59 protein-coding genes (2 of these 59 running past the window's edge) are annotated in these 55002 nt (G+C 67.0%); 34 read left to right on the top strand and 25 right to left on the bottom strand.

Annotated elements, in window-relative coordinates:
• Positions 1 to 159: the 3' end of a heparinase II/III family protein gene (locus AC1ROX_RS01580; RefSeq protein ID WP_493121725.1), read on the top strand. Its footprint begins 1593 nt before the window's first position; the window shows 159 of its 1752 coding nt (coding positions 1594-1752); its start codon lies beyond the left edge, outside the window; its stop codon occupies positions 157 to 159.
• A gap of 21 nt (positions 160 to 180) precedes the next feature.
• Here the strand turns inward: AC1ROX_RS01580 and trpS are convergent, their stop codons facing one another.
• Positions 181 to 1254 (bottom strand): tryptophan--tRNA ligase, encoded by a 1074-nt coding sequence (gene trpS / locus AC1ROX_RS01585; RefSeq protein WP_493121726.1) that lies wholly within the window; start codon positions 1252 to 1254, stop codon positions 181 to 183.
• A 221-nt stretch (positions 1255 to 1475) separates the two neighbouring features.
• On the opposite strand from trpS, the gene AC1ROX_RS01590 reads away from it, so the two are divergent.
• On the top strand, positions 1476 to 3263 hold the full coding sequence (locus tag AC1ROX_RS01590; RefSeq protein WP_493121727.1) for a peptide ABC transporter substrate-binding protein: 1788 nt from the start codon (positions 1476 to 1478) through the stop codon (positions 3261 to 3263).
• A 3-nt stretch (positions 3264 to 3266) separates the two neighbouring features.
• Here AC1ROX_RS01590 and AC1ROX_RS01595 read toward each other — a convergent pair whose 3' ends face one another.
• Complete coding sequence (locus AC1ROX_RS01595; protein ID WP_493121729.1) at positions 3267 to 4550, bottom strand: MFS transporter; 1284 nt, start codon at positions 4548 to 4550, stop codon at positions 3267 to 3269.
• Positions 4551 to 4623: 73 nt separating this feature from the next.
• On the opposite strand from AC1ROX_RS01595, the gene AC1ROX_RS01600 reads away from it, so the two are divergent.
• Positions 4624 to 5559 (top strand): M14 family metallopeptidase, encoded by a 936-nt coding sequence (locus AC1ROX_RS01600; protein ID WP_493121730.1) that lies wholly within the window; start codon positions 4624 to 4626, stop codon positions 5557 to 5559.
• Here AC1ROX_RS01600 and murJ read toward each other — a convergent pair.
• The 5 genes from murJ to AC1ROX_RS01625 all read right to left on the bottom strand — a co-directional run bounded on the left by murJ (position 5528) and on the right by AC1ROX_RS01625 (position 9646).
• Positions 5528 to 7114: a murein biosynthesis integral membrane protein MurJ gene (murJ, locus tag AC1ROX_RS01605; protein WP_493121732.1), complete on the bottom strand. Its 1587-nt coding sequence runs from the start codon at positions 7112 to 7114 to the stop codon at positions 5528 to 5530. The two genes, AC1ROX_RS01600 and murJ, sit on opposite strands and share 32 nt — an antisense overlap.
• A 162-nt stretch (positions 7115 to 7276) precedes the next feature.
• Positions 7277 to 8527 carry a flavin-dependent oxidoreductase gene (locus AC1ROX_RS01610; protein ID WP_493121734.1) on the bottom strand — a complete coding sequence of 417 codons (1251 nt, stop codon included), beginning with the start codon at positions 8525 to 8527 and terminating at the stop codon, positions 7277 to 7279.
• 10 nt (positions 8528 to 8537) lie between these two features.
• Complete coding sequence (locus AC1ROX_RS01615) at positions 8538 to 8948, bottom strand: gamma-butyrobetaine hydroxylase family protein (protein WP_493121736.1); 411 nt, start codon at positions 8946 to 8948, stop codon at positions 8538 to 8540.
• Positions 8945 to 9163, bottom strand: coding sequence for a Trm112 family protein (locus tag AC1ROX_RS01620; RefSeq protein ID WP_493121738.1), 219 nt, complete (start codon positions 9161 to 9163; stop codon positions 8945 to 8947). Before AC1ROX_RS01620 ends, AC1ROX_RS01615 begins: the two co-directional genes overlap by 4 nt.
• A gap of 195 nt (positions 9164 to 9358) precedes the next feature.
• A complete protein-coding gene (locus AC1ROX_RS01625) occupies positions 9359 to 9646 on the bottom strand; it encodes a putative quinol monooxygenase (RefSeq protein WP_493121739.1) in 288 nt (95 codons plus the stop codon).
• A gap of 103 nt (positions 9647 to 9749) precedes the next feature.
• On the opposite strand from AC1ROX_RS01625, the gene AC1ROX_RS01630 reads away from it, so the two are divergent.
• Genes AC1ROX_RS01630 through AC1ROX_RS01640 form a run of 3 tightly spaced genes read left to right on the top strand, consistent with a single transcriptional unit; the run spans position 9750 to position 11910 of the window.
• Positions 9750 to 10025, top strand: a complete 276-nt coding sequence (locus AC1ROX_RS01630) for a metal/formaldehyde-sensitive transcriptional repressor (protein WP_493121741.1) — start codon at positions 9750 to 9752, stop codon at positions 10023 to 10025.
• A gap of 10 nt (positions 10026 to 10035) precedes the next feature.
• Positions 10036 to 10950, top strand: coding sequence for a CDF family Co(II)/Ni(II) efflux transporter DmeF (dmeF, locus tag AC1ROX_RS01635; RefSeq protein ID WP_493121742.1), 915 nt, complete (start codon positions 10036 to 10038; stop codon positions 10948 to 10950).
• Positions 10951 to 10995: 45 nt separating this feature from the next.
• Positions 10996 to 11910: an aminotransferase class IV gene (locus tag AC1ROX_RS01640; RefSeq protein WP_493121744.1), complete on the top strand. Its 915-nt coding sequence runs from the start codon at positions 10996 to 10998 to the stop codon at positions 11908 to 11910.
• A 10-nt stretch (positions 11911 to 11920) separates the two neighbouring features.
• Here AC1ROX_RS01640 and AC1ROX_RS01645 read toward each other — a convergent pair whose 3' ends face one another.
• The 5 genes from AC1ROX_RS01645 to AC1ROX_RS01665 all read right to left on the bottom strand — a co-directional run bounded on the left by AC1ROX_RS01645 (position 11921) and on the right by AC1ROX_RS01665 (position 16439).
• Positions 11921 to 12649 carry an LON peptidase substrate-binding domain-containing protein gene (locus AC1ROX_RS01645; protein WP_493121746.1) on the bottom strand — a complete coding sequence of 243 codons (729 nt, stop codon included), beginning with the start codon at positions 12647 to 12649 and terminating at the stop codon, positions 11921 to 11923.
• A 10-nt stretch (positions 12650 to 12659) separates the two neighbouring features.
• Positions 12660 to 13589 (bottom strand): thioredoxin, encoded by a 930-nt coding sequence (gene trxA / locus AC1ROX_RS01650; RefSeq protein WP_493121747.1) that lies wholly within the window; start codon positions 13587 to 13589, stop codon positions 12660 to 12662.
• Between the two features lie 82 nt (positions 13590 to 13671).
• Entirely contained in the window at positions 13672 to 14007 is a 336-nt protein-coding gene (locus AC1ROX_RS01655; protein WP_493121749.1) for an Mpo1-like protein, read from the bottom strand.
• 9 nt (positions 14008 to 14016) lie between these two features.
• Positions 14017 to 15231 (bottom strand): CaiB/BaiF CoA transferase family protein, encoded by a 1215-nt coding sequence (locus AC1ROX_RS01660; protein ID WP_493121751.1) that lies wholly within the window; start codon positions 15229 to 15231, stop codon positions 14017 to 14019.
• Positions 15228 to 16439: a CaiB/BaiF CoA transferase family protein gene (locus tag AC1ROX_RS01665; RefSeq protein ID WP_493121753.1), complete on the bottom strand. Its 1212-nt coding sequence runs from the start codon at positions 16437 to 16439 to the stop codon at positions 15228 to 15230. Before AC1ROX_RS01665 ends, AC1ROX_RS01660 begins: the two co-directional genes overlap by 4 nt.
• A gap of 117 nt (positions 16440 to 16556) precedes the next feature.
• Between AC1ROX_RS01665 and AC1ROX_RS01670 the strand changes: the two genes are divergently transcribed.
• The 4 genes from AC1ROX_RS01670 (at position 16557) to AC1ROX_RS01685 (ending at position 21600) form a co-directional block, all read left to right on the top strand.
• Positions 16557 to 17957 carry a sulfatase-like hydrolase/transferase gene (locus tag AC1ROX_RS01670; RefSeq protein WP_493121754.1) on the top strand — a complete coding sequence of 467 codons (1401 nt, stop codon included), beginning with the start codon at positions 16557 to 16559 and terminating at the stop codon, positions 17955 to 17957.
• Between the two features lie 11 nt (positions 17958 to 17968).
• A complete protein-coding gene (locus tag AC1ROX_RS01675) occupies positions 17969 to 18946 on the top strand; it encodes a Bug family tripartite tricarboxylate transporter substrate binding protein (protein ID WP_493121756.1) in 978 nt (325 codons plus the stop codon).
• Between the two features lie 96 nt (positions 18947 to 19042).
• Entirely contained in the window at positions 19043 to 20056 is a 1014-nt protein-coding gene (locus AC1ROX_RS01680; protein ID WP_493121758.1) for an aspartate-semialdehyde dehydrogenase, read from the top strand.
• A 110-nt stretch (positions 20057 to 20166) separates the two neighbouring features.
• Positions 20167 to 21600 (top strand): tetratricopeptide repeat protein, encoded by a 1434-nt coding sequence (locus tag AC1ROX_RS01685; RefSeq protein WP_493121759.1) that lies wholly within the window; start codon positions 20167 to 20169, stop codon positions 21598 to 21600.
• 94 nt (positions 21601 to 21694) lie between these two features.
• Here AC1ROX_RS01685 and AC1ROX_RS01690 read toward each other — a convergent pair whose 3' ends face one another.
• From AC1ROX_RS01690 to AC1ROX_RS01700, 3 genes are read right to left on the bottom strand one after another with little or no spacing between them, the layout of a single operon-like run.
• Positions 21695 to 22297, bottom strand: a complete 603-nt coding sequence (locus tag AC1ROX_RS01690) for a TIGR04282 family arsenosugar biosynthesis glycosyltransferase (RefSeq protein ID WP_493121761.1) — start codon at positions 22295 to 22297, stop codon at positions 21695 to 21697.
• A complete protein-coding gene (locus AC1ROX_RS01695) occupies positions 22294 to 22971 on the bottom strand; it encodes a TIGR04283 family arsenosugar biosynthesis glycosyltransferase (protein ID WP_493121763.1) in 678 nt (225 codons plus the stop codon). Before AC1ROX_RS01695 ends, AC1ROX_RS01690 begins: the two co-directional genes overlap by 4 nt.
• Complete coding sequence (locus tag AC1ROX_RS01700; RefSeq protein ID WP_493121765.1) at positions 22968 to 23909, bottom strand: radical SAM protein; 942 nt, start codon at positions 23907 to 23909, stop codon at positions 22968 to 22970. The genes AC1ROX_RS01695 and AC1ROX_RS01700 overlap by 4 nt, the downstream gene beginning before the upstream one ends.
• 160 nt (positions 23910 to 24069) lie before the next feature.
• On the opposite strand from AC1ROX_RS01700, the gene AC1ROX_RS01705 reads away from it, so the two are divergent.
• Entirely contained in the window at positions 24070 to 24651 is a 582-nt protein-coding gene (locus AC1ROX_RS01705; protein WP_493121767.1) for a malonic semialdehyde reductase, read from the top strand.
• 15 nt (positions 24652 to 24666) lie between these two features.
• On the opposite strand, the gene AC1ROX_RS01710 is transcribed toward AC1ROX_RS01705, so the two are convergent.
• Positions 24667 to 25362 carry a LysE family translocator gene (locus AC1ROX_RS01710; protein WP_493121769.1) on the bottom strand — a complete coding sequence of 232 codons (696 nt, stop codon included), beginning with the start codon at positions 25360 to 25362 and terminating at the stop codon, positions 24667 to 24669.
• A gap of 4 nt (positions 25363 to 25366) precedes the next feature.
• Positions 25367 to 26218, bottom strand: coding sequence for a pyridoxal kinase PdxY (pdxY, locus tag AC1ROX_RS01715; RefSeq protein ID WP_493121771.1), 852 nt, complete (start codon positions 26216 to 26218; stop codon positions 25367 to 25369).
• Between the two features lie 69 nt (positions 26219 to 26287).
• On the opposite strand from pdxY, the gene AC1ROX_RS01720 reads away from it, so the two are divergent.
• The 6 genes from AC1ROX_RS01720 (at position 26288) to AC1ROX_RS01745 (ending at position 31798) form a co-directional block, all read left to right on the top strand.
• Complete coding sequence (locus tag AC1ROX_RS01720; protein WP_493121773.1) at positions 26288 to 27169, top strand: HpcH/HpaI aldolase/citrate lyase family protein; 882 nt, start codon at positions 26288 to 26290, stop codon at positions 27167 to 27169.
• Positions 27166 to 28233 (top strand): MaoC family dehydratase, encoded by a 1068-nt coding sequence (locus AC1ROX_RS01725; RefSeq protein ID WP_493121775.1) that lies wholly within the window; start codon positions 27166 to 27168, stop codon positions 28231 to 28233. The genes AC1ROX_RS01720 and AC1ROX_RS01725 overlap by 4 nt, the downstream gene beginning before the upstream one ends.
• Before the next feature lie 135 nt (positions 28234 to 28368).
• A complete protein-coding gene (gene sdhC, locus AC1ROX_RS01730) occupies positions 28369 to 28767 on the top strand; it encodes a succinate dehydrogenase, cytochrome b556 subunit (protein ID WP_493121777.1) in 399 nt (132 codons plus the stop codon).
• Between the two features lie 10 nt (positions 28768 to 28777).
• Positions 28778 to 29164, top strand: a complete 387-nt coding sequence (gene sdhD / locus AC1ROX_RS01735) for a succinate dehydrogenase, hydrophobic membrane anchor protein (protein ID WP_493121779.1) — start codon at positions 28778 to 28780, stop codon at positions 29162 to 29164.
• A gap of 3 nt (positions 29165 to 29167) precedes the next feature.
• Complete coding sequence (gene sdhA / locus AC1ROX_RS01740; RefSeq protein ID WP_493121780.1) at positions 29168 to 31003, top strand: succinate dehydrogenase flavoprotein subunit; 1836 nt, start codon at positions 29168 to 29170, stop codon at positions 31001 to 31003.
• Between the two features lie 15 nt (positions 31004 to 31018).
• Positions 31019 to 31798: a succinate dehydrogenase iron-sulfur subunit gene (locus AC1ROX_RS01745; protein WP_493121782.1), complete on the top strand. Its 780-nt coding sequence runs from the start codon at positions 31019 to 31021 to the stop codon at positions 31796 to 31798.
• Here the strand turns inward: AC1ROX_RS01745 and AC1ROX_RS01750 are convergent.
• Complete coding sequence (locus AC1ROX_RS01750; RefSeq protein WP_493121784.1) at positions 31795 to 32553, bottom strand: helix-turn-helix transcriptional regulator; 759 nt, start codon at positions 32551 to 32553, stop codon at positions 31795 to 31797. The two genes, AC1ROX_RS01745 and AC1ROX_RS01750, sit on opposite strands and share 4 nt — an antisense overlap.
• A 99-nt stretch (positions 32554 to 32652) precedes the next feature.
• Here AC1ROX_RS01750 and AC1ROX_RS01755 point away from each other — a divergent pair, with 99 nt between their 5' ends.
• Both AC1ROX_RS01755 and AC1ROX_RS01760 read left to right on the top strand, forming a co-directional pair.
• On the top strand, positions 32653 to 33075 hold the full coding sequence (locus tag AC1ROX_RS01755) for an ester cyclase (RefSeq protein WP_493121786.1): 423 nt from the start codon (positions 32653 to 32655) through the stop codon (positions 33073 to 33075).
• 75 nt (positions 33076 to 33150) lie between these two features.
• On the top strand, positions 33151 to 34179 hold the full coding sequence (locus AC1ROX_RS01760; RefSeq protein WP_493121788.1) for an amino acid ABC transporter substrate-binding protein: 1029 nt from the start codon (positions 33151 to 33153) through the stop codon (positions 34177 to 34179).
• A gap of 68 nt (positions 34180 to 34247) precedes the next feature.
• Here the strand turns inward: AC1ROX_RS01760 and AC1ROX_RS01765 are convergent, their stop codons facing one another.
• A complete protein-coding gene (locus AC1ROX_RS01765) occupies positions 34248 to 35852 on the bottom strand; it encodes a serine hydrolase domain-containing protein (RefSeq protein WP_493121790.1) in 1605 nt (534 codons plus the stop codon).
• A gap of 78 nt (positions 35853 to 35930) precedes the next feature.
• On the opposite strand from AC1ROX_RS01765, the gene AC1ROX_RS01770 reads away from it, so the two are divergent.
• On the top strand, positions 35931 to 36740 hold the full coding sequence (locus AC1ROX_RS01770; protein WP_493121792.1) for an enoyl-CoA hydratase/isomerase family protein: 810 nt from the start codon (positions 35931 to 35933) through the stop codon (positions 36738 to 36740).
• 76 nt (positions 36741 to 36816) lie between these two features.
• On the opposite strand, the gene AC1ROX_RS01775 is transcribed toward AC1ROX_RS01770, so the two are convergent.
• From AC1ROX_RS01775 to AC1ROX_RS01785, 3 genes are all read right to left on the bottom strand, one after another.
• A complete protein-coding gene (locus AC1ROX_RS01775) occupies positions 36817 to 37005 on the bottom strand; it encodes a DUF1289 domain-containing protein (protein WP_493121794.1) in 189 nt (62 codons plus the stop codon).
• A 7-nt stretch (positions 37006 to 37012) separates the two neighbouring features.
• A complete protein-coding gene (gene phaR / locus AC1ROX_RS01780; protein WP_493121796.1) occupies positions 37013 to 37690 on the bottom strand; it encodes a polyhydroxyalkanoate synthesis repressor PhaR in 678 nt (225 codons plus the stop codon).
• 149 nt (positions 37691 to 37839) lie between these two features.
• Positions 37840 to 38034 (bottom strand): hypothetical protein, encoded by a 195-nt coding sequence (locus AC1ROX_RS01785; protein WP_493121797.1) that lies wholly within the window; start codon positions 38032 to 38034, stop codon positions 37840 to 37842.
• Between the two features lie 88 nt (positions 38035 to 38122).
• Here AC1ROX_RS01785 and AC1ROX_RS01790 point away from each other — a divergent pair, with 88 nt between their 5' ends.
• From AC1ROX_RS01790 to AC1ROX_RS01805, 4 genes are all read left to right on the top strand, one after another.
• Positions 38123 to 39301 (top strand): alpha/beta fold hydrolase, encoded by a 1179-nt coding sequence (locus AC1ROX_RS01790; protein WP_493121799.1) that lies wholly within the window; start codon positions 38123 to 38125, stop codon positions 39299 to 39301.
• The gene (locus AC1ROX_RS01795; RefSeq protein ID WP_493121801.1) at positions 39285 to 40130 is read left to right on the top strand and encodes a LytTR family DNA-binding domain-containing protein; all 846 of its coding nucleotides are present in this window, start codon (positions 39285 to 39287) and stop codon (positions 40128 to 40130) included. The genes AC1ROX_RS01790 and AC1ROX_RS01795 overlap by 17 nt, the downstream gene beginning before the upstream one ends.
• Positions 40131 to 40246: 116 nt before the next feature.
• On the top strand, positions 40247 to 41431 hold the full coding sequence (locus tag AC1ROX_RS01800; protein ID WP_493121802.1) for an acyltransferase family protein: 1185 nt from the start codon (positions 40247 to 40249) through the stop codon (positions 41429 to 41431).
• A gap of 34 nt (positions 41432 to 41465) precedes the next feature.
• Positions 41466 to 42644, top strand: coding sequence for an acetyl-CoA C-acetyltransferase (locus AC1ROX_RS01805; protein ID WP_493121804.1), 1179 nt, complete (start codon positions 41466 to 41468; stop codon positions 42642 to 42644).
• Between the two features lie 60 nt (positions 42645 to 42704).
• Here the strand turns inward: AC1ROX_RS01805 and AC1ROX_RS01810 are convergent, their stop codons facing one another.
• Both AC1ROX_RS01810 and AC1ROX_RS01815 read right to left on the bottom strand, forming a co-directional pair.
• Positions 42705 to 43151, bottom strand: a complete 447-nt coding sequence (locus AC1ROX_RS01810; RefSeq protein ID WP_493121806.1) for a hypothetical protein — start codon at positions 43149 to 43151, stop codon at positions 42705 to 42707.
• A 50-nt stretch (positions 43152 to 43201) separates the two neighbouring features.
• Entirely contained in the window at positions 43202 to 44410 is a 1209-nt protein-coding gene (locus AC1ROX_RS01815; RefSeq protein WP_493121808.1) for an MFS transporter, read from the bottom strand.
• 145 nt (positions 44411 to 44555) lie between these two features.
• On the opposite strand from AC1ROX_RS01815, the gene phbB reads away from it, so the two are divergent.
• The 10 genes from phbB (at position 44556) to AC1ROX_RS01865 (ending at position 54556) form a co-directional block, all read left to right on the top strand.
• Complete coding sequence (phbB, locus tag AC1ROX_RS01820) at positions 44556 to 45281, top strand: acetoacetyl-CoA reductase (protein ID WP_493121810.1); 726 nt, start codon at positions 44556 to 44558, stop codon at positions 45279 to 45281.
• An 87-nt stretch (positions 45282 to 45368) separates the two neighbouring features.
• A complete protein-coding gene (locus AC1ROX_RS01825; protein WP_493121812.1) occupies positions 45369 to 45767 on the top strand; it encodes a carboxymuconolactone decarboxylase family protein in 399 nt (132 codons plus the stop codon).
• Position 45768: 1 nt separating this feature from the next.
• A complete protein-coding gene (locus tag AC1ROX_RS01830; RefSeq protein ID WP_493121814.1) occupies positions 45769 to 46572 on the top strand; it encodes a methyltransferase domain-containing protein in 804 nt (267 codons plus the stop codon).
• Complete coding sequence (gene ggt / locus AC1ROX_RS01835) at positions 46569 to 48224, top strand: gamma-glutamyltransferase (RefSeq protein ID WP_493121816.1); 1656 nt, start codon at positions 46569 to 46571, stop codon at positions 48222 to 48224. Before AC1ROX_RS01830 ends, ggt begins: the two co-directional genes overlap by 4 nt.
• Before the next feature lie 8 nt (positions 48225 to 48232).
• A complete protein-coding gene (locus AC1ROX_RS01840) occupies positions 48233 to 49411 on the top strand; it encodes a class I SAM-dependent rRNA methyltransferase (RefSeq protein WP_493121817.1) in 1179 nt (392 codons plus the stop codon).
• Positions 49412 to 49520: 109 nt separating this feature from the next.
• Entirely contained in the window at positions 49521 to 50636 is a 1116-nt protein-coding gene (locus AC1ROX_RS01845) for a patatin-like phospholipase family protein (RefSeq protein ID WP_493121819.1), read from the top strand.
• 64 nt (positions 50637 to 50700) lie between these two features.
• Positions 50701 to 50883: a hypothetical protein gene (locus AC1ROX_RS01850; protein WP_493121821.1), complete on the top strand. Its 183-nt coding sequence runs from the start codon at positions 50701 to 50703 to the stop codon at positions 50881 to 50883.
• A complete protein-coding gene (locus AC1ROX_RS01855) occupies positions 50880 to 52274 on the top strand; it encodes an amidase (protein ID WP_493121823.1) in 1395 nt (464 codons plus the stop codon). The genes AC1ROX_RS01850 and AC1ROX_RS01855 overlap by 4 nt, the downstream gene beginning before the upstream one ends.
• Before the next feature lie 81 nt (positions 52275 to 52355).
• On the top strand, positions 52356 to 53702 hold the full coding sequence (locus AC1ROX_RS01860; protein WP_493121825.1) for an LLM class flavin-dependent oxidoreductase: 1347 nt from the start codon (positions 52356 to 52358) through the stop codon (positions 53700 to 53702).
• Positions 53703 to 53713: 11 nt separating this feature from the next.
• Positions 53714 to 54556, top strand: coding sequence for a GNAT family N-acetyltransferase (locus AC1ROX_RS01865; protein ID WP_493121827.1), 843 nt, complete (start codon positions 53714 to 53716; stop codon positions 54554 to 54556).
• A gap of 101 nt (positions 54557 to 54657) precedes the next feature.
• Here the strand turns inward: AC1ROX_RS01865 and AC1ROX_RS01870 are convergent, their stop codons facing one another.
• Positions 54658 to 55002, bottom strand: the 3' portion of a protein-coding gene (locus AC1ROX_RS01870; RefSeq protein WP_493121829.1) for an ABC transporter substrate-binding protein. Its footprint extends 1221 nt past the window's final position; only the last 345 of its 1566 coding nucleotides appear in the window; its start codon lies off the right edge, out of view; the stop codon is at positions 54658 to 54660.

Below are 55002 nucleotides of genomic sequence, written 5' to 3' on the forward strand. Positions count from 1 at the left end.
TGGCGCCTGCGTGCGACCGGTGCCGGCATCGGCCTGGCCGAAAGCATCTATCTCGGCGAAGAGGGCAGGGTGCGTCGCACCGAGCAGATCGTGCTGGTCGGCCAGGTCCCGGCGGAGGGCACGACGGTGAAGTGGGCCCTCACGCGCATGGAGGGGTAGCGCTGGGGGCGCCCCCCAGCATTACGGCTTCAGGAACCCCACTGTCCCGTAAACCTCGTCGAGGATCGGCGCGGCAATGGCGCGGGCGCGCTCCGCGCCGTTGCGCAGCACGCCGTCGACATGGCCGGGGTCCTTCATCAGCCGCTGCATCTCCGCGCCGATGGGGCCGAGCTTGGCCACCGCGAGTTCGGTCAGCGCCGACTTGAACTCGGAGAACTGCCTGCCGGCGAACTGGGCGACGACGGCGTCCTTCTCCTGGTCGGCGAGGGCGGCGTAGATGCCCAGCAGGTTGTCGGCGTCCGGGCGCTTCTCGGCATCTTCCAGCGTGTCGGGCATCGGCAGCGGATCGGTCTTGGCGCGGCGGATCTTCTGGGCGATCGCATCGGCATCGTCGGTGAGGTTGATGCGCGAGAAGTCCGACGGATCGGACTTGCTCATCTTCTTGGTACCGTCGCGCAGGCTCATCACACGCGTCGCGGCACCGAAGATCAGCGGCTCGGTGATCGGGAAGAAATCGGGCCGGCCGAAATCGTTGTTGAACTTGATGGCGATGTCGCGCGTCAGCTCGAGATGCTGCTTCTGGTCCTCGCCGACCGGCACGTGCGTGGCCTTGTAGATCAGGATGTCGGCCGCCATCAGCGCCGGATAGGCGAACAGGCCGAGCGAGACGTTCTCGCGATCCTTGCCGGCCTTCTCCTTGAACTGCGTCATGCGGCTCATCCAGCCCATGCGCGCCACGCAATTGAAGATCCAGGCGAGCTGCGCGTGCTCGGGCACCATCGACTGGTTGAAGATGACCTGCTTGGTGCCGTCGACGCCGGCCGCGAGGAAGGCCGAGGCGATCTCGCGCGTCTGCGCGGCGAGCTGCGCGGGCTCCTGCCACACGGTGATCGCATGCTGGTCGACCACGCAGTAGAGGCATTCATAGTCGTTCTGCAGGCGCGCGAAGTTGCGGATCGCGCCGAGATAGTTGCCGAGATGAAGGTTACCGGTCGGTTGCACGCCCGAGAGGATGCGGCCCTTGAGGCCGCGCGCTTCGTAGGCGGCGAGATGCGGGTTGGGCGCGCCGGTGGCGCCGGTTGTCACGTCAGGCATGGATGTGGACTCCGCTAGAGGTCGATGGCGCGGGGTTTGGACCTCCGCGCACCCCGCCGGTGGAAGGTCAGGGGCGCGCGGGTATCGCGCAGGTCGGCGGGTTAATCAAGGCGGCGGCATTGACGGCCCCGGCCCCGGCTGTTCCCATCGAATTGCACGCATCTTGCAAGATAGCAGGAGCGTCAGGGAAACGGCTTCGACACTCTGATTGGAGGCATCCAATGGACGAGCGTGGCTTGCGTGGTCTCATCGACAAGGTGAAAGCGGGCGGGTTGTCCCGACGCGCCTTCGTGAAACGGATGGCGGCGGTGGGACTCACCGCACCCATGGCGACACAGCTTCTCGCCTACTCGGGCGTGGCGATGGCGCAATCGAGCGCCCCCTACAAGCCCACAAAGCGCGGCGGTGGTGGTCTGCTCAAGGTCATGTGGTGGCAGGGGCCGACGCTCCTCAATCCGCATTTTGCCGTCGGCACCAAGGACCAGGACGCATCGCGCCTGTTCTACGAGCCGCTGGGCGCCTGGGACCGCGACGGCAATCTCCAGCCCAAGCTCGCCGCCTCGATCCCGACCCGCGAGGACGGTATCGCCGCCGACGGCAAGTCGGTGACCTGGAAACTGAAGCGCGGCGTGCGCTGGCATGACGGCAAGCCCTTCACCGCCGACGACGTGGTCTTCACCTGGGCATATGCCAGCGATCCCGCGACCGCGGCGGTCAGCAGCGGCTCCTACAAGGATGTCGTGGTCGAGAAGATCGACGACTTCACCATCATCGTGAAGTTCAAGCAGCCGACACCCTTCTGGGCCGACGCCTTCGTCGGCTGGGCCGGCGGCATCATCCCCAAGCACCTGTTCGGCGACTATATCGGCGCCAAGTCGCGCGACGCGCCGACCAATCTGAAGCCGGTCGGCACCGGTCCCTACAAGTTCAAGGACTTCAAGCCGGGCGACCTCGTCGTCGGCGAGATCAACACCGACTACCACGTGCCCAACCGGCCGCATTTCGACGCGATCGAGATGAAGGGCGGCGGCGATGCCGTCTCGGCGGCGCGTGCGGTGCTGCAGACCGGTGAATTCCACTTCGCCTGGAACCTGCAGGTCGAGGACGAGATTCTTCTGCGCATGGAGAAGGGCGGCAAGGGCCGCGTCGTCATCTCGCCCGGCGGCGGCATCGAGCACATGCAGGTCAACAATACCGACCCGAACGTCGAGATCGACGGCGAGCGGTCGAGCCTCAAGATCAAGCATCCGACACTGACCGATCCGGCCGTGCGCCAGGCGCTGGCGCTGCTGATCGACCGCGATTCGATCGAGAAGCATATCTACGGCCGCATCGGGATCGCGACGCCCAACTACATCAACAATCCCGAGAAGTTCCGCTCGAAGACCACGAAGTTCGAGTTCAACATCGACAAGGCCAACGCCCTGCTCGACGGGGCGGGCTATGCGCGCGGACCCGACGGCATCCGCGCCAAGGACGGCAAGAAGCTGAAATGGCTCTACCAGACCTCGATCAACCAGCCGCGCCAGAAGACGCAGCAGATCATCAAGCAGGCCGCGCAGCGGGCCGGTATCGACATGGAGCTGAAGTCGGTGACGGCGTCGGTGTTCTTCTCGTCGGACGTCGCCAATCCCGACACCTATCCGCACTTCTATGCCGACCTGCAGATGTACAATAACGGCATGAATGCCCCCGACCCGGAGGTGTTCCTGCGCCAGTTCTGTTCGTGGGAAGCGGCGCAGAAGGAGAACAAGTGGCAGGGCCGCAACATCACGCGCTGGCAGAACAAGGAATATGACGAGACCTACAAGGCGGCCCAGGTCGAGCTCGATCCGGTGAAGCGCGTGGCCCTGCTGGTCAAATGCAACGAGCTGGTGGTCAACAACCAGGTGGTCATTCCCCTGGTGGCGCGGCCCGGCGCCGTTGCTCTGATCAGCGGTCTCGTCGCCAACATCAGTGGCTGGGACAACAATACCTGGGACCTCGCGAACTGGTATCGCGAGAGCTGAGCATCACGCCGTCTCACGGTCCTTATCGGGATGGTGGAACAGCAGGACCACCATCACCGATGAGAGGGCGAGCACGGTCATCAGCAGGAAGCCGTCGGCGAAGGAGCCGCGCAGGTTCAGCACCCAGCCGGTGATGACGGGCGCCAGGAAGCCCGCGATGGCGAAGGCGAAGTCCATGATGCCGAGCGCCGTTGCGGCACGCTCGGGCACGATGTCGACGTTCACCGCATAGTAGGCGGCGTTGGCGCCCATCGAGGAGGCCACGGCAACCGTGATGCCGGCGATGGCGACGGTGAGATTGTCGGTCAGCGCCACGGGGATGACGGCGAGCGCGGCCACGAACTGGCTGCCGGCGATCAGCCAGGAGCGCGAGATGCGCATGCTGCCGGTGGTCTTCAGCAGATGGTCCGACCAGCGTCCCATCGCCCCCAGCAGGATGGCGGCCGACAGCCAGGGCAGGACCGAGAACAGGCCGATGGCGGCGAGGTTCAGCCCGTACTTGCGTTCCAGGTAGCTCGGCAGCCAGGTCATGAAGAAGAACAGGAAATAGCCGAAGACGAAGAAGGCCCAGTAGTTGGCCAGCAGGGTACGGTTGGTCAGCAGCGCCTTCAGCACCGAGGCTTCCGGCCAGCTCTTCAGCACCGCGTGCGGCGCGGCGGTGACGCCGGGATCCACTTTACGGATATGAGCCAGCTCGGCCTTGTTCACGAAGCGCGATTGCGAGGGGTCGTCCCGGAAGCAGAAGTACCAGAGCGGAATCCAGGCGGCGGAGATCACGAAGAGTGCCGCAAAGGTGAGGCGCCAGTCGAGCCAGCTGAGGAGCTGCGTCACCAGCGGTCCGCCGATGGCCAGCGCCAGCGGCACTGCCAGCAGGGCATTGGCCAGCGCTGTCGCCCGCTCGTGCGGCGACAGCCAGTGGCTGACCGCGCCGGTGAGGGCGGGAAAGTTCGGGCCTTCCGAGACGCCCAACAGCACACGGGCTGCATAGAGGACCGCGACGCTGGTCGCGAGCGCCGTGGCGCCGATCGACAGGCTCCACAGCACGGCAGCGATCGTGAGGATCAGCCGGGCGCCGTAGCGGTCGACGGCGAAGCCGCCGATCAGGGTCGTGATGGCATAGCCGAGACCAAAGGCGCCCAGGATGCCGCCGGTCTCGGCCGGCGACAGGCCGAGATCGCGCTGGATCATGGGAATGGCGTAGGAGAGCGCCGCCCGGTCGATGTAGTTCACGACCGTTATCGCGAACAGCAGGAAGACGACGAACCAACGATACCGGCTGCGCGCCATAGGCTTCTCCTTGTCCCGAGTAAACTAGCATGCGAAGGAACGGCACAACCTGCCGATGGTCAGAAACATGTCCATGACACCGCCGATCGAGTTCGCCTTCCCTGACCTGCGCCAATGGGAGAAGGGTGCCGCGCCCTACATCCACGTCATCGAGAGCGGCAAGCCGGGGCCGACGGTGATGGTGACGTCGCTGACGCACGGCAACGAGGTGTCCGGGGCCATCGTGGTCGATGCGCTGCTCGCCGCGAAGGTGAAGCCGCGCAAGGGCACGCTGATCCTCACCTTCAACAATATCGATGCCTATCACTCGTTCGATCCCAGGACGCCGTTCAAGTCGCGACTGGTCGACGAGGATTTCAACCGTGTCTGGGGTCGCATCGACGAGCCCGCGACCACGGTCGAGACGAAGCGCGCGCAGGTGCTGAAGCCCTTCGTCGAGCGTGCCGACCTGTTGTTGGACCTCCATTCGATGCACGACGATTGCGTGCCGCTGATGCTCTCCGGCCCGCTCGACAAGGGTGTTGAATTCGCCAAGAGGATCGGCACGCCGGTCGACATCGTGCGCGATGCCGGCCATGCCGCCGGCATGCGCATGCGCGACTATGGCGGGTTCGGCGACCCGAAGAGCCCGAAGAACGCGCTGCTGATCGAGACCGGCCAGCACTGGCGCGCCTCCTCGGTCGTCGTCGCCAAGGACGTGACGGCGCGCTTCCTGGTCGAGACGGGGATCCTCGAAGAGGGCGACCTGCCTGCGGGTTGGATCCAGCCGACGCCTGCGACCCAGCGCGTTGTCGAGGTGACGCATGCGGTCGCCACCAAGCGCGGCAACTTCACGCCGGCGCAGCGCTTCGAGGGCCAGGATGTGATCGCCAAGGCGGGCACCGTGCTGGGCCATGACGACGACGAGCCGGTGACGACGCCCTACGACGATTGCGTGCTGGTCATGCCCTCGTCGAGCCGGCCGTTGCGGCCGGGCGTCACGGTTGTTCGCCTGGGTCGGCTGACCTGAGGCCAGGCTGGCGGCGCATCACGTAGCGCAGCTCCGAAATCCGCACGACGCCCAGCGCCGCACCCAGCACGGCATAGGCGCCCGCGCCCAGCAGGCAGATGCCGGCCAGCGCGATGCCGCCGCCGATGTCGGCATGCGACAATGGCCTGGCCAGCCAGATCAATCCCAGCCACAGCGCCCCGCCCATGCCGGCGGTCGCGCCGGCGATGCGGAGGCCGCGCGCGATCAACCGTCCGTCCGGAATCCACTGGCCGCGCCGGCGCAGCACGCCGGCCAGCAGCGCCGCGTTCAACCAGCCCGACAGCGAGGAGGCGAGCGCGATGCCGACCAGGCCGATCGTGGTGGCGAACAGGAAGTAGACGTTGAACAGGATGTTGGCCGTGATCGCTGCCAGCGCGATGTAGAGCGGCGTGCGCGTGTCCTCGCGGGCGAAGAAGCCGGGGGCCAGCGCCTTGACCAGAACGAAGGCCGGAAGGCCGACGGCGAAGGCCGCCAGGGCGCTCGCCGTGCGCAGCGTGTCCTCAGGAGTGAACTGGCCGCGCTCGAACAGCACGCGGATGATCGGATCGGCCAGGAACCACAGGGCCACGGCGGCCGGCAGGCTGAACAGCAGGCCGAACTCGAGCGCGCGGTTCTGGTTGGTCATGGCCGATTGCGTGTTGCCGGCGCGCAGCTCGCGGGCCAGCAGTGGCAGCAGCGCCGTGCCGATGGCGATGCCGACGACGCCGAGCGGCAGCTGCGCGATGCGGTCGGCATAGTAGAGCGCGGAGATCGTGCCGACGGGGAGCAGCGACGCCCAGACCACGTCGAGCATGACACTGATCTGCTGCACACCGCCGCCGATGGCGACCGGGGTCGCGAGCTTCACCAGCCGCGCGACGCGCGGCGTCCAGCGCGGCCGCGTCAGCGCCATGCCAACCTCGTCGCGCGCGCAGGCGACCAGCAGCCAGACCCATTGCAGGACACCGGCGACCGCCACGCCGATGGAAGCCGCGTAGCCCGAGTTGGGCAGCAGCGGCGTCAGCCCCAGAACGGCGGCGATCAGCGCCAGGTTGAGCAGCACCGGCGTCGCCGCGACATGGGCGAACCGGTCGATGCCGTTCAGCACGCCGCCATAGAGCGAGGCCAGCGAGATGAACAGCAGATAGGGAAAGGTGATGCGGCCGAACTCGACGGCCATGGCGAAGGTCGGCAGGTCGTCGACCATGCCGGGCGCCAACAGCGTCATCACCCACGGCATTGCGAAGATCAGCACCACGGTGAAGGGGATCAGCACCAGCAGCAGCGCCGCCTGCGCCTGGCGCGCGAAGGCCATCGCCTCGGCGCGACCACCACCCGTCAGTTCGCGGGCGAAGAGGGGTACGAAGGCCGCGGAAAAGGCGCCCTCGGCGAACAGGCGGCGGAAGAAGTTCGGCAGCTTGAAGGCGACGAAGAAAGCGTCAGCCACCGCACCGGAGCCCAGCACCGCCGACAGCACGATATCGCGCACGAAACCGACGACGCGGCTGACCAGCGTAAAGCCGCCCACTGTCGCGATCGACCGTGCGAGGCTCATGGAAGTGACCTTGTTGTGATGGGGCGTCGAGCCCGCGTCACAGCCATAATTCCGTCATCGCTCTCAGGCATATTTTCCCTCGGTAGCGGCCGGCGATGTGATGGTCGGTTTAAACCGCTGCCACGGCCGGTCCCGAGAGGGGCCGGTTTTCTTTTGCGCGCGTCACGAAGCGCCCGCCAGCTTCAGCAGCGTCTCGCGGTCTTGCGTGACCAGCTTCTTGTAGTCGCCGACGATCCTCTCCAGCTCGTCCGCCGGCAGCACGCTTTCGAGGTCGGTGAATCCCTGCGGCGCGCGCTGCTCGACGATGTCGAGCATCACGTCGATGCCCTTGCGCCGGTTGCTCTCGACGATGCGCGCGGTCGGCGGCAGGCGCCGCTCCTCGTAGCGCCGCAAGGCCTTCTCGGGATCGTCGCCCACGAGCAGCTCCTGCGTGATCGCCTCGCCATCGAGGATCGCCTGCGAGGCGCCGTTCGAACCGATCGGATACATGGGATGCGCCGCGTCACCCAGCAGCGTGATGCGGCCATGGCTCCAGCGCGGCAGCGGATCGCGGTCGACCATGGGGAATTCCAGGATCGTGTGCGCGTTGCGGATGACCTCCGGCACGTCGAGCCAGCCGAAGTTCCAGTCGGCGAAGCGCGGCAGGAAGTCCTCGAGACGGCCGGGCTTGTTCCAGTCCTCGCGCGAGGGCAATGCGCCGTCGCCCATGTGCAGGTCGCAGATCCAGTTGATCAGCGCCTCGCCGCGCTCGGCATGGGCGCGGCTGATCGGGTAGCAGACGAATTTCTGGTTGTGATGGCCGGCCTGCACCATCGTGTTGCCGCCGAGATAGGGCTTGCCGACGGTGACGCCGCGCCACATCAGGATGCCCTGCCACTTGGGCGGGCCCTCGTCCGGATAGTAATGCGCGCGCACCGCCGAATGGATGCCGTCGGCGCCGATCAACAGGTCGGCCTCGGCGTTTTCGGCCGGCATGCCGTCGCGATCGACGAAGTGTGCGGAGACCTTGTCGTGATGCTGCGCGAAGCGGGCGATGCGCCGGCCGAAGCGAATCCGGTTCGCGCCCAGCATCTCCTGCGCGGCGCGGAACAGGATCATCTGCAACTCGCCGCGATGGATCGAGAATTGCGGCCAGGGCAGGCCGGCATGGCGGCCGCGCGGATCAGCCCAGATCGTCTGGCCATGGCGGTTGGCATAGCGCAGCTCGCGCGTCTCGATGGCGGTGGCGGCGAGCGCGGGTTCGAGCCCGAGTCCGCAGAGGATGCGCACCGCGCCGGCCTGGATGTTGATGCCGACGCCCAGCGGCCGCATCTCCGACACGGCCTCGTAGACGTGGACCTCGAAACCCGCGCGATGCAGGCACATCGCCGCGGTCAGCCCGCCGATTCCGGCGCCGGCAATGATGATCTTCATGGGCGGCTCGTCAGGTGTCGCGGTTCAGGCCGCGCTGCGCGAGGGCGGCCTCGTAGGTGGCCCAGCGCTCGACCCGCGTCTCGGCGAGTTCGCGCAGGTAGGCCCAGCTGTAGATGCCGCTGTCGTGGCGGTCGTCGAACACGATGCGGATCGCGTAATGGCCGACGGCCTCGACCGACGCGATCTTCACGTGGCGTCGGCCGGCGACGATCTTCTTCTGGTTCGGCCCGTGGCCCTGCACCTCGGCCGAAGGACTCTCGACCCGCAGGTACTCTGCGGAGAGCGCGCAGGCATAGCCGTCGGAAAAATCGATCTCGAGCCGGCCTTCCTCCTTGAAGACGCGCAGTTCGGTCGGCCACGGCGCGGTGGTCGATTCGTAGCTGCCGCCGTCGGGCACGGCCTTGGGAAAATCGGCGGTCATGGCACGTCGCGGATCTGCCGCGCCTCGCTCACCAGCATGATGGGGATGCCGTCGCGGATCGGATAGGCGAGGCCGGCCTTGCGGCTGATCAGCTCGCCGGCCGCGGAATCGTACTCCAGCGGCCCGTGCGTCGCCGGGCAGACGAGGATCTCGAGCAGCTTGGGGTCCACGCCGGCGCGCCGGGGGGCTGCGGGTTCGTCCGATGGAGGGCTCATCGTGCGGTATTTTTCCCTGATTCTTGTGCCGTTCCTATAGCACGGCGCCGGATGACGCCCCTAGCAGGCTGTTGAAACAGGCTTTTGAGAGGTATCGGCGAGCAGCACCGGTGCGTTACCAAGTTACCGCAACACGGGAGTCGCCCTTTTCGATTCGTTTGTTTCGTTTATTGCGTTTGTTTCGTTTGATCACGCCTATACCAGCCTCGTCAGCCTGGTCGTCGTTGCCTTCTCCGCGGCGCACTCGGCAAGCAGCGGCAGGAGTCTTGCCATGTGGGCGGCCTGGGTGTGCGCCTCCACCGCTTTCTGATCGGTCCATCGCTGGAGCAGGTAGTACAGGTTCGGCTGCTCGGCCTTGTACCACTGGTATCGCAGACAACCTGGATCGTTCTCAGCCGTTTCCTGCTCGAGTTCACGCAAGAGGTCCTCGGCTCTTGCCTCCATGCCGGTCTTCACCTGCAGCGTGAGGATCATATCAATCATCCAAGACCTCCTGTTCTGGGTCAGGGTGGTCTCTGGCGGCGCGCTCCGCAACAGGGGCTGGCGGGGTTTCCAGGGCGGCCGGTTTGGTATAGGGGAGTATACTATGGCACATCTCCAGAAGAAGAAGGCGCAGCTGGTCGCGAGGGTTCGCCGGATCGCCGGGCAAATGGCGGCGATCGAGAAGGCGATCGAAGAGGAGGCGGATTGCTCCGCGGTCCTGCAGCAGGTCGCGGGCGCGCGCGGTGCGCTGAACGGCCTGATGGGCGAGCTGATCGAGGACCATGTGCGCGAGCATGTCGCGCGGCCCGGGCTCGACGCCGCAGCGCGCGCGGCCGGCGCCGAGGAGCTGATCGCCGTCGTCCGCCGTTATGCGAAGTGAGGTTGGCACCATGACCACAGTGCGGGATATCGAGGCGCTCTCCCACGACCACGTGTTCCTCGGCGAGCGACACGATCAAAATGCCCGGCGCACGCTGTGGGTCGTGGTGCTGACCGCCCTGATGATGGTGGGCGAGATCGCCGCCGGCATCGTCTTCAATTCGATGGCCCTGCTGGCCGACGGCTTCCACATGGCGACCCATGCCGGCGCGCTTGCCGTGGCCGCGGGCGCCTATGCCTTCGCCCGCCGGCATGCCGGCAACCGCCGCTTCACCTTCGGCACGGGCAAGGTCGGCGATCTGTCGGGCTTCGCCTCGGCGCTGGTCCTGGCGCTGGTCGCGCTGGGCATCGCCGTCGAATCGGTCGGGCGCCTGTTCGATCCGTCACCGGTGGCGTTCGGCGAGGCGACGCTCGTCGCCATCCTCGGCCTGGCCGTCAACGTGGCGAGCGTGTTCCTGCTGTCGGGCGGGCACGGTCAGGGACACCACCATGATCATGACCACGGGCACGATCACGCCCACCACGACAACAACCTGCGCTCGGCGTTCGCCCACGTGCTGGCCGATGCGCTGACCTCCGTCCTGGCGATCGCCGCGCTGGTGGCGGGCCGCTCCCTCGGCTGGGTCTGGCTCGATCCCGTGATGGGCATCGTCGGCGGGGTCGTGATCGCCGTCTGGGCGTGGCAACTGCTGCGCGATACATCGGCCGTGCTGCTCGACACCAGCGATCCGCATCTCGAGGCGGAAGTTCGCGAGCAGGTCGAGGGGCCGGGCGATGCGCGCATCACCGATCTCCACATCTGGCGGATCGGTCCCGGCGCCCACGCCGCGATCATCAGCGTCGCGGGCACCGTCGACGGCGAGACGATCCGCAGGCGCCTCGTACCGGTGCACGAGCTTGTGCATGTGACGATCGAAACCCGATGAGTCATGGTCGGGTCCGAAGAGTCGAAATCGATCGGGGATCTGGCAATGGACAGTGACAGCGAAACCGCCGCCATCAAGGGCGTGGCGTACATGGACGGGCGCTGGATGAAGCTGTCGGAAGCCGCGGTCCCCATTCTCGACCGCGGTTTCGTCCGCTCCGATGCGACCTACGATGTGGCGCATGTCTGGAAGGGTCGCTTCTTCCGGCTGATGGACCATGTCGAGCGCTTCCAGGCGTCGATGGCGGGTCTCCGGATGTCGCTGCCGCTGACGGGGCAGCAGATCGCCGACATCATGATCGAGTGTGCCAGCCGATCGGGCCTGCGCGATGCCTATGTCCAGGTGACTTGCACCCGCGGGTTGCCGCCCGCGGGCACGCGCGACCCGCGCCTGTGCCGCAACCGCCTGTACGCCTTCGCGCAGCCTTTCGTCTGGATTGCCGACGAAGCCAAGCGGCAGGATGGCCTGCGCATGATCCTGTCGCATACCCAGCGCATCCCGCCGGAATCGCTCGACCAGCGGATCAAGAACTTCCACTGGCTCGACCTGACGATGGGGATCTTCGAGGCCTATGACCGCGATGCGACCATCGCGCTGATGCCGGCCGCCGACGGCACGGTGACGGAAGGTCCGGGCTTCAACGTCTTCGTCGTCCGCAACGGCGCGCTCGCCACGCCGGCGCGCGGCCTGTTCGAGGGGATCACGCGCCGCACGGTGATCGAGATCGCCGAGACGCTCCAACTGCGCTGCGAGGTCCGGTCCGTGCAGGCGCGCGAGGTGGCCGAGGCGGAGGAGATCTTCATCAGCAGCACGGCCGGCGGCATCATGCCGGTCGCGAACTACGAAGGCCGTCCCGTCGGTGACGGCCGGCCCGGCCCGCTGACGCGGCGGATCGAGGAACTCTATTGGGCACGACACGAGGAGGCGGCGCTGTCCACGCCCGTGCCCTACGCCGATTGAGGCCTGACGATCAGTTCTTGCGGCCCGGCGGCGTGTCCGAGGGATCGCCGAAGGCGTTCATTTCCAGGAAGGCGATCAGCAGCTTGGCGCGCGCCGTGCTGTCGGCGGCTTCCAGCAGCGCCTGCTTCTCGGCAGGACCGAACGGCAGCACCATCGACAGCGAGGTGACCAGGTTGGCGTCGGCCGCCTTGTTCACCGCATCCCAGTCGGTCGAGAGCTGGCGGCCGCGAAAGAAGGCGGCCAGCGCCGCCATCAGCCGGTCGCGGTCGAGTTCGACGACGTCGTCGGCATGGTCGAGATCGGCGCGATAGGGCGAGAAGACAGACGAGACGCGACGGTAACCGCCCTGCGCCAGGTCGAGTTCGCGTACGATGTCGAAGCGGCAGACGCCGCTCAGCACCAGCATCAGCCGACCGTCCTCGGTCTCGTTGAAGTTGGTGATGCGGCCGGCGCAGCCGACCCGATGCACCTTGGGAGGGCCGTCCCCCGTCGGCATCCCGTCGCCGGCGAAACCGCCCGGCTGAACCGGCTGCACCATGCCGATCATGCGCGACCCGGCCAGCGCGTCGGAGATCATGGCGAGGTAGCGCGGCTCGAAGATGTTGAGCGGCAGCTTGCCGCCGGGCAGCAGCAGCACGCCCGACAGCGGGAAGATCGGCAGCGTCTCGGGGAGCTGCTCGAAGCTGGGCTCGAACGGATTGCGCCCGGGACTCTGCGACGAGGGCGCACGCTCATTCATGAGAGGGCGCTCATGAGAACAGGATCGTCGACAGGCGCTTGCGGCCGTCGACAGAGATCGGATCGGTGAAACCCAGCGCCTCGAAGAACTTCAGCAGTTGCTGGCGGGCGGCGGCCTCGTTCCAGTTGCGGTCCGCCTTGATCATGGCGAGCAGCTCGTCGACCGCTTCCTGCTTCTGGTTGTTGGCCCAATAGGCCATCGTGAGGTCGAGACGGGCCTGGAAATCCTTCGGATCGGCTTCGGCCTTGGCCTTGAGGTCGGCGACGGGGCCGGCATCCTTGGCCTTCTCGGCAAGGTCGATCGCGGCTTGGGCTGCCACGACATCGGCGCCGTTGCGTTCCTTCGCCGGAATCTGCTCGATCAGCTCCTTGGCTTGCTCAACGTCGCCGAGCGAGACTTGGTAGCGCGCGAGGCCCGCGAGGGCCACGACGTTGGTCGGCTCGACGCCCAGGATCTCGCTGTAGAGCTGCGCGGCGGTGTCCATGTCGTTCTGCGCCATGGCGGCCTTGGCCTGCTCCAGCAGCTCGGCGAGTTCCGCGGCGGCCGGATCGCCGGCACCGCCGGAGGCCTGGATCAGGCGGTCGACGAATTCCTTCAGCTGGCTCTCGGGGACGGCGCCCATGAAGCCGTCGACCGGGCGGCCGCCGAAGAAGGCATAGACCGCCGGGATCGACTGGATGCGCAGCTGCTGGGCCAGCATCTGGTTCTTGTCGATGTCGATCTTGACCAGCTTGACCGCGCCCTTGGCCTCCTTGACGACCTTCTCGATCATCGGCTGGAGCGTCTTGCACGGCCCGCACCACGGCGCCCAGAAATCGACGATGACAGGCACCGTGCGCGAGGCTTCGAGCACGTCCTTGGCGAACTTCGTCTGGTCGCTGTCCTTGATCAGGTCGGCGGGGGCAGCCTGCGGCGCGGCGCCCTGCAGCATCGTTTCCATAAATCCTCAACCGGAATGGGGTGGTTCGACTGCAATGTGGCGTCGCCCCCCCGTGGAAGCAACCCCGGGATTTCTCCCATTTTTAGGGTGCGCGGACCTGATGCTTCATCAGTTCGTCACCGAGCCGGCCGGTGAGGAAGAGGCCGCACATCCTGTAGTCGCTGATCAGCGACCAGACGGGCGCCTCGAAGGTGGCGGGCTTGTTCTTCTCGATGAAGAAGTGGCCGAACCAGGCCGGTCCGTAGCCGAAGACCGGGACGGCGAGCAGCCACCACCAGTTCTGGGTGGCGAGCGCCCAGACCAGGAAGGCGGCCGACGCGATGGTGCCGACATAGTGGACGGCGCGCGTCGACGGCTTCGCGTGCTCGCGCAGGTAGAAGGGCCAGAACTCGGCGTAGGTCCGGAAGCGGGAGGCCATCCGGAAAGCCTACCCCAAAGCGCCGGACTTTTTGAGGGCCTCGATCTCGGCCTCGCTGAACCCGGTTTCGCGCAGCACCTCGTCATTGTGCTGGCCGACTTCGGGTGGCGGGCCGGCGGTGCGCGGCGCCGCGAAGCCGAGGCGGATCGGCGTGTTCACGGTCCGCGGGATCGCCGGGTTGGTCGTGTCGGCGAAGATGCCGGCATGCTCGGCCTGCTCGTCGTCGATCACGTCGGCCAGCCGGCCGATCACGCCGAAGGGAATGCCAGTGCCGGACAGGGTTTTTTCCCAGTTGGCGTAGGTGCGGCCGGCGAAGACCGGCTCCAGGATGTCGTGCAGCTCCTGCGCATGCGCGCGCCGTTCCGGCCGGCCGGTGAAGCGCGGATCGGCCATCAGGTCGGGCCGCTCGATGATGCCGCAGAAGGTGGCCCACAGCCGGTCGTCGCGGACCATCAGGAGCTGCAGCCAGCGATCGTCCTGGGTGCGGTAGAGATTGGTCAGCGCATTGCGCGGTCTGTCGGGCGGCGGGCGCACCGGCAGTTGCGCACCGACCAGCGCGCCGGCCGCCGTGGTGCCGTTGGCCCAGACGCCGTTGGCATAGAGCGAGGTGCCGACCCAGCCGCCCTTGCCCGTCTGGTCGCGGCGACGTAGGCCCATCAGGATCGCGGCCACCAGGGTCATGGCGGTGGCGCGGTCGCCCTGCGCCGGCAGCGAGACGCCCGGCGGGCCGCCATCGTAACGCGCCGCATCGAGGATGCCGGAGCGGCCGAAATAGGCGGTGATGTCGAAGCCCGGCCGGTCGCGGTCGGGACCGGTCTCGCCGTAGCCCGTGAGCGAGCAGTAGACGAGGCGCGGGTTGATCGGCTCGATGTCCTCCCAGCGCAGTTTCAGCCGCTCGCGGGCCGGCGGCGGGAAGTTCACGATCATCACGTCGGCCCGCTTCACCAGCCGCTCGAGGATGGTGCGCGCGCCGTCGGTCTTGAGGTCGAGCGCCAGCGAGCGCTTGTGACGTCCGTCGAGCTGCCACGGGAAGTTCCGGTCGCTTTGCGGGTAGCTGGCGTTGCGAAAGCTGTTGCGGTGCGGGTCGCCGTCGACCGGCGGCTCGATCTTGATCACGTCGGCGCCATAGTCGCCCAGCGCCGCCGCGGCGGCGGGCGCGGCAATGAAGGAGCTGATGTCGAGGACGGTAAGGCCGGCGAGCGGCAGCGGTTCGTCCGGGCTCATCGCAGCGCACCGCTGGCCTTGAGGGCCGTGATCTCTTGCGCGCTGACGCCGGCCTCGCGCAGCACCTCCTCGCCATGCTCGCCCAGTGCCGGCGCGGCATGCGCTATGCGCTGGCTGGCGAAGCTGAGGCGAATTGGATCGGCCAGGGTGCGCGGCATGTCGGGGATCGCCGTCTCGACCACGGCGCCGCAGGCCACCGCCTGCTCATCGTCCGGCACGTCCTGCGGGCGGCTGATGACGCCGAAGGTGACGCTGTGCGTCGCCAGCGCCTCGCGCCAGTGTTCGTAGGGCTTGGTGGCGAAGGTGTCGCTCAGGATGCCGGCGAGTTCGCCGGCGCGGGATCGACGCTCGGGTTCGGTGGCGAAGCGCGGATCGTCGATCAGGGCTTCCAGCCCCATCGCCCGGCAAAGCGGTGCCCACAATTTGTCGGCGCGCACGATGGTGAGCTGCAGCCAGCGGTCGTCGGCGGTGCGGTAGATGTTGCCCAGCGCCGAGCGCGGCCGGTCGGGCGGCGGCCGGTGCGGCAGGAAGGCGCCGACCAGCGCTGCCTGGGCGATCACGCCGCACGACCACAATCCGTTGCCCAGCAGCGACGTGCCGACCCAGGAGCCCTCGCCGGTCCTGGTGCGATTCATGAGGCCCATCAGGATCGCGGACACCAGCGCCATTGCCGTGGCGCGGTCGCCCTGCGCCGGTCCGGGCACGCCCGGCGGCCCGCCGTCATAGCGCTGCGCGTCGAGCAACCCTGAGCGGGCGAAGTAGGCGGTGGCGTCGAAGCCCGGCCGGTCGCGATCGGGACCGGTCTCGCCGTAGCCTGTCAGCGAGGCGTAGATTAGCTTCGGATTGACCTTCTTCACGTCCTCGTAGGCGAGCTTGAGCTTGTCGCGCACCGGCGGCGGGAAGTTGCAGATCAGGATGTCGGAGACCGCGATCAGCCGGTCGAGGGCCGCGCGGGCGTCGGCCTGCTTGAGGTCGAGCACGATGGAGCGCTTGTTCCGCGAATCCATCTGCCACGGGTAGTTGACCTCGCTTTTCGGATAGTTCGACGAATCGTGCATGATCCGGCGGTTGGGATCGCCGTCCGGTCCTTCGACCTTGATCACGTCGGCGCCCCAGTCGCCCAGCACGACGGCCGCGGCCGGTGCGGCGATGAATGAGCTGATGTCCAATACGCGCAATCCCGCCAGTGGCAGGGCAGTCTCGGTCATGGAATTTCCCTTTCGCGGCCGATATGGGCGCGGGGCTCTGGTCTCCGTCAACACCGCTCGCTAGCCTCGTTTCGGCACGCGGTGTGCTTGGCGGAATTCCAGTGTGGGGACCTCAACGTGGCAAAGAAGCGTAAGCCCAATTTCCTGGTCGTCCTGATCGACGACCTGCGGTTCGACGAGCTGGGGATCTGCGGCCATCCCTACATGAAGACGCCGCATATCGACCGCATCGGCCATGAAGGCGCGATGTTCACCTCGGCGTTCCATACGACGCCGCTCTGCTCGCCCAACCGCGCCTCGATCCTGACCGGCCAGTATGCGAGCCGGCACGGCATCATCGACAATGTCGCGCGCGATTCCCACAGCCACCGCCTGCCGAACTACCATGTCATCCTGCAACGGCTGGGCTACGAGACCGCCCATATCGGCAAGTGGCACATGGGCAATTCCGGCGGTCCGCGGCCGGGCTACGACAAGTGGGTGAGCTTCCCCGGCCACGGCTCGATCATCGATCCGGTGCTGAACATCGACGGCGACGAGAAGAAGTACGAAGGCTACATCACCGATCTCCTGAACGGGCACGCGGTCGATTTCCTGAAACAGAAGCGCGACAAGCCCTTCGCACTTTTCTTCGCCCACAAGGCCGTGCATCCCGACGCCTTCCAGGCGGCCGACGGCACGATCGACTTCACCGACGGCGGCTACCGGCCCGCGCCGCGCCATGCCGACCTCTACAAAGGCGAACACTTCCCGCGCCGGCCCAATGCGCTTCCGGCGGCCGATGTGGTGAAGGACAAGCCGGCCTGGACCGAAGCCCATGCGCTGCGGGTCAACGAGGCCTCGCGCAAGGTGCTGGACGGCATCCTGGCCGGCACCGACGAGGAGATCCGCCTGCGCGCCGCCATGATGGCCTCGGTCGACGAGGGCATGGGCGACATCTTCAAGGTGCTCGAGGAGAACGGCGAACTCGACAACACCTTCATCCTGTTCCTGGGCGACAACGGCTACTTCTTCGGCGAGCACGGGCTCGGCCCGGAGCGGCGCTTCGCCTACGAGGAAGGCATCAAGTCGCCGTTCCTGATCCGCTACCCCGCCTGGTTCAAGCCGGGCACCGTGAACGACGAGCTGGTCCTCGCGCTCGACATCGCGCCTACGTTGGTCGATCTCGCCGGCGGCAAGGCCGCGGACTTCAAGACGATGCAGGGGGCATCGCTCAAGCCGCTGGCGAAAGGGGCAAAACCCAAGGGTTGGCGCACCTCTTTCATGTGCGAATACTTCAGCGAGAACGCCATGCCGTGGCTGGTGGGCATGAGCTACAAGGCGATCCGTACCAGGCGTCACAAGTACATCCACTGGACGCAGAAATCGCTCGACGGCGTCGCGTGCGACGAACTCTACGACCTCAAGAGCGATCCCTACGAAATGAAAAACCTGATCGGCAAGCGATCGGAGAAGGGGTTGGTCGCGCGCTTGCGCAAGCAGCTCGCTTCCTTGGTCGCGAGATCCGTCGGCCTCTAGGAGATGGTGCCATGGTCCTGACGAAGAGAACCCTTCTGGCGGGCGCATTGGCCGCCACTGCCCTCTCGACGAGGACCATGGCGCAAGCCTGGCCGGCCAAGCCGATCCGCATGATCGTGCCGCTGGCGCCCGGCGCCACCGCCGACATCATCGCGCGGATCTATGCCGACGAGCTCGGCAAGGCACTCGGCCAGAACATCGTGGTCGACAACAAGACGGGCGCCGGCGGCACCATCGCCACCGCCGAGGCGGCGCGCGCGGCGCCCGACGGCTACACGATGATCCTGGTCTCGCAGGGCACCGTGGTGTTCAACATCGGGCTCTATCCGAAGCCCGGCTACGATCCGGTGAAGGACTTCGACTCGGTGGCGGTCGCCGGCTCGGTCTCCAACATCCTGGTCGTGCATCCCGACAATCCGGCGAAGACCGTGGCCGACGTGATCGCGCAGGCCAAGGCGAAGCCCGGCGAGCTGACCTATTCGTCCGGCGGCACCGGCACCAGCCATCACATGTCGGCCCTGCTGTTCGAGCGCGACGTGGGCGTGAAGATGCAGCACGTGCCCTATCGCACGACGCCTGCCGGCATCATGGGCGTCGCCAATGGCGAGGTCGCGATGGGCTTCTACAACACGCCGACCGTCATCGGTCAGATCAAGGGCGGCAAGCTGAAGGCGATCGCCATCACCAGCGAACAGCGCTCCGACCTGCTGCCCGAGGTCCCGACCATGGTCGAGCAGGGCATGAAGGGCTACGTGTTCAACACCTGGATGGGCTTCGCCGTGCCGAAGGGCGCGCCGGCGCCGGTCGTCGAGAAGCTGAACGCGGAGTTCATCCGCATCGCGCGGCTGCCGTCGGTGCGCGAGAAGATGGCGGGCCAGGGCATCGACCTGATGCCGCCCGAACCGCCCGCCGCCGTCGACAGACTGGTGCGGGACGAGCTGGCGCTCTGGGTGCCGATCATCAAGGCATCGGGCGCGACGGCGGAGTAGCAGGGCTTCCGGCCCTATCCTTGCCAAAGCGGGACCTTGCGCGTATCTCCCCCTGTCCTTCAAACAGGGGTGCGCGCACGCTAGGCGCATATAGTCATGGGCTACAGAGTTGCCGTCGTCGGCGCGACCGGGAATGTCGGTCGCGAAATGTTGCAGATCCTGGCCGAGAGGAACTTCCCGGCCGATGATGTCGTGGCACTTGCGTCGGCCCGCTCGGTCGGCCTGCAGACCTCTTTCGGCGACAAATCGGTCCTGAAGGTCCAGGACCTCGCCAAGTTCGACTTCAAGGGCATCGACATCGTCCTGAGCTCGCCCGGCGCCAAGGTGTCGGCCGAGCACAGCCCGCGCGCCGCCAAGGCCGGCGCGGTCGTGATCGACAACACCTCCTACTGGCGCATGGACCCGGACGTGCCGTTGGTCGTGCCCGAGGTCAATCCGCAGGCGATCGCCGGCTACAAGGGCCGCGGCATCATCGCCAACCCGAACTGCTCGACCATCCAGATGGTCGTGGCGCTGAAGCCGATCCACGAGGCGGCCGGCATCAAGCGCGTCGTCGTGTCGACCTATCAGTCGACGTCGGGCGCCGGCAAGGAAGCGATGGACGAGCTGGTCAGCCAGACCAAGAGCTTCTTCGTCAACCAGACGCTCGACCCGGTGAAGTTCACCAAGAACATCGCCTTCAACGTCATTCCCCAGATCGACGTCTTCATGGATGACGGCTCGACCAAGGAAGAATGGAAGATGGTGGTCGAGACCAAAAAGATCCTCGACCCCAAGATCAAGGTCCACGCGACCTGCGTGCGCGTGCCGACCTTCGTCGGCCATGCCGAATCGATCAATCTCGAACTCGAGCGGCCGCTCGACGATGACGAGGCGCGGCGCATCCTCGCGGCGGCCCCCGGCGTGCTGGTGGTCGACCAGCGCGAGCCCGGCGGCTACGTGACGCCCAAGGAAGTCACCGGCCAGGACGGCGTGTTCGTGAGCCGCATCCGCTCCGATCCCACGGTCGACAACGGCCTGGCGATGTGGGTCGTCAGCGACAATCTCCGCAAGGGCGCGGCGCTGAACGCGATCCAGATCGCCGAGGAGCTGATCAAGGGCTACATCTAGCGGCGTCACCTTCGGGTGCGCGACGAATCGAATGGCGTGGGCCTTCTGGTCCGCGCCATTTTCGTTTGAGGGCGGATGCTTGTAAGGGCCCGCTGAGGTAAACTGCAAGCGTGAACGACACGCCCCACATCCATCCGACGAAGCCGGAATCCGCGGCGGCCAATGCGCCCACGCCGTTGTTCGGCGGCATGGCCGACAGCTTCGTGCAGCAGCTGCGCCTGGCGTCGCAGGCCCATCGTGCCGGCCGCCTCGACGAGGCGATCACCTCCTATCTGCGGCTGCTCGCCGTTCGCCCCGATCATGCCGAGCTGCACAACAATCTCGGCGTCGCGCTGCGCCTCGCCGGCAAGCTCGAAGCCTCGGTGTCGCATCATCGCCTGTCGCTGGCGGCCGATCCGGAGAATCCGGCACTCCATTCCAATCTCGGCAATGCGCTGCGCGCCGTGAATCGCCTCGATGAGGCGGTGAAGCATCACTACCGGTCGATCGCGCTCAGCCGCGACTATGCCGAGGGCTTCTTCAATCTGGCGCTCTGCCTGCGCGATCTCGGCCGCCTCGACGAAGCCATCGGCTGCTTCGGCCGGGCGCTGACCATCCATCCCGACAACCGGCGCGCCCGCGTCGAGTTCGCGATCGCGCTGCTGATGCGCGGCGAGCTCGAAGCCGGCTTCGAGTCCTACGAGATCCGCAAGCGCCTGCCCGAGACGCCGACGCCCGACTTCGCGCAAGCCCCCTGGGATGGCGGACCGCTGCAGGGAAAGCGCATCCTGCTCTATCCCGAACAGGGGCTGAGCGACGGGCTGCTGTTCGTGCGCTTCGCCCGCGAGCTGAAGCGGCGCGGCGCCACCGTGATCGTGCTCTGCCAGGCGCTGCTGAAGGACCTGCTGCGCGCGGTCGATTACATCGACGAGGTCGTGGCCGAGGGCGAGCCGGTGCCTGCGTTCGACGTCCATGCCTCCCTGGTGTCGCTGCCGCATCTCTGTCGTGCCGACTTTGCGGCCCTTTCGCTCGAGCCGCCTTATCTCCGTGCGCCGGAGGAGAGCCGCATCAAGCTCGGCCGGCTGGAGCAGGCGAAACTGCGCATCGGCATCTATTGGGCCGCGATGCCGGGCCAGGCACAGGATCGCCAGCGGTCGGTGTCCTTTTCCCATTTCCTCGCGCTCTCGGGCGATCCCGAGCTGCTGTTCTTCAGCCTGCAGGGCGGTGTCCATCAGAAGGACATCCAGATCTTCGGCGCCGGCGGGCTGGTGCACGATGTCGGCCGCGGCATCTTCGATTTCGCCGAGGCCGCGACCGCGCTCTCGCAGCTCGACCTGCTCATCTCGATCGACGCCCCGGTGGCGCACCTCGCCGCGGCGATGGGCGTGAAGACCTGGGTCCTGCTGCCCTCGACCGCCGACTGGCGCTGGCAGCTCGGCGGCACCGACGCACCTTGGTATCCGTCGGCGCGGATTTTCCAGCAGGCCGTTCCCGGCAACTGGACCGACGTCTTCGCCGCCGTTCAGCGCGAACTCGACGTGGTGAAGAAGGCGACTCCGGTCTAAGCGCCTCAACGGAGCGCGCAACTCCAGTTGCGCTCATATCTTTGCCGATCGCCGAGGCTTGAGCGCAACTGGAGTTGCGCGCTCCATTGATAGTCTATCGCGTCAAACTTAGCCGCTGCAGGGAAGCGGCGTCGTCGACATCGTCGAGCGTGTCGGCCAATGCCGTCGTGACGTGGTGCGGGATACCGGCCAGCGTGTCGGCGAGTGCCGTCGGTGTCGACCAGCACACATCGGCGAAGAGGGAACGCGGCAGCGGGCGCGAGCGCCGGGCACCGAACAGCCAGAAGCCGCCATCGCGCGCCGGGCCGAAGACGAGATCGTGTTGGCCCAGCAGCGCGAAGGCGCGCGCGATGTGATGAGCGCGCATCGCCGGAATGTCGCTGCCGACAAGGACCACCGGTCCTGGCGGCAAGGTCTCGAAGGGGAGCTTCATGCGGCGGCCGAGATCGCCGTGTCGCTGCGGCTTTCGTCGCGAGACGGGCGCGAGATGCCAGGCGGGATGGCGGCGTGCGGTGTCGGGCGTCACGAACAGCCAGACCGTCCAGCGCGGATCGCGCACCATGCGCCTTATCTGTTCGTCGAGAATCCGGCGATAGAAACGAAAGGCTTCCATCGCGCCGATCTCCATCCCGAGACGGCGCTTCACGCGGCCAGCCTGCGGCGCGCGGGCGAAGATGACGAGATGGCGCTTCATCATCCGTAGAGGCGTCGCAGGGTTTGCGGCGGGACGCCGGCGAAATAGAGCGCGAGGCAGGTCAGGTTGCGCAAGGGCCGCAGCAGCCAGCCGTCCCTTTGATAGCGCGCTGCCGAGGTGCGTGCCTCGGCGTCGAGGAGAGCCAGATTGCCCCGGCCGATACGGCGCACGAGGTCGACGTCTTCCATCAATGGCAGCGGCCGGAAGCCACCAAGGCGTTCGTAATGCGCGCGGGAGATCAGCAGGCCCTGATCGCCATAGGGAAGGCCGAAGGTGCGGGCGCGCCAGGCCGCGAGCCGCTCGACCCTTCGGGCGCCGGACTCGTCGGCATCGAGGCGCAGGCGGAAATAGCCGGCCTTGTCGACGGCCGACGTGACGAAGCGCGCGATCATGTTGCCCGCTCCGAAGCTGAGCCTCGTATCGGCGTGCAGGAACAGAATCCAGGGAGCGCTCCCGGCTGCCGCTCCCGTTGCGAGCTGGCCACCACGGCCCGCTGGCGCCGTCACGACGGCCGCGCCGGCGTGCCATGCGATCGCGACCGTGTCGTCGCACGAGCCGCCGTCACAGATCGTGGTCGAGACAGCGAAATCGGGATGGCTGGGAAGCGCCGCCAGGGTGCGGGCGAGTGTCGGGCCTGCATTCAACGTCGGAATGACGATGTCGATTGCCGTCGTCACGCGCTGCAGGCGGCCCCGCCCAGGACGCAGAACTTGGCGCAATGCGGATGGTTGAGACGCACCTCGCCGACACTTTCCGCGAGGGTCTCGCCCAGTTCGAACTGCGGATCGTAGGGCAACAGGGTGCAGGCGACGACCGCGGGCCGCGGCGCGCCCTTGCGCTTCACCACCATGCGGGCCGAGGCGCACATCACGCTGTCCGGCGACTTCTTCAGGATGCCCCAGCAGGACGTCGTGATCTCGGGCACATCGACGGTCGGATCCATCTCGGGAAACAGGATCAGGGTCGCCGGATCGCGCGCATCGATCGGCACGCCCAGTTGAGCGAACAATCGCGCATAGCCGGCCCGGACCTCGTCGTCGGTCTCGTTGGAGAAGTGACGACCGGCCACATGCACCTCGAAGCCCGCCTGGGCCAGCCAGACCAGCCCGTCGATCGTGGGCTTCCAGCTTCGCGCGCCGCGCTCTTCCTCGTGCAGCGTCTTTTCGTAGTGGTCGACCGAGACGCGGATCGCGAGGTTGCCGCCGCCGTGGCGCGCCAGCAGGTCGAGCAGCGCCGGCTTCATCTTGTGCATCGGCTTCATGGCGTTGGTCAGCACCATGGCCTTCAGGCCGCGCGACAGCACGTCGTCCAGCATCGCCGGCAGGTCGGGATTCATGAACGGCTCACCGCCGGTGAAGCCGATCAGCTTGGTCTCGTGGCCGTCGCGCTCGATCTCGTCGAGATAGGCTGCGACCTCGGCGGCGGTGAGATAGACGAGCCGGTCGTTGCGCGGCGAGGATTCGATGTAGCAGTTGCGGCAGGTGAGATTGCACAGGGTGCCGGTATTGAACCACAGCGTCTCGAGCGCCTTCAGCCCGACATGCGCGCGCGTTTCGCCCTTGGCGGTGATCCAGGCATCCTTGAATTTCGCGGGATCGAGCAGAACGGGCAGCATCTATGAATCCTGCGCAGGCATGGGTGGCGGAGGCTAGCATAATTCGTGCTACGGAACCGGCAACGGATGCCGGGTTCCAGCCGGTAACTCGATCACATGTGTGCGTCTCGACCGTTCGATGAAGCTTCGTTACGGTCCACCAACTTTCAAGGGGAATTGAATGCTCGACGACAAGGCGCTTGCCACCATCTTCCGCGAGGCCCGCACGCACAATGGCTGGCTGGACAAGCCGGTGACCGACGAAAAACTTCACGAGATCTACGATCTCATGAAGTGGGGACCGACCTCGGCCAATTGCCAGCCGGCGCGAATCATCTTCGTGCGCACCAAGGAGGGCAAGGAGAAGCTCCGGCCGGCGCTGAGCGCGGGCAACACCGAGAAGACGATGACCGCGCCGGTGACGGCGATCCTGGCCTACGATCCGGAATTCTTCGAGCACCTGCCGCGGATGTTCCCGCACGACCAGACGGCCATCCACTGGTTCAAGGGCAAGCCGGCGGCCGAGCCGACCGCGTTCCGCAACGGCACCCTGCAGGGCGCCTACCTGATCATCGCGGCGCGCGCGCTGGGCCTCGACTGCGGCGCCATGAGCGGCTTCGACAATGCCAAGGTCGACGCGGCCTTCTTCCCCGACGGCAAGTTCAAGACGAACTTCCTGTGCAACATCGGCTACGGCGATCACGCGAAGCTGTTCAACCGCAGCCCGCGTTTCGAATTCGACGAGGTCTGCAAGATCGTCTGAGCTAGATCGCCTGAGCTAAAGCCCGACGAAGGCGCCGATTTTCTTCCAGGGCAGCGGCAGCAGCGAGATCAGGGCAACCAGCCCGAAGCCCAGGATGACGGCACCGGAGCCGCGGTTCAGCCACAGCAGGCCGGTGCCGGTGAAGCGCGCGCGCAACGACATCGACGCGGCGCAGATGATGGTCCACCAGGCGAGCGCGCCGCAGAACACGGCGGCGACCAGCAGCGCGGCATCGGGCAGGCTGGCGCCGACGCCGGCCAGGTTGCGGCCGGCGAAGGCCGCGCCGAAGGCCATCACGGTGAGCGGATTGAACACCGTGATGAAGAAGCTCGAACTGGCATAGTGGAAATGCGTCGAGAACTGGTGTTCGCGGTCGTCGGCAACGGGATCGCCGACATTGCGCGGCCGGTGGCGCATCGTCGACCAGCCCATGATCACCAGGACGAGGCCGCCGATGCCCAGCAGCCAGGCCTCGCGCTCGATCACGAACTGCTGCACGAACGACAGGCCGAAGGCGGCGACGGCGCCGAACACCGCGTCGCCCAGCGCGGCGCCGATGCCGGTCATGTAACCCGCCATGGCGCCGACGGTGATCGCGCGCCGCATGCAGAGCACGGCCGCCGGCCCGACCGGCACGGCGATGAGAAAGCCGATCGCCGCGCCCTCGATGGCGAGCGTGATGGGATTGAAGACGAACCCCGGCACGGACATCGGGCTACAGTCTCTCGGCCCTGAAGAGGCGCGGTGGCGCGACCAGCCGGTCCTGAGCCGCCACGAGCTGCAGCTCGCGCTCGCCCATCGCCTCGGTGGCTTCGAGGACCGCGAAGATCGACGAGGCGGCCTTGCCGAGCGCGTCGGCGACATCGTCGCCGGCGATCCAGTGCGCCGTAAAGAGGGCGGCGACGGCGTCGCCGGTGCCGTTCGGGGCGATGGGAAAGCCGATCATGGGTGTTGCAACGCGCCAGGCTGCCTCGCGTGACACGGCGACCATCTCGATCGTATCGGGCGGCGCATCGGCGCGGCGCAGGCTGGTGATCAGCGCGAGCCGTGGTCCGTTAAGCAACGTGCGCGCGGCCGCCAGCGCCTCGTCCATGGTTGCGACCGTGCGGCCGGTCAGGTGTTCGAGCTCGAAATGGTTGGGCGTCACCAGGTCGGCTGCGGGAATCGCGCGGTCGCGGAAGAAGGCATCGATGCCCGGTCTGACGTAGATGCCGGTGTCGATGTCGCCCAGCACCGGATCGCAGCACCAGATGGCGCGCGGGTTGGCCAACCGCACACGGCGTGCGGTGTCGAGGACGACATCGGCCAGGGCGGCGTCGCCGACATAGCCGGTCAGCAAGCCATCGCAACGCGAGAGCTGGCCCAGCGATTCGATGCCCTGCACGATCTCGCCAACCTGTTCGGCCGAGGCCGCGCGACCGCGCCAGGCGCCATAGCCCGTGTGGTTCGAAAACTCGACCGTGTTCACCGCCCAGACTTCGTGGCCCAATCGTTGCAGCGGAAAGGTCGCCGCACGATTGCCGACATAGCCGTAGGCGACATGGCTCTGGAGGGACAGGAAGCGCATGGCCGGCGCCACCTTGCCACAAGGAGGACCGGCATTATAGTCCGCCGCGTTTTCCGGGGAGGCTCTGAGATGTCGATGTCCGTCCGTCCGCGCCGCAGCGTTCTCTACATGCCGGGTGCCAACACGCGTGCCCTCGAAAAAGCACGCACCCTGCCGGCCGATGCGCTGATCTTCGATCTCGAAGACGCCGTGGCGCCCGATGCCAAGGAGGCGGCGCGTGCCAATGTCGTCGCCGCGGCGCAGAGCAAGGGCTACGGCAAGCGCGAGATCGCGATCCGCTGCAACGGGCTCGCCACGCCGTGGGGCGCGGCCGACATCACCGCGATCGCCAGGTCGGGCGCCGATGCGGTGGTGGTGCCGAAGGTCGAGAGCGCGGCCGAGGTGGCGAGCGTCGTCAACCTGCTCGACGCGGCCGGTGCGCCCTCGTCGATGGCGGTGTGGGCCATGATGGAAACGCCCAAGGGCATCCTGCGCGCCGAGGAAGTGGCGGGATCGCATCCGCGGCTCACTTTGTTCATCATCGGCACCAACGATCTGGTGAAGGACATGCGCGCGCGCCACACGCCGATGCGCCTGCCGATGGTGACGGCACTGGGGCTCGGCATGCTCGCCGCCCGTGCCCACGGCCTCACCATCCTCGACGGCGTCTACAACGACATCAAGGACGAGGAAGGCTTCCGCGCCGTCTGCCAGCAGGGGCTGGAGATGGGCTTCGACGGCAAGACGCTGATCCATCCCAGCCAGGTCGAGCCGTGCAACGAAATCTTTGCCCCGTCGGCCTCGGAGCTGGAGATGGCGGCGAAGATCGTGGCTGCCTTCAAGGCCGCACAGGCCGAAGGCAAGGGCGTCGTCACGGTCGATGGCCGCATGATCGAGAACCTGCATGTCGAGCAGGCCGAGCGCGGCCTGGCGCTGGCCACGGCGATCAAGGAACTGCAGGCCGCGACATGAGCGACAAGAGCAAGACCAGCAACGGCAACTTCTTCGAGGATTTCCGCGTCGGGCAGGAATTCCGCCACGCCACGCCGCGGACGCTCACCGAGGCCGATGCGGCGCTGAACATCGCGCTCTACGGCTCGCGCTTCGCGATCAACTCGTCCGACGTGTTCGCGCAGGCGATCGGCCTGCCGCGCGCGCCGCTCGACGACCTGCTGGTCTTCCATGTCGTCATCGGCAAGACGGTGCCCGACATCTCGCTGAATGCCGTCGCCAATCTCGGCTATGCCGAGTTCCGCTGGGGCGTGCCGGTGTATCCCGGCGACACGCTGTCGGCCCATTCGACGGTGCTGGGGCTGCGCGAGAATTCCAACAAGGCGAGCGGCGTCGTCTGGGTGCGCTCGACCGGCGTCAACCAGAGCGGGGAGACGGTGCTCGACTATGTGCGCTGGGTGATGGTGCACAAGCGCGATCCCAACGCTGCCGTGGCGGGGCCGGTCGTGCCGAAGACCGCACCGTCGGTGAAGCCGGAGGATCTCATCGTGCCCGAGGGCCTGTCGCTCGCCGGCTACGACGATGGCGCAGCCGGCTCGTCCTATCGCTGGGAGGACTATGCGCCGGGCGAGCGCATCGACCATGTGAGCGGCATCACGCTCGAGGACTCCGACCATATGTTCTCGACGCGGCTCTACCAGAACACCGCGAGGGTTCACTTCGACGCCTTTGCCGGCAAGGACACGCGCTTCGGCCGCCGCCTCGCCTATGGCGGCCATGTGATCTCGCTGATGCGGGCGCTGTCGTTCAACGGGCTGGCCAACGGCTTCCGGGTCGCCGCCTTCAACGCCGGCAGCCATGTCGCGCCGACCTTCGGCAGCGACACGATCTATGCCTGGTCCGAAGTGCTGGAGGCGGCACCGCTGCCGGGCCGTTCGGATGTCGGTGCGTTGCGAATGAGAAGCATTGCGGCAAAGGATTGCCCGTGCGGCTCCTGGCCGGGCAAGGGAGCGGACGGAAAGTACCACCCCGCCGTCGTGCTCGATCTCGACTACTGGCTGCTCATGCCGAGGCGCATTGCCTAGAAATGGCGCTCGGCAGGCGGATTTTCGCTTGCAAATCCGGGGCTTAACACGCGTGCAACGCCGACATTCGTTGACTTGAAGCAGTTGCGCGCTACAAACAGCGCCAGCCGCTATCGGCAATTGAGGTCTTCACGGATGAGCGTCGCCAACCGGCCGGTGCATCGGCCGCTTTCTCCGCATCTGCAGGTCTATCGCCCGCAGCTCACCTCCATCCTTTCGATATTGCATCGCGCGACGGGCATCGCCCTGTCGGTCGGCGTGCTCTATCTCGCGACCTGGGTCGTCTGCGCCTCGGGCAGCTACGACACCTACGCGAAGTTCCAGGCGTTCAACACGTCGATCGTCGGCCGCTTCGTGCTCGGCGGCTGGCTGTTCTGCATGTTCTTCCACCTGTTCAACGGCATCCGGCATCTCTTCTGGGATGCGGGCTACGGCTTCGAGATCAAGGACGCCTACCGCAGCGGCTGGATCGTGGTGGCGGCTTCCCTCGTGGCGACGGCGATCTCGTGGATCGTCGGCCTGCGGCTGATCTGAGGAGCGACCCATGAACAGCGACCTCAGAAGTCCCCTGAACCGCGCCCGCGGCCTCGGCTCGGCCAAGAGCGGCGTGCATCATTTCTGGGTGCAGCGCCTGACGGCGGTCGCCCTGATCCCGCTGGTCGTCTGGTTCGCGATCTCGCTGGTGACGCTGAGCGGCGCCGATTACGGCATGGCGCGCTCCTGGCTCAGCTCGCCGGTCGTGATGGTGCTGCTGATCCTGACGATCGTCATCGGCCTGCATCACGCCCAGCTCGGCATCCAGGTGGTGATCGAGGACTATGTGCACAATGACGGCGTCAAGCTGGCGCTGATCGTGGCGGTGAAGTTCATCGCCGTGTTCTTCGGACTGGCTGCGATCGTGGCCAGCATGCGTATCGGATTCGGAGGCTAAGTCATGGCCGAGGCGAGCAGCGGCAAGCCCGTCGCAGGGACGGTCAACATCGGCAACACCGCCTACAAGGTGGTCGATCACGAATATGACGTGGTCATCGTCGGCGCCGGCGGTGCCGGCCTGCGGGCGACCTTCGGCATGGCCAACAAGGGCTTCAAGACGGCCTGCATCACCAAGGTGTTCCCGACCCGCAGCCATACCGTGGCGGCGCAGGGCGGCATCTCGGCGGCGCTGGGCAACATGGGCCCGGACGACTGGCGCTGGCACATGTACGACACGGTCAAGGGCTCCGACTGGCTCGGCGACCAGGACGCGATCGAATATATGTGCCGCGACGGCATCGGCGCGATCATCGAGCTGGAGCATTACGGCGTGCCGTTCAGCCGCACGCCCGAGGGCAAGATCTACCAGCGCCCGTTCGGCGGCATGACGACGGAATACGGCAAGGGCATCGCCCAGCGTACCTGCGCCGCCGCCGACCGGACCGGCCACGCGATCCTGCATACGCTCTACCAGCAGTCGCTGCGGAACCACGCCGAGTTCTTCATCGAGTATTTCGCGCTCGACCTGATCATGGACGAAGGCGTCTGCCGTGGCGTCATGGCCTGGAACCTCGACGACGGCACGATCCATCGCTTCCGCGCCCACAAGGTGGTGCTGGCGACCGGCGGTTACGGCCGCGTCTACCAGACGGCGACCTCGGCCCACACCTGCACCGGTGACGGCGGCGCCATGGCGTTGCGCGCCGGCCTGCCGCTGCAGGACCTCGAGTTCGTGCAGTTCCATCCGACCGGCGTCTACGGCGCGGGCTGCCTCATCACCGAGGGCGTGCGCGGCGAGGGCGGCTACGTCACCAATTCCAGCGGCGAGCGCTTCATGGAGCGCTATGCCCCGTCGGCCAAGGACCTCGCCTCGCGCGACGTCGTCAGCCGCTCGATGACCGTCGAGATCCGCGAAGGCCGCGGCTGCGGCCCGAACAAGGATTACATCGAGCTGCACGTCGAGCATCTCGACCCGAAGATCATCCACGAGCGCCTGCCGGGCATCGCCGAGACCGCGCGCATCTTCGCCGGCGTCGACGTCACCCGCCAGCCGATCCCGATCCTGCCGACCTGCCACTACAATATGGGCGGCATCCCGGCGAACTATCACTGCGAAGTCATGACGGTGAAGGACGGCGATCCCAACACCGTCGTCCCCGGCCTGATGGCGCTGGGCGAGGCCGCCTCGATCGGCGTCCACGGCGCCAATCGCCTAGGCTCCAACTCGCTGCTCGAGCTGGTCGTGTTCGGCCGCTCCGCCGCCAACCGCGTCGCCGAGCAGATGACGCCGGGCCAGCCGCACAAGGACATGCCGCGCGCCGGCGAGGAGGCGATCGCCCGCCTCGACAAGGCCCGCCATGCCAATGGCGGTACGCCGACGGCGCAGCTCCGCGCCATGATGCAGAAGACCATGCAGAACGACTGCGCGGTGTTCCGCACCACCAAGACCCTCGAGGAGGGTTGCGTGAACATGGACAAGGTGTTCGCCGGCAAGGGCGACATCAAGGTCAAGGACCGCTCGATGATCTGGAACTCCGATCTCATGGAGACGCTGGAGTTCGAGAACCTGATCCTCCAGGCGCAGGGCACGATCCGCTCGGCCGCGAACCGCAAGGAAAGCCGCGGCGCGCATGCGCAGGAGGATTTCCCGAACCGCGACGACAAGGAATGGCTGAAGCACACGGTCGTCTGGGTCGACGAGCTGACCGGCAAGACCAGGATCGACTACCGCCCGGTCAACCTGCAGCCGATGAGCAACGACGTCCAGTCGTTCCCTCCCAAGGCCCGCGTGTACTGAGTTCGAGAGGACGACATGGCCGAGTTCACTCTTCCCGCCAATTCCAAGGTCGGCGTTGGCGAGACCTACAAGGCTCCCTCGGGCGCCAAGAACATCAAGAAGTTCAAGGTCTATCGCTGGACGCCGGAAGACGGGAAGAATCCGTCGGTCGACACCTATGAAGTCGACATGGACACCTGCGGGCCGATGGTTCTCGACGCGCTGATCAAGATCAAGAACGAGATGGACAGCTCGCTGACCTTCCGGCGCTCCTGCCGCGAGGGCGTGTGCGGCTCGTGCGCGATGAACATCGACGGCACCAATACGCTGGCCTGCACCAAGTTCATCGACGAGGTGAAGGGCGACATCAAGATCTACCCGCTGCCGCACATGCCGGTGGTGCGCGACCTGGTGCCCGACCTCAACGTGCCCTACGCCCAGCTCACCTCGATCGAGCCGTGGCTGAAGTCCTCCACCCAGCCGCCGACGCGCGAGCGCCTGCAGTCGCCGGAGGAGCGCGCCAAGCTCGACGGCCTGTGGGAGTGCATCCTGTGCTTCTGCTGCTCGACCTCGTGCCCGAGCTACTGGTGGAACGGCGAGCGCTACCTCGGGCCCGCCATCCTGCTGCAGGCCTATCGCTGGATCGCCGACAGCCGCGACGAAGCCAAGGGCGAGCGCCTCGACAATCTCGAGGACCCGTTCCGGCTCTATCGCTGCCACACGATCATGAACTGCACCAAGACCTGCCCCAAGCACCTGAACCCGGCCAAGGCGATCGCCGAGATCAAGAAGCTGATGGTCGAACGCACGATCTAACGTCGCATCGAGGGCGCGTCCGCGCGCCGTCCTGCTCTGTAACGAAGTGGACGCCCCGGCCCGCCGGGGCGTCCACTTTTTTTGTCGTCCTGTGCCAGGAAATCGCGAGCCGTCTTTCCGGGTTCGGCTGCAAATGTCGTTTTCTGCGTCGAGAAGTTGGACATCCGGTCGAGCCGGAAAACCCGGAACCCTTTGCGCAGCTCGCACCACGCGGCAAGGAGCCAGACCGGTCCGTAGAACGCCATGATCAAGGGCCGCACCACGCGCTTGGATGAACGTCCATCGAGATCTTGGTAGGTGAATTCGATCTTGCGTTGGTCGCGAATCGCATGGCGCAGAGCCGTCTGGTCGATCGTGATGGTTTCGCGCGCGTGATCGGCTGGCGCCCACAAGCGTACGAGTTCGAGTTGACGGCGCAGTGCCTCGGGGGAGACAGCGGCGACCTTGTCCATGGCACTCTCGGCCGAGGCAGCCAGTTCCGGGTCGGCCCATGACTGGACGATTCGCATGCCCAGCAGCAGGGCCTCGATCTCGTTCTCGTTGAACATGAGGGGCGGCAGATCGAAGCCCGGCCGCAGGACGTATCCGACGCCCGCCTCGCCGTCGATCGGCACGCCTCGGGAAACCATGTCGCTGATGTCGCGATAGATCGTGCGTTCGGAAACTTCCAGCCGGGCGGCCAGATCGGCGGCGCGTGTCGTCTTCTTCCGGCGCAGGATCTGGATGATCTCGAAAAGACGGTCGGCGCGGCGCATTCTCGCATCGTAGCCTCCTGACGATCTCCTGACACCACGCTGGCAGGAGGATGATCGTACAGTTCGCCCGAGAGACTGAATGACGACAGGAGTCGACCGATGCCCGCTGACCTTGCGACACGCGATCTGTTCGACCGCTGGGAGCGTGTCTGGCACGAAGGTCGGTACGACCTGGTTCCAGCGTGTGTCGCGCCGTCCTACATTCGACACGACGAATCCGGGACTCGGACGGTTACGCCGGCCGAGTACGCGGCGGAGCTTCAGGCAGCTCATCAGGCCAGACCGAACACACGCATCGTCGTCTACGACCACGAATTGACGGAAGATCGGGCCTGGTACCGGTTCAGTATCGTGTGGAGTGACGCCGGCACCGGCGAGAAACGCTCGCGTGCGGGCCTGCAGTCCTATCGTGTCGAGGGAGGCAAGCTGGCCGAAACGTGGATCGCCTTTCTCCCTCTCGATTCGGCCTGGTCAGACGCCGCCGGGCTGGAGCACTGGACCAGCCTGCCGCTCGGCAAATAGCGTCGGATCGAGGGCCATCACGGGCCCGTCTTTTGCTATGCTGGAGCCACCGGGGACAGACTGGGGACTTCAGCAATGTCATTCAAATCCATCACCATAGCGGCCGCGCTCGCCGGCGCGGCAGCGTTTGCTACAGGTCCGGCTTCGGCCGGCCAGACCTTCGACGCGGTCAAGGCCAAGGGCTTCGTCCAGTGCGCGGTGAACACCGGCCTGGCGGGCTTTTCCTTCGCCGACAGCCAGGGCAAGTGGACCGGCCTCGACGTCGATCTCTGCAAGGCCATCGCCGCGGCGATGTTCGGTGACGCCGAGAAGGTGAAATTCACGCCGACCACCGCCCAGCAGCGCTTCGTCGCCCTGCAGTCGGGCGAGGTCGACGTCATTACCCGCAACGCGACCCAGACGCTGCTGCGCGACACGTCGCTGGGCTTCAACATCGCCGGCGTCAACTTCTACGACGGCCAGGGCTTCATCGTGCCGGCCAAGAGCAACATCAAGAGCGCCAAGAATCTGGATGGCGCCACGGTCTGCGTGCAGCCGGGTACCACGACCGAACTCAACCTCGCGGACTATTTCCGCAAGCACAAGATGACCTTCAAGCCGGTGCTGATCGAGAAGCTCGACGAGCTGCTGCAGGCCTATGCCGCCGGCCGCTGCGACACCTACACGACCGACGCCTCGGGCCTCGCCGCGGTGCGCGCCGGCCAGCTCGCCGGCAAGGGCGAGCATGTCATCCTGCCCGAGCGCATCTCCAAGGAGCCTCTGGGACCGATCGTGCGCCATGGCGACGACCAGTGGTTCGATCTCGTGAAGTGGACCCTGATGGGCATGATCGAGGCCGAGGAGATGGGAATCACGTCGAAGAACATCGACGAGATGATGAAGAGCGACGATCCCTCGGTGAAGCGCTTCCTCGGCGTCACGCCGGGCTTTGGCAAGGCGGTCGGCGTCGACGAGAAGTGGATGTACAACGTCATCAAGCAGGTCGGTAACTACGGCGAGAGCTACGACCGCCATGTCGGTCCGGCGACCGCGCTCAAGCTCGAGCGCGGCCAGAACGCGCTGTGGACCAACGGCGGCCTGCTGTACGCGATCCCGTTCCGTTGAGAATCAAACTCTTCCCCTTTGCGGAGTCCGCAAAGGGGAAGTGCCCTCGTCTTACGAGGGCGATGGGGTCAGAGCGTCAGATCGAACCGCATCTTCTTGATGCGGCCGGTCGAAACCTCGATCGCGACGATCTTGCCGGTGCGGTCGCGCACGAGATGGGCGAGCTGGGTGGCCTTGATCCAGCTGCCCGGCGATTCCAGTTCCACCGTGTCGGCGTCGAGGCCGCGCACGATCCAGGGCGCGCCGCCCGAGATCAGCGGGCCGCCAACCTCGGCCTGCCACGTCTCGCCGTCGCGCGAGATTCGCCACACGGCGGCGCAGTCTGACGAGACGTAGGTGCCGGCGAGCGCGGCCGGCACGGCGGCGCGCTTGCCCATCTTGTTGAACGTGAGCACGCGGCCGGCGCCGAGATCGACCCGCAGCGTTCCCTTGGGGCCGGGCTTCAGGGCGAACTCGTAGGAGCCGCGCTCGGCGCCGAACCATCCGCCGGCGCGGCGGCCCAGCGCGAAGGGCAGGCCGTTCTGCGTCACGATCGCCTCGCCGTTGCGCCACGCCAGGTCGAACAGCGAGGGCTCCTCGGCGTTGAACCAGGTCCCGGCCAGCGGCTTGATCTCGGCCTGCGCGATCGGGGCCAGGGCGGGCTTTATCTTCTTGTTGCCTTCCAGCGCCAGCGCGGCGATGGCCCGCGCCCGCCGCCACGGATCGATGCTGCCCAGGTTGGCGATGACCACCACCGTGAGGCCGGCCTTGGGTACGCGCAGGAACTCGGTGCGGAAACCCGGCCACAGGCCGCCATGGCCGACCGTCTGCAGGCCGCGCAGTTCCTCGACGGCGACGCCGCGGCGGTAGTTGTTCGCCTTGCCGCCCGTGAGGCTGGCAATGGCGGTGAGCTGCGCGGGGATGGTCTGGCCCAGAGTCGGCTTGTCGAAGTGCCGGCTCCAGATCAGCAAATCCTCGACCGTCGAGGTGAGGCCGCCTTCGCCGCCCTGCGGATAGGCGTGCGCGGCGCGGCGGAAGCCCTGCTCGCGGTCGCCGAGATAGCCGGTGGCGAGGTTCGGGATCACAGCATCGATCTCGGCGACCAGCGAGGTCTGCGCCATGCCGAGCGGCTTGAAGATGCGTTCGGCCAGCACCTCGCCCAGCTTCTTCTTCGCCAGCTTCTCGACGATCAGGCCGAGCAGCAGGAAGTTGGTGTTGCTGTAGAGGAAGCGGCTGCCCGGCGCGAAGTTGAGATGGCGGTTGCGCGTGCAGGCATCGAACAGGTCCTCTGGCCGCGCCGGCTTGTCGAGCCCGTGGCCGCCCAGGCGCAGCAGCTCGAGGAAGTCCGGCAAGCCGCTCGAATTGCGCATCATCTGGTCGATGGTCACCGGCAGCGGCGGCAGCTCGGGCAGGTATTTGTGCGGCGGATCGGAGAGCTTGAGCTTGCCCTCGGCCGCGAGCATCAGCGCCGCCGTCACCGTGAACTGCTTGCTCACCGAGGCGATGCGGAAGCGCGTGTCGGGACGGATCGGCACGCCGAGCTCGATGCTCGCCAGGCCGAAGCCTTTGCAGAACTCGACCTCGCCGTCGCGCATCACGCCGACGATGGCGCCCGGCGAACCGGGCTTGGTGTAGGGGGCAAACAACGCGTTGACGCGGCGCTCGAAGACGGTGGATTCGATGGCTTTCGACATGCAGGCCAGTCAATCGAAGCGGCTCGCCCTTGTAAAGGCGAGCCGCTAGTTTCGAACGAAAGGACGGAGGAACGCGCGATGGATCGTCAGTTCGTGAAGGTCGAGAAGGGGCTGGGCCCGCAGGGCCGCGTCGCCGTCGTGCGCTTCGACCGCGGCGACAACATCAACGCGCTGAGCCAGCAGGCGATGCGCGAGCTGCGCGACGTGCCGCGCGACTTCGAGGACGATATCGAGACGACGGTGGTGATCCTCACCGGCTCGGCGAAGGCTTTCTCCGCCGGCTTCGACCTGAAGGACCCGGAAGGATGGGCGCGCGCAACTCTGCCGGTGGGCGAGCGCATCCAGAAGCAGCGGGTGGGCCCCAAGATGTGCAAGGCCTGGCAGGACATGGACCAGGTCACCATCGCGGCCATCGAGGGCCATTGCGTCGGCGGCGGCGCGGCGCTCGTGGTGTCGCTCGACTTCCGCACCTGCGGCCGCTCGGCGCATTTCCGCATTCCCGAGGTCGAGCTCGGCATGAACATGAGCTGGGGCTCGACCCCGCGCATGCTGGCGCTGATGGGCCCGGCGCGCACGAAGCAGGCGGTGATCCTGGCGTCCGATCGCATCGGCGCGGCGGAAGCGCGGGACTGGGGCCTGGTCGAGAACGTCGTGGACGACGGCCAGGCCTTCGCTGCGTCGATGGAATTCGCCGAGCGCATCGCGCGCCAACCGCCGATCCCGGTGCGCATGAGCAAGGCGTCGGTCAACCGTCTCGCCCATGCCCTCGACGATCTCGCCGCGCACATGGACGCCGACCAGAACGTGCTGACGGGCCTGACCGAGGACTACAAGGAAGGCACGTCCGCCTTTCGCGAGAAGCGCAAGCCGTCGTTCAAGGGGCGTTAGCTGGGGGCGCGCCACTCCAGTGGCGCGTCTTCGTCATGAGTCATGATCGCGCCACTGGAATGGCGCGCCCCCAGCACTAGAGCTTCCGCGTCGGAAGCTGGTCGAGGATGGCCTGGCGCGCGGGATCGTCGAGCATGACCCAGCGGCCGATCTCCTCGATCGTGCGCTTGCAGCCCAGGCAGAAGCCGCTCTTCTGGTCGAGCTTGCAGATGCCGATGCAGGGCGACACGACGCGGCGTGTCATCGACGACGGCGGCGAAGCCATGGCGTCGTCAGGACTTCTTGCCGAGTTCCGCGAGCTGGCTCTGCAACTCGTCGAGCTTGCGCTTCAAATCGTCGATCGCCGCGTCGCCGGATGGCGTCGCCGCGGCCGCCTCTTGCTTGGTTGGCTCGTGGCCGTTGGCGGCGGGCAATGTCGTGGCGGTCGCCGCTGCAGGATCTAGTCCGCCGGGCGCCTGGCCGTTGGGCTGCGTGCCGAACGGGTTGAACATGCGCATGGCGTTCTCGAACATCGCCATGTTCTGCTTGCCCATCGACTCGAACTGCTGGAACGGGTTGAAGCCGAAGGCATTCTGCATGTAGCGCCGCATCTGGTCCTGGTTGCGCGCGAACTGCGTCATCGACATTTCGAGATACTGCGGCACCACGCCCTGCAGGCTGTCGCCGTAGAAGGAGATGAGCTGGCGCAGGAAGGGGATCGGCAGCAGCGTCTGGCCGCTCTTGCTCTCTTCCTCGAAGATGATCTGCGTCAGCACCGAACGCGTGATCTCGTCACCGGTCTTGGCGTCGTAGACGACGAAGTCGGTCTTGTCCTTCACCATCTGCGAGAGATGGTCCAACGTCACATAGGCCGAGGTCGCGGTATTGTAGAGCCGCCGGTTCGCGTACTTCTTGATGACCACTGGCGCCGCTTTTTTCGGTCCGCCTTCGGATACTGCCTGATCGGCCATTACGCTTCGCTCCTCTAGCTCCCGCGCGCGGTGAACGCTCGTTTACTGGGATCGCTCACCTTAGCGCCGATGCCGCAGTGCGACAAGGCGACCTTTGCCGATGCGAAAGCAGCGTCTGCGCGGCGATGCGTTATACTGTGTGCATGGCCTCAGAGAACGACGACACGACGGGCGGGTCCGGTTCCGATTTCGACAGGTTGGCGCGGCGCTACCTCGATCTGTGGCAGAGCCAGCTTGCCGGTCTCGCCTCGGATCAGGCCGTGACCGAGCAGATCGCCCGCCTGTTCGCGGCTGCGAATGCGCAGGTCGCTTCGGCCATGCAGGTTGCCCAGGGAGCGTCTCATGCAGGCACGACTAGGCCCCCGTCCGTTGCCGCTCCATCTGGGCACGGCCCTGATGACGTGGGCGAGCTCCGAAAGCGCGTGGAGGCTCTTGAAGCAAGGCTCGCCGAGCTCGAATCCCGCAGCGGGGGCGCCTGAATCGCTGGCAGCGCTGCTGCCGGAGATTGCCGCTCTCGAAGCGAAAGCCGGCGCCGGCCAGTTCGAGCAGGCGCTGCAGCGCGAGATCCGCCGGCGCCAGATCCGGCTGGCCGACGGCGTGCTGGCCTATCAGCGCAACGACGTCCAGCGCACCCTGATCGATCCGCCTGCGGTCTGGCGCGAAGGCAATACGCGCCTGCTGGACTACGGCACCACGAATCGCGCATCACGGCGGCGCGGCACGCGCGCGGTTCTCGTCGTGCCGTCGCTGATCAACCGCTGGGAAGTGCTCGATCTCACCGCCGAGAAGAGCCTGCTGCGCGCCATGGCGGCGGAAGGGCTGCGGCCCTATCTCGTCGATTGGGGAACGCCGAACGACGAGGAGCGCGGCTTCGACACGACCGCCTATGTGGCGCGGCTGGAGCGGGCGCTGGCTTTCGTGGCGAGGCGCGCACGCCGGTCGCCGGCGGTCCTGGGCTACTGCATGGGCGGCACGCTCACCGTGGCGCTGGCCGCGCGCAAGCCGCGCCGCGTCGCCGGGCTCGCGCTGATGGCCGCGCCCTGGGATTTCCACGCCGACCGCACCGGCCATGCCTTCCTTCTGTCGACCGGGCCATTGCTGGCCGAGGTCGCCGACCGGGTCGGCGAGCTGCCGGTCGACATCCTGCAGACCCTGTTCTGGTCGCTCGATCCCTGGCTCGCGGTGAAGAAGTTCGGCCGTTTCCTCGGCATGCAGGGCGAGCATGCGAAGGAATTCGTCCTGCTCGAGGACTGGCTGAACGGCGGCGCGCCGCTGGCCGGTCCGACGGCGCGCGAATGCCTGGTCGGCTGGTACGGCGACAACACGCCGGGCAGCAACAAGTGGGTCGTCGGCGGCCGGCGCATCGTGCCGTCGAAGATCAAGGTGCCGTCGCTGGTCATGATCCCCTCGGGCGACCGCATCGTGCCGCCGCTGTCGGCCGCGGCGCTGGCGGATCCGAAGAAGGGCCTGAAGAAGGTGACGCGCATCGACCTGCCGCTGGGCCATATCGGCATGGTGGTGAGCGGACGCGCCCGCGAGCTGTGCTGGACGCCTTTGATCGACTGGCTGCGCGCCCTTCCGTCCCGGCGATCCCGTGTCGTCGCCCGTTAGATCCTTCGACTGGCGCGTCCCGGCGATCTGGTTGGCGCTGCTGACCGTCTCCGTCTTCGCCCACACCCATGTCGAGATCGCCAACGAGGCGGCGCGCGGCCTCCCGATGAGCTACGGCGCCGCCCTGGCGATCCAGGTGTCCAGCCATCTGGTCGTCGCGGCGCTATTGCCGGCGATCTACTGGCTGCACCGGCGCTGGCCGATCCCCCATCATCCGCGCAACCTCGTGATCCATATCGCGGCGATCGTGCCGTTCAGCATCGCCCATACGCTCGGCATGGCGGCGCTGCGGCTCCTGTGGTTCGGCGGCATCGTCGGTGTGCCGCACAGTTTTCCGCTCACCCTCGACCGCCTGCTCTACGAGTTCGCCAAGGACATCATCGCCTACGCGCTGTTGAGCGCGGGGTCGGTGGCGCTGCGCCATTACCTGGCGCGCCCGGTCCCGCCTGTAGTGACGGAACCAGTGGTGACGCTGGAGCCGGCAGCCGGTCCTTTGCCCGAGCGGTTCGCCGTTCGCCGCAAGGGACGGGAGATCATGGTCGAGGTGGCCGACATCGACTGGATCGAGGCCTCGGGAAATTACGCGGTACTCCATGTGGGGGAGGAGACGTTTGAAATCCGCTCCTCGCTCACCAAGCTGGAAGGCGAGCTCGATCCGAAACGGTTCGTGCGGGTGCACAAATCCCATCTGGTCAACATCGCCCGCGTGGTCGAAGTGACGCCCTGGCTGAACGGCGACTGGCGCATCCGTCTGCAGGGCGGCGCCGAAGTGAACCTGAGCCGGCGCTACCGGCAACGCTTCGAGGCCCTGGCGCCGGTGAGAGCCTGACCGGACGTCCCGCGACGCCTGCCGGTCGTCCCACGGAGCACGCCGGTCGTCACAAAACGACATGGAATCAAAGGCTTGGGGAGTAGGTGAGGAGCGCCACCGTCCCGGAGCCCGCCATGCCGACTGTCGCCTTTGCCGCCCGCCGTGCCGATCTCGATTGGCTGCGCGTCCTCGCCTTCGGCCTGCTGATCTTCTACCACGCCGGCATGGCCTGGTCGGGCTGGAGCTGGCACGTCACCAGCCCCGACAGTCTCGAAGGGCTGCGCGAGGCCATGCGGTTCCTGAACCGCTGGCGCATGCCGCTGATCTTTGTCGTGTCGGGTGCGGCCATCATGCTGGCGCTGGGCGACCGCACGTCGGCCGCCTTCGTCGTCGACCGGCTGAAGCGCCTGCTGCTGCCGCTGGTCTTCGGCATGGTCGTGATCGTGCCGCCGCAGGTCTATCTGGAGCGGCTCCAAAGCGGCCAGTTCACCGGCTCGTTCCTGCAATGGCTGCCGCACGCCTTCGACGGCGTCTACCCGAAGGGCAACATGAGCTGGCATCACCTCTGGTTCGTGGCCTACGTGCTCGTGCTCACGCTGGTGCTGCTGCCGGTCTTCCTGTGGGTGCGCTCGGCGCCGGGGCAGGCGGCCGTCACGAAAGCCGGCGCGACCGCGGCGCGTTACGGCCTGCACTGGCTGATGGTCGTGCCGCTCGCCGCGTCGACGCTCTGGCTGGTGCCGGTCTCGTGGAACATCAACGGGCTGGTCGGCGACTGGAACGGGCTCGTCTCCTACGGTGCGCTGCTGCTCTACGGCGCCTTCATCTTCGGCTCCTCCGATCTTCTGCGGGCGTTGCAGCGTCAGCGTCTGTTCTCGCTCGCGATCGGGATCGCAGCCTACGGGCTTCTCTACTTCGGCTATTTCGAGGGCACGGTCCGGCCGGTCATCGAGCCGCAGGCGCGACCGGTCTTCTCCCTGCTGTCCGCGATCAACGTCATGGCCTGGCTGTTCGCCATCATCGGCTTCGCGCATCGCTACCTGACGCGGCGGCCGGCGTTCCTGTCCGAGGCCACGGAGGCGGTTTATCCGTTCTATCTCATTCACCAAACGGTAACCGTCGTGGCGGTCTGGGGCCTGCTGAGCATCGGCGCGCCGCCGCTCCTGGGCTTCGCTGCGGCCGTCGTCGCGACCTTCGCCGGAACCTGGCTGATTTACGCAGGGCTGGTGCGCCCCTGGCGCTGGATCCGGCCGCTGTTCGGAATGAAGGCAGCCAGCCCGATCAGGCGGCAGTCCTTGCCCCGCCGCGCGGCAGGCCTATAAATATCCGCGAGGGCGGCCTGCCACGGAGGGATTCATGACGGACATCGTTATCGCGAGCGCTGCGCGCACGCCAATCGGCTCGTTCAATGGTGCATTCGGCGCGGTGCCGGCGCACGATCTCGGCAAGGCTGCCATCCAGGGCGCGCTCGAGCGCGCCAAGGTGAAGCCCGAGGAAGTCGACGAAGTGATCATGGGCCAGATCCTGACCGGCGGTCAGGGCCAGAACCCGGCACGTCAGGCGGCCGTCAATTCCGGCATCCCGGTCGAGAAGACCGCGCTCGGCATCAACCAGCTCTGCGGCTCGGGCCTGCGCGCCGTCGCTTTCGGCTGGCAGGCAATCCGCAACGGCGACGCCAGCATCATGGTGGTCGGCGGCCAGGAGAGCATGAGCCAGGCGCCGCACGCCGCGCACCTGCGCGACGGCACCAAGATGGGCGAGCTCAAGATGGTCGACACCATGCTGAAGGACGGTCTGTGGGATGCGTTCCACGGCTATCACATGGGCAACACCGCCGAGAACGTCGCGCAGAAGTTCCAGATCACGCGCGCCGAGCAGGACACGTTCGCGGCCTCGTCGCAGAACAAGGCCGAGGCGGCGCAGAAGTCCGGCCGCTTCAAGGACGAGATCGTTCCGGTCACGGTGAAGACTCGTAAAGGCGAGGTCGTGGTCGACACCGACGAGTTCCCGCGTCACGGCACGACGGTCGAATCGCTGGCCAAGCTGCGTCCGGCCTTCACCAAGGAAGGCGGCTCGGTCACCGCCGGCAACGCCTCGGGCATCAATGACGGCGCGGCGGCGCTGGTGCTGATGAGCGCCGACGAAGCCAAGAAGCGCGGCGTGACACCGCTCGCCAAGATCGTGTCGTGGGCGACCACCGGCGTCGATCCGGCGATCATGGGCATCGGCCCGGTCACGGCCTCGCAGGAAGCGCTGAAGAAGGCCGGCTGGACGGTCAAGGATCTCGACCTGGTCGAAGCCAACGAGGCATTCGCCGCCCAGGCGGTCGCCGTCGGCAAGCAGCTCGGCCTCGACGAGAGCAAGCTCAACGTCAATGGCGGCGCGATCGCGCTCGGCCATCCGATCGGCGCCTCGGGCGCGCGCGTTCTGACGACGCTGCTCTATGAAATGCAGAAGCGCGACGCCAAGAAGGGTCTCGCCACGCTGTGCATCGGCGGCGGCATGGGCATCGCCATGTGCGTCCAGCGCGACTGAGCGCGAGCCGCGACGAAATGAAAAACGCCCGAGGGAGCAATCCTTCGGGCGTTTTCTTTTTCAGAAGTTGATGTACGTGCCGACCTGCGTGCCCTGCCGGACGAGGCGGCGGCCTTCCTCCTGCGAGAGCCAGGTGAGCTGGGCGTCGTTGTTGCCCTTGGGCTGCGCCAGCAGGAAGCGGGTCTCGCCGGGGATGACCGTGATGATCAGCTCGGTGTTCTCCCCGTCGCCGTAAGCGCGCAGGTCATAGGGATCGGGCGGCAGGTCGAGGCGCATCCAGGTCGAGCCGGTGAGGCTGCCGACGGCGTTGCGGCTCATGGAGATGGGAATGCTCGGCGCGTCCGGCGGAGCGGTATCACGTACGATGTAGAGTGCGGCCATGCCGTCCTTCGCGACAGGGAAGGAATTCGTGCCGTAGGCCTGGTACCAGCCCGAGGGCGAGCCTGGGCCCGGCTGGCAAGCGGACACGGACAACACTACGAGCGCAGCGCCCAGAAACTTCTTCATGCAACGACCTCCGCCGGCAAATTCCGACGGACCGGCCTGCGGGTCAAGTCTCAGGCTGTCGCTGGCGCCGGCATGACACGCAGGCGTGCCAGCGGTGACAGGACGATGACGAGGGTCGAGAGCGCGAAGGCCACCGCGATCAGCAGCAGGGCAGCCTGCATCCCGGCCTGGGCCGCCACCAGACCGCCGGCCAGGGCGCCCAGCGGCCGGACGCCGTAGATCGCGGTCTGGACCGTGGCGTTGACCCGGCCCATCAGGGGCGAGGGTGTCACGAGCTGGCGCACCGTGGTCTGGCAGATCAGCCACAGCATCGGCCCGAAGCCCACCAGGAAGTAGCCGCCCGCCGCGAGGACGAAGCCGTTGCCTGAGGGCGCCGCCAGGAACAGCAGGACCGCGACGATCGACACGGCCGGTCCGAAGATCAGGGTCACCAGCGGCGGCAGGCGGCGCGCCGACACCGGCGCCACCAGCGCCCCCAGGATCAGCCCGGCGCCGTAGGTCGACTGGGCGAGGCCCATATGCGCCGGATCGAGGCCGAGCGGTCCCAGCGCCAGCGGCGCCCAGATGGCGAGCAGCGCGAAGAAGGCGAAGTTCCAGAAGATCGCGCAGAGGCTGATGCCGCGCAGCAGCTCGTTGCGGACGACGAATTCCGTGCCGACCCGGATGGCGCTGACGAGGGAGGGCCGCTCCGCGCCGGTTGCGGGGGCGGTACCTTCCGGCAATGCGAGCACGCAGAGCAGGGCGAGACAGGCGCCGAGGGCCGCGAGTCCGTAGCCCCAGGTCGGCGACAGGTGTTGCGCCAGCAGGCCCGCCACGAAGGGTGCGGCCAGGCTCACGACCGCCCGTGCCAGCTCGAGGCGTGCGTTGGAGCGCGGCAGATCGCCAGCGGCCACCAGACTCGGCAGAAGCGAGACCGAGGTCAGGACATAGACGACCGTGCCGGAGGCGCCGGCAATGGCGGCGAGACCCAGCAGAAAGACATAGCCGGTGGCTGCCGCGGCGACGGCGACGATCGAGGCCAGCAGGCCGAGCGCCAAGGCCACGATCAGCATGCGGCGGCGCGGCATGCGGTCGATCCAGGCGCCGGCCGGCAGCGAGACCAGCAGCCAGGAGGCACTCTGCGCGGCCACCAGCAGGCCGAGCAGGTCCGGACCGGCGCCCATCACGAGGGTCGCGGTCAGCGGCAGGGTTGCGAGCGCCATCTGGTCGGCGGCATGGGTCCCGGCGGCGGCGCCGAGCAGGGCGGTGAAAGGTTTCATGCCGCCGTTCTAGAGTTGTAACGCCGATCGTCTCTATCCGTGGGCGTCGGCCAATTCGAACATCGCGGCGATATCAATCTGACGCTTGCCGGGGATGGGGGATAAGCGGCTAGAGTGTACGGGCGTTATCACACGGGAGGAAAAAATGGCCGAACGGGTAGCAGTCGTAACGGGCGGAACGCGGGGCATCGGCGGTGCCATCTCCCGGATGCTGAAGGACAAAGGCTACAAGGTCGCGGCGACCTATGCCGGCAACGACGAAGCCGCCAACAAGTTCAAGGCCGAGACCGGCATCGCCGTCTACAAGTTCGACGTCGGTGACTTCGCCGCCTGCCAGGCGGTCATTACCCAGATCGAAAAGGAAGTCGGACCCGTCGATATCCTGGTAAACAATGCCGGCATCACTCGCGATTCGACGATGCGCCGCCTCACGCGCGACATGTGGGACGCGGTGATCGACACCAACCTCGGCTCCTGCTTCAACATGAGCAAGGCGGTGTGGGACGGCATGAACACGCGCGGCTTCGGCCGCATCGTCAACATCGGCTCGATCAACGGCCAGGGCGGCCAGTACGGCCAGGTGAACTACGCCGCCGCCAAGTCGGGCATCCATGGCTTCACCAAGGCGCTGGCCCAGGAAGGCGCGCCCAAGGGCATCACCGTAAATGCAATTGCACCGGGCTACACCGATACCGACATGGTGTCGGCCGTGCCGGCCAACGTGCTGGAGAAGATCGTGGCCAAGATCCCGGTCGGCCGCCTCGGCAAGGCCGAGGAGATCGGCCGCGGCGTCATGTTCCTGATCGCCGACGATGCCGGCTTCATCACCGGCTCGACCCTGTCGATCAACGGCGGCCAGCATATGTACTGACCACCCTTCTATACTGACAATTGGCGCAGAAACGCCAAGATGGGGCCGGCACACTGCCGGCCTTTTTCATTCGTGGAGCAATCACGCATGGCCAGACTGACCGAGTACAAGGACATGAACCCGCGGGCCAAGGCGGTGGTCGAGGGCATCGCCCAGGCGCGCGGCAGCGATCCGGCGAACATCAACAATGTGTGGAAGGCGCTTGCCCGCCATCCCGACACGATGGAACGCTTCGCCGCCGAGATGAAAGCGGTGATGGCGCCGGGTGCGCTCGACGGCCTCACGAAGGAATTGATCTATCTCGCCGTGTCGGTCGCCAACCAGTGCGACTACTGCATCAATTCGCATGGCTATATGGCGCGCCAGAAGGGCATGACCGAGGAGATGTTCGGCGAGTTCATGGCGGTCGTGCTGGCCGCGCAGAAAGGCAACAAGATCGCGACGGCCTATCGTGTGCCGGTCGACGCAGCGTTCGAGGAGAAGTGACGTGAGCGAGCAGAAGTCCACGGTGTGGGATGCCAATCTCTATCTGAAATTCGCCGACCATCGCACGCGGCCCGCGCTCGACCTGATGGGCCGGCTCGATCCGGCGAACGGCGCGCGGCCGGGCCATGCGATCTACGACCTGGGCTGCGGCGCCGGGAACATCTCGCGCATCCTCGCCGAGCGTTTCCCCGAGGCGCCGGTCATCGGTATCGATTCGTCGGAGGAGATGCTGGCCAAGGCGCGCAGCCAGACGGCGGATGCGCGCGTCACCTTCGAGAAGGGCGACCTCGCGCACTTCAAGCCCGGCCTGCCGCCCGGCATCCTCTACAGCAACGCCGCCTATCAATGGCTCGACGGCCATATCGATATGTTCCCGGGCCTGGTGAAGCTGCTGCCCTCCGGCGGCCAGCTCGCGATCCAGATGCCGCGCAATCACGAGGCGCCCTCGCATGCCTCGATGAACGAAGCGGCCCAGGCCGGTCCGTGGCGCGACAAGCTCACCAAGGTGCGCCCGATCGTGCGGGTCGAGGAACCGGAGCGCTACTACGACGTGCTGAAGCCGCTCTGCTCCGATCTCGAAGTCTGGGAGACGATCTACCAGCAGCCGCTCACCGGCAAGGATCCGGTGGCGCAATACACCTCGTCGACCGGCCTGCGGCCCTATCTCGAACTGCTGCAGGAGCCGGAGCGCAGCGAGTTCTACGAGACCTACGCGGCGCTGCTGCGCAAAGCCTATCCGACGCGGCCCGACGGCATCACGCTGTTTCCCTTCCGCCGGCTCTTCATCGTGGCACGCCGCGCATGAGCCTGCGCCGCCTGCTCGGCCTCGCGCTGCTGCTGGTCGCGGCCTGCCGCGTGCCGGCGGTGCAGGCGGCACCGCAGTCGATGGTGGCGGCGGCGCATCCGCTGGCGGTCGAAGCGGGACTGGAGATGCTTCGCCGCGGCGGCAATGCCGTCGACGCGGCGATCGCCGTGCAGATGGTGCTGGGCGTCGTCGAGCCGCACGCCTCGGGGATCGGCGGCGGCGGCTTCCTGTTGCACTACGACGCTGCGACTCAAGCGATCACCGTCTATGACGGCCGCGAGACGGCGCCGGCCGGTGCCAGCCCGACCATGTTCCTGTCGCCCGACGGCAAGCCGCTGGGTTATCGCGAAGCCGTGGTGTCGGGGATGTCGGTCGGCGTTCCCGGCGTCATGGCGATGCTCGAACTCGCCCACAAGGAGAAGGGCAAGCTGCCGTGGAGCGATCTGTTCGCGCCGGCGATCGCTGCGGCGCGCGACGGCTTCCCGGTCTCGTCGCGTCTCGCCGCCTGGCTGCAGAGAATCCCCGCGCTGCGCGAGGAGCCTGCGATCCGCGAGACCTACTTCAATGCCGACGGCTCGCCCCGCAAGCTGGACGAGCGCATCACCAATCCGGCGCTGGCCGAGACGATGGGCCTGATCGCCGCGCAGGGCGCGCGCGTGATGTACGAAGGTCCAATCGCTGCGGAGATGGTCGACCGTGTGCGCAACCACCGCCGGCCGGGCACGCTCTCCGCCGCCGATCTGGCCGACTACAGGCCGATCAAGCGCGAGGCCCTGTGCGGCCCTTACCGCGTCTGGATCGTTTGCGGCATGCCGCCGCCTTCGTCGGGCGGCCTCGCGATCCTGCAGGTACTGGGGCTGATCCAGCCCTTCGACATCCAGCGCGATGCGCCCAACGATCTGCGCGCCATCCATCTCATCGCCGAGGCGAGCCGGCTCGCCTTCGCCGACCGCGACCGCTATGTCGGCGACCCGGCTTTCGTGGATGTGCCGGTGGCCGGCCTGCTGTCGCCGGCCTATCTGGCGGAGCGGCGCAAGCTCATGTCGACGACCCGCAGCATGGGCCAGGTCGGGCCCGGCGTGCCGCCGGGTTATGTCGAGCGCGGCACCAGCCACATCAGCATCGTCGACCGCTGGGGCAATGCCGTCACCTTCACGACGACCATCGAGGCGCCGTTCGGCGCGCACATGATGGTGCGCGGTTTCATCCTGAACAACGAGCTGACCGACTTCTCGCCCCGCCCCGAGCTGAACGGCAAACCGGCCGCCAACCGGGTGCAGCCCGGCAAGCGGCCGCGCTCGTCCATGTCGCCGACCTTCGTGCTCGACCAGGACAGGAAGCTGGTGGCGGCGCTCGGCTCTGCAGGCGGCGCGCGGATTATCGGCGACACGCTGCAGGCGCTGATCGGCCTGCTCGACTGGGACCTGTCGGCTCAGGCCGCCGTCGACCTGCCGCGGGTGGCCAACATGAACGACGCCACCGAACTGGAGGAGGGGACGCCGATTGCCGACCTCGCAGCCGGCTTGCGCGCGCTGGGCCATGAAGTACAAGTCCGCCGGCATGAAGGCGGCCTGACCGCCCTCCGGCGCAGCGGCGACGGATGGGAAGGGGGCGCCGACCCGCGACGCGATGGTGTCGCCCGAGGAGAATAGAATTGGCCGTGAAAAAACTCCCCACCGTCATCCTGCGCGCTGGCGAGGATCGCCGCGTCCGGGCCGGCCATCCCTGGGCCTTCTCCAACGAGATCCTGATGGACGCCGACGCCAAGGCGATTCCCGTCGGCAGCCTGGCGACCCTGCGTGCGCCCGGCGGCGAAGCGCTGGCGCTGGTCACCTTCAATCCGCATTCGCTGATCGCCGCGCGCGTTCTCAGCACCAACCCCGAAGCCCAGGTCGACGCGCTGTTCCTGGGTCGTCGGCTGACCCAGGCCGCCGCCCTGCGCGACCGGCTGGTCGGCGTTCCTTACTATCGGCTGATCCATGCCGAGGCCGACGGCCTGCCGGGCGTGATCGTCGACCGGTTCGGCGACGCCTTCGTGGTCCAGGTCAACACGGCCGGCATGGACGCGCTGACGCCGGTCCTAATCGAGGCGCTGGAGGCGGAGTTCTCGCCGACGACGATCATCCTCAAGAACGATTCGCCGGTGCGCGAGCTGGAAGGGCTGAAGCGCGAAGTGGTGGTGGCCAAGGGCGAGGCCGGCAGTATCGAACTGATCGAGAACGACGCGCGCTTCGTAGCCGATCTTTCGGAGGGCCAGAAGACCGGCTGGTTCTACGACCAGCGCGACAACCGCCGCTTCATGGCAGGCCTCGCCAAGGACGCCAACGTTCTCGATGCCTATTGCTACAGCGGCGGCTTCGGCGTGCTGGCCGCGACGCGTGGCGCGAAGTCGGTCATCTGCCTCGATCGCTCGCAGCCCGCCCTCAACGCGGCCCAGCAGGCGGCGGCGCTGAACGGCGTCGACAAGATCGTCTCGTTCCAGAAGGGCGAAGTGTTCGAGACCCTGGAGAAGATGAAGCCGCGCAGCCATGAGGTCGTGATCTGCGATCCGCCGGCCTTCGTGAAGAGCCGCAAGGATCTCAAGACCGGCGCGCAGGGCTATCGCAAGCTGGTGCGCCTGGCCGCGCCGCTGGTCACCAGGGGCGGCTTCTTCTTTGTGGCCTCGTGCTCGCATCTCGTCGATATGCCGCTGTTCGCGGAGCAGGTGCGCCGCGGCCTGCGCGACGCCCAGCGCTCCGGCCGTATTCTCCTGAGCAGCGGCGCCGCGCTCGACCATCCAGTTCATCCGAACCTGCCGGAAACGGCCTATCTGAAGGCGATGGTGCTACAACTCGACTGATTGCATGACGGGGGGAGAGGGCATGTTCATACGAGGAAGCGCGCTGCTCGCAGTCGCATTGGCGTGTCTCGTCGGCACGGGATGTTCGGTCCCGGAGCGCGGAGAGGCGGTGCCCCGGGTCGACACGGTACGGGCTCAGCCGCTCGGCATTCCCAATGCGCGCTTCTACGCCGACGGCGATGCCAGGCTGATGGTCGACGAGGGCGTGCAATCCGGCGTGCGCGAAGCGGTAGCCCTTCGCGCCGAGGGCAAGTCGCCGGCGCAAGCGCCACCCGCTTACTTTCTTGCCGTGTCCGGTGGTGGCGACAACGGTGCCTTCGGCGCCGGCATCATGAACGGATGGACGGCCGTCGGCACGCGGCCCCGGTTCAAGATGGTCACCGGCGTCAGCACCGGCGCACTGATCGCACCCTTCGCCTTTCTCGGGTCCGACTACGATGCGCAATTGCGCGAAGTCTACACGACCATGACGCCTGAGAAGGTCTTTCGCCAGCGCGGGATCAGCGCGGCGCTGTTCGACGACGCCATGACGGATACGACGCCGCTCGCCGAGGTGATCGCGAAGTATGCCGATCAGAAGATGCTCGACGCGATCGCGGCCGAATACAACAAGGGCCGGCTGCTGATGATCGGCACGACCGACCTCGACGCCCAGCGGCCGGTGATCTGGAACATCGGCGCCATTGCCGCCAGCGGCCGTCCGGGCGCACTCGACCTCTTCCGCAAGATCCTGCGGGCGTCGGCCGCCATTCCCGGGCTCTTCCAGCCGGTGCTGATCGACGTCGAACTCGACGGCAAGAAGTACCAGGAACTGCATGTCGACGGCGGCGCGATTGCCCAGCTCTTCCTCTATCCGCCATCGATCGACATTGCGACCGTCAAGCGCCAGCGCTACGCCTACATCATCCGCAATGCCCGGCTGGATCCGGATTATGCGATGGCCGAGCGCCGGACCATCACCATCGCGGGCCGTGCGATCGTCGCGATGCTGGCAGCCAGCGGCGTCAACGATGTGATCAGGACCTACTTCGTCTCGCAGCGCGACAAGGTCGACTACAACCTCGCCTATATCGGCCGGGATTTCGAGGCGCCCAAGAAGACTGAATTCGACCAGGCTTACATGAACGCGCTCTACGAGTACGGCGTACGGCAGATCGTGGACGGCCGCGCCTGGCACAAGGCGCCGCCGGGCCTCGGGACGCTGACCGGCGTGCCGACACGCTGACTCCCGACCGATGGACGGCTGGCACGACTCGTGCTGACCTCTCCCGGGTTGAAGGAGAGAGCGCTTGGACAAGGATACGATCGAGGTGCTGGCGCGGCGGGCGGGGCTTGCCAAGGCGCTGGCGGAATTTCCCGAGGATGTGACGGTCGCCGCGAAGCAGGCGGCGGACGTGGCGCAGAAGATCAAGCGTCCGGCCGATCCCGCGGCCGAACCCTGGCCGCCGATGAAGGCGGGGACGACGCTATGAGCGACCTGCACTGGATGACGGTGGGCGCGGCCGCCCGCGCCATCGCCTCGAAGGAACTTTCGCCCGTCGATCTCACCCGCGCGTTGCTCGACCGCATCGAGCAGCTCGACCCGAAGCTCAACGCCTTCATCCGCGTCGACGGCGACGCCGCGATGGCGGCTGCCATGGCCGCGGAAACGGAGGCCCAGGCCGGTCGCCTGCGCGGGCCGCTGCATGGCGTGCCGGTCGGCATCAAGGACATCATCAATGTCGCCGGCCTGCCCACGACCTGCCATTCGAAGGTTCTGCAGCATAATCTGGCGAAGTCCGACGCGGTCTGCGTCGAGAAGCTTCGCGGTGCCGGCGCCATCGTGCTGGGCAAGCTCTCGACGCACGAATTCGCCATCGGCGGTCCGAGCTTCGATCTCCCGTGGCCGCCGGCCCGCAATCCCTGGAACACCGACCATCATCCCGGCGGCTCCTCGTCGGGTTCCGGCTCGGGCGTGGCCGCCGGCCTGTTCCCGATGGCGCTGGGCACCGACACCGGCGGCAGCGTGCGCAACCCGGCGAGCTGCTGCGGCATCGTCGGCCTGAAGCCGACTTACGGTCTGGTCTCGCGTCGCGGCGTCTTTCCGCTGTCCTTCACGCTCGACCATGTCGGACCGATGACGCGCACCGTCGCCGACAATGCGCTGATGTTGGAGTCGATCGCCGGCCACGATCCGCTCGATCCCGGCAGTGCGGCGGCGGCGCAGGGTCACTACGGCGCGGCGCTCGAGCGCAGCCTGCGTGGTCTGCGTGTCGGCTTCGTGCGCCATTTCCACGAGATCGACACGCCGGCCCACCCGGAAGTCACGGCGGCGCTGGAGCATGTCGCGCGCAGCTTGCAGGTTGAAGGCGCGGAAGTGCGCACCATCGCCCTGCCGTCGCTCAATGAGTTCGGCGCGGTGAACCGCGTGATCCTGCAGAGCGAGGCCTGGTCGATCCACAGCCCGTGGCTCAGTGAGAAGCCCGGCGACTACGGCCAGCTGGCGCGCCGCCGCCTGATGGCCGGCGCCTTCATGAGCGCGGGCGACTACATGCTGGCGAGCCGCCGCCGCCTGCAGATGATCGCCGAGGTCGAAGCCGCGTTGCGCGAGGTCGACGTGCTGCTCTGCGCCAGCTCGATGGACCCGGCCAGCCGCATCGACGACCTGGCCGAGGTTGAGCGCACCTATCCGCGCCAGGCCCGCACGCCGTTCAATGTCACCGGCCATCCCGCACTTGCGATGATGGCGGGTCTCGCGGTGAACGGCCTGCCGGTCTCGGTGCAGTTCGTCGGCCGCTACTTCGACGAGGCGACGGTCTTCCAGGTGGCGCGCGCCTGGGAACGCGTGGCCGGGACGGACAAAAAGCACCCTCCGATCCTCTGATCGGGGAAATAATTCGTTGAATTAGTTCTTGTCGTCCGAGCGGGCCTTGCCGGTCCGCCCGGCGGGCGCAAGATATCGTCCATGACCCAGAAGCAGCTTCGCCTCGGCGCATTCATGCGCCCCGTCAGCATCCATACCGCGGCGTGGCGCTATCCCGGCGGCACGCCCGACGCCAACTTCAACCTCAAGGCGCTGGTAAAGTACGCCCAGACGCTGGAGCGCGGGAAGTTCGACGCCTTCTTCATGGCCGATCACCTGGCCGTGCTGAACATGCCGATGGACGCGCTGAAGCGCAGCGCCACGGTGACCTCGTTCGATCCGCTGACCTTGCTGCCGGCACTGGCGATGGCCACGAAGCATCTCGGCCTGATCGCCACGGCGTCGAGCACCTTCGAACCGGCTTATACGATCGCCCGCCGCTTCGCCTCGCTCGACCATATCAGCGAGGGCCGCGCCGGCTGGAACCTGGTGACGACGTCCAATCCCGATGCCGCGCTGAACTTCGGCCTGGACGATCAGATGCCCCATGCCGAGCGCTATGCGCGCGCCCGCGAGTTCTTCGATGTCGTGACCGGCCTGTGGGATTCCTGGGCTGACGACGCCTTTGTGCGCGACGTCGAGAACGGAATCTACTTCGATTCGGCGCGCCTGCATGTGCTCGACCACAAGGGCAAGTACCTGAAGGTGCGTGGACCGTTGAACATCGCGCGGCCGGTGCAGGGCTGGCCCGTCATCGTACAGGCCGGCGCGTCCGATGCCGGCCGCCAGCTCGCGGCCGAGACGGCGGAGATGGTGTTCGCCGCCGGCGGCCCGATCGACGGCGCGCGCGCCTTCTATGCCGACGTGAAGGGCCGTGCGAAGAAGATCGGCCGCAACCCCGATCACATCAAGATCCTGCCCGGCGCCTTCGTGGTGGTGGGCGATTCGCTCGACGAGGCGAAGGAGAAGCGGGCACGCCTCGACAGCCTAGTGAACTACGACAGCTCGATCGCCGCCGTCTCGATGGCGCTGGGCGTCGATGCGCGCAAGTTCGATCCCGACAAGCCGCTGCCCGACGACATTCCCGAGACCGAGGCCAGCAAGAGCGGCCGCGACCGCGTGATCGAGCTGGGCAAGCGCGAGAACCTGACCGTGCGCCAGATCGCCGGTCGCCTCGGCGGCTATGGCGGGCTCGGCATGTTGGGCACGCCCGCGATGATCGCCGACCAGATGGAGGAGTGGCTGCTGACGGAAGCCTGCGACGGTTTCAACGTCATGTTCCCCTACCTGCCGGGCGGGCTCGACGACTTCGTCGACAAGGTCGTGCCCGAGCTGCAGCGCCGCGGTCTCTTCCGCACAGAGTATGAGGGCACGACCTTGCGTGAGAATCTCGGCTTGCCGCGGCCGGAGAACCGTTTTTTCGCAGCGACGGCCAAGGCGGCGGAGTAAGCTCCGCGCCCATGAGCTTCGAGATCACGGTCGGCAGCGCCGACGACGTTCAGCGCATGGCCGCCTGGGCCAACGACGAAGGCTGGAATCCCGGCAACACCGATGCCCATGCCTTCTTCGCCGCCGATCCATCGGCTTTCCTGATCGGTCGTCTCGACGGCGAGCCGCAGCTCTGCATCTCGGTCGTGAAGTACGGCGCGGGCTTCGGCTTCCTGGGCTTCTACATCGCCCGGCTGCCGGTGCGCGGGAAGGGCTACGGAATCCAGGTGTGGCGCGCGGGTATGGCGCGGCTCGAGGGACGCAATGTCGGGCTCGACGGCGTCGTGGCGCAGCAGGGTAACTACAAGAAGTCGGGCTTCCGGCTCGCTTGGAACAACATCCGTCACGAAGGCGCAGCGCCGTCGCCCAAGCCGCCGGCCGGGGTTACCTTGGTCGATGCGCGCAGCATCGGCTTCGACCGGTTGGCCGCCTACGATCGTCGCTTCTTTCCCGAGGCGCGGGATTCTTTCCTCGCGTCCTGGATCTCGCTGCCGGAAAGGGCGTCGCTGGTCGCACTGCGTGACGGTGAGATCGCGGGCTTTGCCGTGATGCGGGCCTGTGCGGCCGCCTCGAGGGTCGGGCCGCTCTATGGCGCGACGCCGGAGATCGCTTCCGCGCTGGTGGGCTCTCTCGCCGCCGATCTCGGTGCGACCGCCGTCGCGATCGATGTACCCGACCGCAACAAGCAGGCGGTGAGGCTTGCCAAACAGATCGGTCTCAAACCTTCGTTCGAGACCGCGCGCATGTATACGGGCGCGGATCCCGAGGTCGATTATGCCGGCCTGTTCGGCGTGACCAGCCTGGAGCTCGGCTGATCATTGGAGCGCGCCACTCCAGTTGCGCTCATAGCTTCCTCATCGACAAAGCTTGAGCGCCACTGGAGTGGCGCGCTCCGTTGCGCTCACCGCGTGTCGGATCACTGCGCTTTCTTCACGTTCCAGAAAACCGGGGCCGGTGAGGACAGGCTGCCGGTGATGGTCTTGCGGATCGCCATCGGGATGTTGAACTGGCCGAGTTGCGCCATGGTCGGATACTCCGACTCGCGCACCTGGACGGCGGTCGCCAGTTCCTTGCGCTTGGCCGGATCGGTCGTCTTGGCGAAAGCGTCGCGCAGTTCCTCGATCCTGGCATCGCAGGGCCAGCCGATGGCGGCCTTGTCGCAGGCGGCGCCGACGAAGGCCGAGACGATCGGGTCGAGCAGGTCGGCCGACACCCAGGAGGTCATGAAGCCGCTCCAGCCGCCGGCATTCAGGGGCTCCTT

It is taken from the genome of Reyranella sp. GW821-FHT14A01 (assembly GCF_058803965.1).

Coding starts and splice junctions, on each gene's coding strand:
- sdhC (WP_493121777.1), top strand. CDS start 28,369: ATGAGCGTCGCCAACCGGCCGGTGCATCGGCCGCTTTCTCCGCATCTG.
- trxA (WP_493121747.1), bottom strand. CDS start 13,589: ATGGAAACGATGCTGCAGGGCGCCGCGCCGCAGGCTGCCCCCGCCGAC.
- ggt (WP_493121816.1), top strand. CDS start 46,569: ATGAGCCTGCGCCGCCTGCTCGGCCTCGCGCTGCTGCTGGTCGCGGCC.
- AC1ROX_RS01625 (WP_493121739.1), bottom strand. CDS start 9,646: ATGATTGATATGATCCTCACGCTGCAGGTGAAGACCGGCATGGAGGCA.
- AC1ROX_RS01775 (WP_493121794.1), bottom strand. CDS start 37,005: ATGGCTTCGCCGCCGTCGTCGATGACACGCCGCGTCGTGTCGCCCTGC.
- AC1ROX_RS01815 (WP_493121808.1), bottom strand. CDS start 44,410: ATGAAACCTTTCACCGCCCTGCTCGGCGCCGCCGCCGGGACCCATGCC.
- sdhD (WP_493121779.1), top strand. CDS start 28,778: ATGAACAGCGACCTCAGAAGTCCCCTGAACCGCGCCCGCGGCCTCGGC.
- dmeF (WP_493121742.1), top strand. CDS start 10,036: ATGACCACAGTGCGGGATATCGAGGCGCTCTCCCACGACCACGTGTTC.
- AC1ROX_RS01785 (WP_493121797.1), bottom strand. CDS start 38,034: ATGAGACGCTCCCTGGGCAACCTGCATGGCCGAAGCGACCTGCGCATT.
- AC1ROX_RS01745 (WP_493121782.1), top strand. CDS start 31,019: ATGGCCGAGTTCACTCTTCCCGCCAATTCCAAGGTCGGCGTTGGCGAG.
- AC1ROX_RS01865 (WP_493121827.1), top strand. CDS start 53,714: ATGAGCTTCGAGATCACGGTCGGCAGCGCCGACGACGTTCAGCGCATG.
- AC1ROX_RS01825 (WP_493121812.1), top strand. CDS start 45,369: ATGGCCAGACTGACCGAGTACAAGGACATGAACCCGCGGGCCAAGGCG.
- AC1ROX_RS01860 (WP_493121825.1), top strand. CDS start 52,356: ATGACCCAGAAGCAGCTTCGCCTCGGCGCATTCATGCGCCCCGTCAGC.
- murJ (WP_493121732.1), bottom strand. CDS start 7,114: ATGAGCCTCGCACGGTCGATCGCGACAGTGGGCGGCTTTACGCTGGTC.
- phbB (WP_493121810.1), top strand. CDS start 44,556: ATGGCCGAACGGGTAGCAGTCGTAACGGGCGGAACGCGGGGCATCGGC.
- AC1ROX_RS01710 (WP_493121769.1), bottom strand. CDS start 25,362: ATGTCCGTGCCGGGGTTCGTCTTCAATCCCATCACGCTCGCCATCGAG.
- sdhA (WP_493121780.1), top strand. CDS start 29,168: ATGGCCGAGGCGAGCAGCGGCAAGCCCGTCGCAGGGACGGTCAACATC.
- AC1ROX_RS01800 (WP_493121802.1), top strand. CDS start 40,247: ATGCCGACTGTCGCCTTTGCCGCCCGCCGTGCCGATCTCGATTGGCTG.
- AC1ROX_RS01750 (WP_493121784.1), bottom strand. CDS start 32,553: ATGCGCCGCGCCGACCGTCTTTTCGAGATCATCCAGATCCTGCGCCGG.
- AC1ROX_RS01760 (WP_493121788.1), top strand. CDS start 33,151: ATGTCATTCAAATCCATCACCATAGCGGCCGCGCTCGCCGGCGCGGCA.
- AC1ROX_RS01675 (WP_493121756.1), top strand. CDS start 17,969: ATGGTCCTGACGAAGAGAACCCTTCTGGCGGGCGCATTGGCCGCCACT.
- AC1ROX_RS01615 (WP_493121736.1), bottom strand. CDS start 8,948: ATGACCGCCGATTTTCCCAAGGCCGTGCCCGACGGCGGCAGCTACGAA.
- AC1ROX_RS01700 (WP_493121765.1), bottom strand. CDS start 23,909: ATGCTGCCCGTTCTGCTCGATCCCGCGAAATTCAAGGATGCCTGGATC.
- AC1ROX_RS01705 (WP_493121767.1), top strand. CDS start 24,070: ATGCTCGACGACAAGGCGCTTGCCACCATCTTCCGCGAGGCCCGCACG.
- AC1ROX_RS01620 (WP_493121738.1), bottom strand. CDS start 9,163: ATGAGCCCTCCATCGGACGAACCCGCAGCCCCCCGGCGCGCCGGCGTG.
- AC1ROX_RS01855 (WP_493121823.1), top strand. CDS start 50,880: ATGAGCGACCTGCACTGGATGACGGTGGGCGCGGCCGCCCGCGCCATC.
- AC1ROX_RS01805 (WP_493121804.1), top strand. CDS start 41,466: ATGACGGACATCGTTATCGCGAGCGCTGCGCGCACGCCAATCGGCTCG.
- AC1ROX_RS01660 (WP_493121751.1), bottom strand. CDS start 15,231: ATGAGCCCGGACGAACCGCTGCCGCTCGCCGGCCTTACCGTCCTCGAC.
- AC1ROX_RS01640 (WP_493121744.1), top strand. CDS start 10,996: ATGGACAGTGACAGCGAAACCGCCGCCATCAAGGGCGTGGCGTACATG.
- AC1ROX_RS01600 (WP_493121730.1), top strand. CDS start 4,624: ATGACACCGCCGATCGAGTTCGCCTTCCCTGACCTGCGCCAATGGGAG.
- AC1ROX_RS01810 (WP_493121806.1), bottom strand. CDS start 43,151: ATGAAGAAGTTTCTGGGCGCTGCGCTCGTAGTGTTGTCCGTGTCCGCT.
- AC1ROX_RS01720 (WP_493121773.1), top strand. CDS start 26,288: ATGTCGATGTCCGTCCGTCCGCGCCGCAGCGTTCTCTACATGCCGGGT.
- AC1ROX_RS01755 (WP_493121786.1), top strand. CDS start 32,653: ATGCCCGCTGACCTTGCGACACGCGATCTGTTCGACCGCTGGGAGCGT.
- trpS (WP_493121726.1), bottom strand. CDS start 1,254: ATGCCTGACGTGACAACCGGCGCCACCGGCGCGCCCAACCCGCATCTC.
- AC1ROX_RS01610 (WP_493121734.1), bottom strand. CDS start 8,527: ATGAAGATCATCATTGCCGGCGCCGGAATCGGCGGGCTGACCGCGGCG.
- AC1ROX_RS01595 (WP_493121729.1), bottom strand. CDS start 4,550: ATGGCGCGCAGCCGGTATCGTTGGTTCGTCGTCTTCCTGCTGTTCGCG.
- AC1ROX_RS01770 (WP_493121792.1), top strand. CDS start 35,931: ATGGATCGTCAGTTCGTGAAGGTCGAGAAGGGGCTGGGCCCGCAGGGC.
- phaR (WP_493121796.1), bottom strand. CDS start 37,690: ATGGCCGATCAGGCAGTATCCGAAGGCGGACCGAAAAAAGCGGCGCCA.
- AC1ROX_RS01690 (WP_493121761.1), bottom strand. CDS start 22,297: ATGATGAAGCGCCATCTCGTCATCTTCGCCCGCGCGCCGCAGGCTGGC.
- AC1ROX_RS01665 (WP_493121753.1), bottom strand. CDS start 16,439: ATGACCGAGACTGCCCTGCCACTGGCGGGATTGCGCGTATTGGACATC.
- pdxY (WP_493121771.1), bottom strand. CDS start 26,218: ATGCGCTTCCTGTCCCTCCAGAGCCATGTCGCCTACGGCTATGTCGGC.
- AC1ROX_RS01680 (WP_493121758.1), top strand. CDS start 19,043: ATGGGCTACAGAGTTGCCGTCGTCGGCGCGACCGGGAATGTCGGTCGC.
- AC1ROX_RS01725 (WP_493121775.1), top strand. CDS start 27,166: ATGAGCGACAAGAGCAAGACCAGCAACGGCAACTTCTTCGAGGATTTC.
- AC1ROX_RS01765 (WP_493121790.1), bottom strand. CDS start 35,852: ATGTCGAAAGCCATCGAATCCACCGTCTTCGAGCGCCGCGTCAACGCG.
- AC1ROX_RS01645 (WP_493121746.1), bottom strand. CDS start 12,649: ATGAATGAGCGTGCGCCCTCGTCGCAGAGTCCCGGGCGCAATCCGTTC.
- AC1ROX_RS01590 (WP_493121727.1), top strand. CDS start 1,476: ATGGACGAGCGTGGCTTGCGTGGTCTCATCGACAAGGTGAAAGCGGGC.
- AC1ROX_RS01630 (WP_493121741.1), top strand. CDS start 9,750: ATGGCACATCTCCAGAAGAAGAAGGCGCAGCTGGTCGCGAGGGTTCGC.
- AC1ROX_RS01655 (WP_493121749.1), bottom strand. CDS start 14,007: ATGGCCTCCCGCTTCCGGACCTACGCCGAGTTCTGGCCCTTCTACCTG.